Here is a 49,242-nt window from a genome sequence, read left to right on the forward strand (position 1 = left end):
GGTAGTTAACCTGATTGCACCAATCGCTATGGACGAAGGTCTGCGTTTCGCAATCCGTGAAGGTGGCCGTACTGTAGGCGCCGGTGTTGTTGCTAAAGTGATCGCATAATTTTTTTAATGTGTTCATTTTGGAAGGGCATCGATAGATGCCCTTTTTATACGTTGTCTTAAGAAGAACCTATCTCATCAATAGTTGTTCATAATTGGATAATTAATGGCAGATAAATTGCTATTTGATTGCTATTCTTAATTATTGGTGAGATAGGCTCTGATACAACGGATGGGCTTAGATATCATTGAGATACAAAAGTCCTGCTGAATTATGGTGCCGAGTCAGATACAATTACAATTATCTTTGGGTTCGGTCTGATTTGTTTTGCTCTTGCGAGGCAAGCTGGCTGTCTATTTACATCATAGTTACTTACATATAGTTACAGGTTGGTTTATGAGTGCGAATAGCGATGCTCAACAAAGCGGGCGTGGTCTTGATATAGCAAAATGGCTATTGGTGGCAGTGCTACTGGTGGTTGTTATTGTGGGTAATTACTATTACCGAGAGTATAACCTGCCTCTGCGCGCGATAGCCGTGGTTGCTATTGTTGCCCTTGCAGGAGCAGTTGCATTGTGGACTGTAAAAGGTAAAGCTGCATTAGCCTTTGCCCGTGAAGCCCGCATTGAAATGCGTAAAGTCATTTGGCCAACTCGCCAGGAAACACTGCATACAACTTTGATTGTTGCAGCTGTGACGGCTGTTATGTCTCTTATTTTGTGGGGACTTGATGGTATTCTGGTGCGTTTAGTTTCATTTATTACAGGCCTGAGGTTTTAAAAATGTCTGAATCCCCAAAAAAGCGTTGGTATGTCATCCAGGCATTTTCTGGGTTTGAAGGTCGCGTCGCTCAATCTCTGCGTGAACATATCAAATTACAAGAGATGGAAGATTCTTTTGGCGAAGTGATGGTGCCGACAGAAGAAGTGGTTGAGATCCGTAGTGGTCAGCGCCGTAAAAGCGAGCGTAAATTCTTCCCTGGCTATGTCTTGGTACAGATGGTAATGAACGATGCGACTTGGCATTTGGTTCGTAGTGTACCTCGCGTAATGGGTTTTATCGGTGGCACTTCTGACCGCCCAGCACCAATCAGCGATAAAGAAGTTGATGCGATTATGAATCGTCTTCAACAGGTTGGTGATAAACCACGGCCAAAAACTCTGTTCGAACCAGGCGAAATGGTTCGAGTCAGCGATGGTCCGTTTGCAGATTTCAATGGTGTGGTTGAAGAAGTTGATTATGAGAAGAGCCGCTTGAAAGTATCGGTTTCTATCTTTGGTCGTGCTACCCCCGTTGAGCTGGATTTCAGCCAGGTAGAGAAAGTTTAATCTGGTGATTAAGTGAGCGTCTTTGCTTGCAAAGGGTGTGAAATTAGCATACAATTTCGCGCCTTTTGTTTTTATCCAGACATCATGTTTAGTTGATACTGAGATAAATATATTAGGTTAGATAATAGTTTTAAGTAACCTGGTCTTTTAGACGGGGTTCAAATCGTCAGGGGAGCCTCATTTTGAGGCGATAAAACCCACATAGAGGAAAAGATAAATGGCTAAGAAAGTACAAGCCTACGTTAAGCTGCAAGTTGCAGCGGGTATGGCTAACCCAAGCCCACCAGTTGGTCCAGCTCTGGGTCAGCAGGGTGTTAACATCATGGAATTCTGTAAAGCGTTCAATGCTAAAACTGAAAGCATTGAGAAAGGCTTGCCAATTCCAGTTGTTATTACTGTTTACGCAGACCGTTCTTTCACTTTCGTTACCAAAACCCCACCAGCGGCTGTTCTGCTGAAAAAAGCAGCAGGTGTTAAATCGGGTTCCGGCAAACCGAACAAAGACAAAGTTGGTAAAGTAACCAGCGCTCAGATTCGTGAGATTGCTGAAACTAAAGCTGCGGATATGACTGGTGCTGACGTTGACGCGATGATGCGTTCAATCGAAGGTACTGCTCGTTCCATGGGCCTGGTAGTGGAGGATTAATCAATGGCTAAACTGACCAAGCGCATGCGCACTATCCGTGAAAAAGTTGATGTAACTAAACAATATGACATCAACGAAGCTGTTACTCTGCTGAAAGAACTGGCGACTGCTAAATTCGTAGAAAGCGTTGACGTAGCTGTTAATCTTGGCATTGATGCTCGTAAATCTGACCAGAACGTTCGTGGTGCAACTGTACTGCCACACGGTACTGGCCGTTCAGTACGTGTTGCTGTATTTACTCAGGGTGCAAACGCTGAAGCGGCTAAAGCTGCTGGCGCTGAACTGGTAGGTATGGAAGATCTGGCTGAACTGGTTAAGAAAGGCGAGATGGATTTCGACGTTGTTATCGCATCTCCAGATGCAATGCGCGTTGTTGGCCAACTGGGTCAAATCCTGGGCCCACGTGGTCTGATGCCAAACCCGAAAGTAGGTACTGTAACGCCTAACGTTGCTGAAGCTGTACAGAATGCTAAAGCGGGTCAGGTTCGTTACCGTAACGACAAGAACGGTATCATCCACACGACTATCGGTAAAGTTGACTTCGACGCTGACAAACTGAAAGAAAACCTGGAAGCTCTGCTGGTTGCGCTGAAAAAAGCTAAACCATCTTCTGCTAAAGGTGTTTTTGTTAAGAAAGTTAGCCTGTCTACTACCATGGGTGCAGGTGTTGCGATCGACCAGTCTAGTCTGAACGCATCAGTTTAATGATTTAAGCTGAGAATAACACTTTACCTTAGCGTCAGATTTGTCTAAAATCTGACGCTTCAAATTTGCCTGATCAGTGTGTTTTATAACACACAACCTTCGAAAAATAAGGCAGTATCGGCAAATAACAAGTTTTCGGTTGGAGCCTGGCCTGATCCAGGCCCCGTCCAAGACCGCAGGCGTAAGATAAGTGATTACTTACTTAATATCCTGCGTAGACGGTGACAGAACCAAATGAAATTTATTTTCTGGATTCTGCTCACCGTGTTTCAGCGCTCAGGCACATTTGGTGTTCTGAGTGAAGTGAGTTCCGGGTTTGCCCGGTTAATCCAGGAGCAAGAAGCTAATGGCACTAAATCTTCAAGACAAACAAGCGATTGTTGCTGAAGTCAGCGAAGTAGCCAAAGGCGCGCTGTCTGCGGTTGTTGCGGATTCTCGCGGCGTTACCGTAGATAAAATGACTGAACTGCGTAAAGCAGGTCGCGAAGCTGGCGTTTATATGCGTGTTGTTCGTAACACTCTGATGCGCCGTGCTGTTGAAGGTACTGAATTTGAGTGCCTGAAAGAAGCGTTTGTTGGTCCAACCTTGATTGCTTTTTCTAACGAACATCCGGGCGCAGCTGCTCGTCTGTTCAAAGATTTCGCGAAAGCGAACCCAGCATTCGAGATTAAAGCAGCAGCCTTTGAAGGTGAGTTTATTCCAGCGAGCAATATCGATCGTCTGGCAACACTCCCAACTTACGAAGAAGCAATCGCACGCCTGATGTCAACCATGAAAGAAGCCGCTGCAGGCAAACTGGTTCGCACTCTGGCTGCGCTACGCGATCAGAAAGAAGCTGCTTAATTGCTTATTTCCTTCGTTGCTTTTTAACGTATAAATTTTTTCTGAATTTTAGGAACACTTGTTATGTCTATCACTAAAGAACAAATTCTGGACGCAGTTGCAGAAATGTCTGTAATGGACGTTGTTGAACTGATCAGCATGATGGAAGAAAAATTCGGCGTTTCTGCTGCTGCAGCTGTAGCTGTAGTTGGTGGTGCTGCTGAAGCCGTTGAAGAAAAAACTGAATTCGACGTAATCCTGACTGGCGCTGGTGCTAACAAAGTTGCTGTAATCAAAGCAGTACGTGGCGCAACTGGCCTGGGTCTGAAAGAAGCGAAAGACCTGGTTGAAAGCGCACCAGCAGCTCTGAAAGAAGGCATCAGCAAAGACGACGCTGAAGCTCTGAAAAAATCTCTGGAAGAAGCAGGTGCTTCTGTTGAGATCAAGTAAGATCTGTTTGACGTTCGCAGCCTGATTTTTAAGGCTGGCGGCTGGCGGTTTTTTAATCGCCAGCCTTTTTGCGCTGTAAGGGTATGTCTGAAAAGCAGATTTGCCTGAAAGGCACTAATAGGGAGTTAGTAGCATTTCACACTGTTTGGCTGCTAATAAACCCAAAATACTTCTTCCTATTGACGACTTAATATACTGCGTTCTCAGCTACGATCCACTCGGGTAGCTCGGTAGTAAGGTAACGCAATGAAATGATTTAAGAGTAATAGCAATGAGTATTACGGAAAATATTCTATTTTCTGTCCGAAAAAATAGTGTTGCAGAGTGCTGTCCTTAAGGGCGGACAGAGTGGGTCACTTATCAGCGAGCTGAGGAACCCTATGGTTTACTCCTATACCGAGAAAAAACGTATTCGTAAGGATTTTGGTAAACGTCCACAAGTTTTGGATGTTCCATACCTTCTTTCTATCCAACTTGACTCGTTCCAGAAATTTATCGAGCAAGATCCTGAAGGCCAAAATGGTCTGGAAGCGGCCTTCCGTTCCGTGTTTCCAATTCAGAGCTACAGCGGCAATTCAGAGCTGCAATATGTAAGCTACCGTCTTGGCGAACCAGTCTTTGATGTTAAAGAGTGTCAGATCCGTGGCGTGACGTTCTCCGCACCTCTGCGCGTTAAGTTGCGTCTGGTGATCTATGAGCGTGAAGCGCCAGAAGGCACAGTTAAAGACATCAAAGAACAAGAAGTCTACATGGGTGAAATTCCACTCATGACTGATAACGGGACTTTCGTTATCAACGGTACTGAGCGCGTTATCGTATCTCAGTTGCATCGTAGTCCAGGCGTTTTCTTTGATAGCGATAAGGGTAAAACCCATTCATCCGGTAAGGTACTGTATAATGCACGTATCATTCCTTACCGTGGTTCGTGGTTAGATTTCGAATTTGATCCAAAAGATAACCTGTTTGTGCGTATCGACCGCCGCCGTAAGTTGCCGGCTTCGATTATTCTGCGCGCGATGGATTATTCCTCTGAAGACATTCTGAATCTGTTCTTCAAAAAAACCGTTTTCGAAATTCGCGATAATAAATTGCAGATGATGCTGGTTCCAGAACGTCTGCGTGGCGAGACTGCTTCATTTGATATCGAAGCAAACGGCAAAGTTTACGTTGAAAAAGGCCGTCGTATCACTGCTCGTCATATCCGCCAGTTAGAAAAAGAACAGGTAGACCGTATTGAAGTGCCTGTTGAATATATCGCGGGTAAAGTTGTAGCAAAAGATTACATCGACCAGAACACCGGTGAAATCATCTGTGCTGCTAACATGGAACTCTCTTTGGATCTGCTGGCCCGTTTAAGTCAGGCTGGTTACAAATCTATTGAGACCCTGTTTACCAATGATTTGGATCACGGCGCGTATATTTCCGAAACCCTGCGTGTTGACCCAACCAATGATCGCCTGAGCGCACTGGTTGAAATCTATCGCATGATGCGTCCGGGTGAACCACCAACACGCGAAGCCGCAGAAAACCTGTTTGAGAACCTGTTCTTCTCTGAAGATCGTTATGATCTGTCTGCGGTTGGTCGTATGAAGTTCAACCGTTCACTGGATCGTGACGAGGTTGAAGGTTCCGGTATCCTGAGCAAAGAAGACATCATCGACGTGATGAAAAAGCTCATCGATATCCGTAACGGTAAAGGTGAAGTCGACGATATCGACCACTTGGGTAACCGTCGTATCCGTTCCGTTGGTGAAATGGCTGAAAACCAGTTCCGTGTCGGTTTGGTTCGTGTAGAACGCGCAGTGAAAGAGCGTTTGTCTCTGGGCGATCTGGATACCCTGATGCCACAGGACATGATCAACGCCAAACCAATTTCTGCGGCGGTGAAAGAGTTCTTTGGTTCGAGCCAGTTGTCCCAGTTCATGGACCAGAACAACCCACTGTCTGAAATCACCCATAAACGCCGTATTTCTGCGTTGGGTCCAGGCGGTCTGACCCGTGAGCGCGCAGGCTTTGAAGTTCGAGATGTACACCCAACTCACTATGGCCGTGTATGTCCAATCGAAACACCTGAAGGTCCAAACATCGGTTTGATTAACTCATTGTCCGTTTATGCGCGTACCAATGAGTATGGTTTCCTTGAAACACCTTACCGCTTGGTTCGTGATGGTGTAGTGACTGATGAGATCCACTACCTGTCAGCAATCGAAGAAGGTAACTACGTCATTGCTCAGGCGAACACCGTATTGGATGAAGAAGGCCATTTCGTTGAAGAATTGGTCACTTGCCGTCATTACGATGAATCCAGCTTGTTCAACCGTGATCAGGTTCAGTACATGGACGTTTCGACACAACAGATCGTGTCCGTCGGTGCTTCTCTGATCCCATTCCTTGAACACGATGACGCCAACCGTGCATTGATGGGTGCGAACATGCAACGTCAGGCAGTTCCAACCCTGCGCGCTGATAAGCCGCTGGTCGGAACAGGTATGGAGCGTGCGGTAGCGGTTGACTCCGGTGTAACCTCTGTTGCTAAACGCGGCGGTGTGGTGCAGTACGTTGATGCATCCCGTATCGTTATCAAGGTTAACGAAGATGAAATGTACGCAGGTGAAGCGGGCATTGATATCTATAACCTGACCAAATATACCCGCTCAAACCAAAACACCTGTATCAACCAAACACCATGTGTTTCTTTGGGCGAACTGGTAGAACGCGGTGACGTCCTGGCTGACGGTCCATCCACTGATTTGGGTGAACTGGCTCTGGGTCAGAACATGCGCGTGGCGTTCATGCCTTGGAATGGTTATAACTTCGAGGACTCCATCCTCGTATCTGAGCGTGTTGTTCAGGAAGATCGTTTCACCACCATTCATATTCAAGAACTGGCTTGTGTGTCTCGTGACACTAAACTGGGGCCTGAAGAGATTACGGCTGATATCCCTAACGTGGGTGAAGCTGCGCTGTCTAAACTGGACGAATCCGGTATCGTTTATATCGGTGCGGAAGTAAAAGGTGGCGACATTCTGGTTGGTAAAGTGACACCGAAAGGTGAAACTCAGTTGACTCCAGAAGAAAAACTGTTGCGTGCGATCTTCGGTGAGAAAGCGTCTGATGTGAAAGACTCCTCACTGCGCGTACCAAACGGTGTTTCTGGTACAGTCATCGACGTACAAGTCTTTACCCGTGATGGTGTAGAGAAAGACAAGCGTGCGTTGGAAATCGAAGAGATGCAGTTGCGTGAGGCTAAAAAAGACCTGACAGAAGAACTGCAAATTTTCGAAGCTGGCCTGTTTGCTCGTATTCACTCTGTACTGGTTGCCGGTGGCGTTGAAGCGGAAAAACTCAGCAAACTTCCTCGTGAGCGTTGGTTGGAGCTGGGTCTGGCTGATGAAGAAAAACAAAATCAGTTGGAGCAGTTGGCAGAACAGTATGACGAACTGAAAGTAGAGTTCGAGAAAAAACTGGATGCTAAACGCCGTAAGATCACTCAGGGCGACGATCTGGCACCAGGCGTGCTGAAAATTGTCAAAGTGTATCTGGCTGTGAAACGCCAGATCCAGCCTGGTGACAAGATGGCAGGTCGTCACGGTAACAAAGGTGTTATCTCCAAGATCAACCCGATCGAAGACATGCCTTACGATGAAAACGGCACACCAGTGGACATCGTACTGAACCCGCTGGGCGTACCATCACGTATGAACATCGGTCAGATTCTGGAAACTCACTTGGGCATGGCGGCGAAAGGTATTGGTGACAAGATCAATGCAATGCTGAAACAGCAACAAGAAGTTGCCAAACTGCGTGAATTTATCCAGAAAGCTTATGATCTGGGTGATGACACCCGTCAGAAAGTTGACTTGGGCACCTTCACCGATGAAGAAGTGATGCGTCTGGCAGAAAACTTGAGAAAAGGTATGCCTATCGCAACACCTGTCTTTGACGGTGCAAAAGAGACAGAAATCAAAGAGTTGTTGCAACTGGGTGGCTTGCCGACTTCCGGTCAGATCACCCTGTTCGATGGCCGTACAGGTGAACAATTCGAGCGTCAGGTAACCGTTGGTTACATGTACATGCTGAAATTGAACCACTTGGTTGATGACAAGATGCACGCCCGTTCTACCGGTTCTTACAGCCTGGTGACTCAGCAGCCGCTGGGTGGTAAGGCACAGTTCGGTGGACAGCGCTTCGGTGAGATGGAAGTGTGGGCATTGGAAGCATACGGTGCGGCGTACACCCTGCAAGAAATGCTCACCGTTAAATCTGACGATGTTAACGGTCGAACCAAGATGTATAAAAACATCGTGGATGGTAACCACCAGATGGAACCAGGCATGCCGGAATCTTTCAACGTATTGCTGAAAGAAATCCGTTCGTTGGGTATCAACATCGAGCTGGAAGACGAATAAATCGTTTTCCCACTGGTACTGCCCGACTGTATGTTGAAACATAAGAATGTCGGGCGGTTTACCAGCCAGTGGTTGCACTGATCCCAGTGGTTATACTGGTTATAGAGGGGAGTGGCATGGGCCACTCACCTAACAGGTCTAACTCCGACAGGAGCCATTTCGTGAAAGACTTATTGAAGTTTCTGAAAGCGCAAACCAAGACCGAAGAGTTTGATGCGATCAAAATTGCTCTGGCCTCTCCAGATATGATCCGTTCGTGGTCATTCGGGGAAGTAAAAAAGCCGGAAACTATTAACTACCGTACGTTCAAGCCTGAGCGTGACGGTCTTTTCTGTGCGCGTATTTTCGGGCCAGTAAAAGATTACGAATGCTTGTGTGGTAAATACAAGCGTTTGAAACACCGTGGTGTGATTTGTGAGAAGTGTGGCGTTGAAGTAACCCAGACCAAAGTTCGTCGTGAACGTATGGGGCACATCGAGCTGGCATCTCCAACCGCTCACATCTGGTTCTTGAAATCTCTGCCATCCCGCATCGGTTTGTTGCTGGACATGCCTTTGCGTGACATTGAACGCGTCCTGTACTTCGAATCCTATGTGGTTGTTGAAGGCGGCATGACCAGCCTTGAGCGTAGTCAAATCCTGACTGAAGAGCAGTATCTGGATGCTCTGGAAGAGTTCGGTGATGAATTTGACGCAAAAATGGGTGCAGAAGCCATCCAGGCTTTGCTGAAAAGCATCGATCTGGAAAACGAATGTGAAACCTTGCGCGAAGAGCTGAATGAAACCAACTCTGAAACCAAGCGTAAGAAACTGACCAAGCGTATTAAACTGCTGGAAGCGTTCATTCAGTCTGGTAACAAACCAGAGTGGATGGTTCTGACCGTTCTGCCAGTTCTGCCACCGGATTTGCGTCCATTGGTTCCACTGGATGGTGGTCGTTTCGCAACTTCAGACCTGAACGATCTGTATCGTCGCGTTATTAACCGTAACAACCGTTTGAAGCGCCTGTTGGATCTGGCTGCGCCAGATATCATTGTACGTAACGAAAAACGTATGTTGCAGGAAGCGGTTGATGCGCTGCTGGATAACGGTCGTCGTGGTCGTGCGATTACCGGTTCTAACAAGCGTCCTCTGAAATCCCTGGCAGACATGATCAAGGGTAAACAGGGTCGTTTCCGTCAGAACTTGCTGGGTAAACGTGTTGACTACTCAGGCCGTTCTGTAATTACCGTAGGTCCATACCTGCGTTTGCATCAGTGTGGTCTTCCTAAGAAGATGGCACTGGAGCTGTTCAAACCATTCATTTACGGCAAGCTGGAACTGCGTGGCCTGGCGACAACTATCAAAGCCGCCAAGAAAATGGTTGAGCGTGAAGAAGCCGTTGTATGGGATATCCTGGATGAAGTCATCCGTGAGCACCCAGTTCTGCTGAACCGTGCACCAACCCTTCACCGTCTGGGTATTCAAGCATTTGAACCTGTCCTGATCGAAGGTAAAGCTATTCAGTTGCACCCACTGGTGTGTGCGGCGTATAACGCCGACTTCGATGGTGACCAGATGGCTGTTCACGTACCGTTGACGCTGGAAGCTCAGTTGGAAGCGCGTGCGTTGATGATGTCTACCAACAACATCCTGTCTCCAGCGAGCGGTGAACCAATCATCGTTCCATCTCAGGACGTTGTATTGGGTCTGTACTACATGACTCGTGACTGTGTTAACGCGAAAGGCGAAGGCATGGTTCTGACCGGTCCTAAAGAAGCAGAGCGCGTTTATCGTGCGGGTCTGGCTTCTCTGCATGCCCGTGTCAAAGTTCGTATCACAGAAGAAGTGAGAGATGGCGAAGGCAATGTGACTATCAACACAGGCTTGGTTGATACCACCATCGGTCGTGCCATCCTGTGGATGATTGTGCCGCGTGGCCTGCCATACTCACTGATCAACCAGCCGTTGGGTAAAAAAGCCATCTCCAGAATGCTGAACACCTGTTACCGCATACTGGGCCTGAAACCAACGGTTATCTTAGCTGACCAGACTATGTATACCGGTTTTGCTTACGCTGCTCGTTCCGGAGTATCTGTAGGTATCGATGACATGGTCATTCCTGAGAAGAAAGAAGGCATCATCGCGGAAGCGGAAGCAGAAGTGGCCGAAATTCAGGAGCAGTTCCAGTCAGGTCTGGTAACTGCCGGCGAACGCTATAACAAGGTTATCGATATCTGGGCTGCGGCAAACGAACGTGTTGCTAAAGCGATGATGGAAAACCTGTCTACTGAAACGGTGATTAACCGTAACGGTGAAGAAGAGCAACAGGTTTCTTTCAACAACATCTTTATGATGGCCGACTCCGGTGCGCGTGGTTCTGCTGCTCAGATCCGTCAGTTGGCGGGTATGCGTGGTCTGATGGCAACGCCAGATGGCTCCATCATCGAAACCCCAATTACCGCGAACTTCCGTGAAGGGTTGAACGTACTCCAGTACTTCATCTCAACCCACGGTGCTCGTAAAGGTCTTGCGGATACCGCATTGAAAACGGCGAACTCCGGTTACCTGACTCGTCGTCTGGTTGACGTTGCTCAAGACTTGGTAGTAACCGAAGATGACTGTGGTACGCTCGATGGTATCCTGATGACTCCGGTTATCGAAGGTGGTGATGTTAAAGAGCCACTGCGTGAACGTGTATTAGGACGTGTAGCGGCAGAAGACATCCTGAAACCAGGTACAGCGGATATTCTGGTTCCACGTAACACATTGCTGAACGAAAAATGGTGTGATCTGTTAGAAGAGAACTCTGTTGACAGCGTGAAAGTCCGTTCCGTAGTTAGTTGTGAAACTGACTTTGGTGTTTGTGCGAACTGTTACGGCCGTGACCTTGCTCGTGGTCACCTGATCAACAAAGGTGAAGCGATCGGTGTTATCGCAGCACAGTCAATCGGTGAACCAGGTACACAGTTGACGATGCGTACGTTCCACATCGGTGGTGCGGCATCTCGTGCGGCAGCAGAATCTAGCATTCAGGTACGTAACAAAGGTCATCTGAAGCTGAGCAACGCGAAATTTGTTACCAACTCAGCGGGCAAACTGGTTATTACCTCTCGTAATACCGAATTGCGCCTGATTGACGATTTCGGTCGTACCAAAGAGAGCTATAAAGTACCTTACGGCTCGGTATTGACGAAAGGTGATGGTGAGACAGTAACCGGCGGTGAAACCGTTGCGAACTGGGATCCACATACCATGCCAATCGTGAGTGAAGTATCCGGTATTATCCAGTTCTACGACATGGTTGATGGTCAAACCATTACCCGTCAGACGGATGAACTGACTGGCCTGTCTTCACTGGTCGTTCTGGATAGTGCGGAGCGTACCGGTAGCGGTAAAGACCTGCGTCCAGCACTGAGGATCGTAGATGCCCAAGGTAATGACGTTCTGATCCCAGGTACAGATATGCCTGCTCAGTACTTCCTGCCAGGTAAAGCGATTGTTCAGTTGGAAGATGGTATGTCCATCTCTGCGGGTGATACGCTGGCGCGTATTCCTCAGGAATCTGGCGGTACTAAAGATATCACCGGTGGTCTGCCACGCGTTGCGGACTTGTTCGAAGCTCGTCGTCCGAAAGAGCCGGCTATCCTGGCAGAAATCAGCGGTATCGTTTCCTTCGGTAAAGAAACCAAAGGCAAGCGCCGTCTGGTCATTACCCCACTGGATGGTAGTGAACCTTACGAAGAGATGATCCCTAAATGGCGTCAGCTCAACGTGTTCGAAGGTGAAGTGGTTGAACGTGGTGACGTGATCTCCGATGGCCCAGAATCTCCACATGACATTCTGCGCCTGCGTGGTGTTCACGCGGTTGCTCGTTACATCACTAACGAAGTACAGGAAGTTTACCGTCTGCAAGGCGTTAAGATTAACGATAAACACATTGAAGTTATCGTTCGTCAGATGCTGCGTAAAGCAACTATTGCGAGCGCAGGTAGCTCCGAATTCCTTGAAGGTGAGCAGGTTGAATACGCACGCGTTAAAGTATCTAACCGCAAACTGGAGCAGGATGGCAAAGTACCCGCTACCTTCCAGCGTGACCTGTTGGGTATCACCAAGGCATCACTGGCAACAGAATCCTTCATTTCTGCGGCGTCGTTCCAGGAAACCACTCGCGTTCTGACTGAGGCAGCGGTTGCAGGTAAACGTGATGAACTGCGTGGCTTGAAAGAGAACGTCATCGTTGGGCGTCTGATCCCTGCGGGTACAGGTTATGCTTACCATCAGGATCGCATCCGTCGTCGTCAAGAAAACGAAGTGGTTACAGCGCCACAAGTTAGCGTTGACGAGGCCACTGCAAACCTTGCTGAATTGTTGAATGCAGGTTTTGGTAGCAGCGATAACGAGTAATATCGTGATGCATAGCATACTCTATAGTAGAGCTAAATATCGATATCACTAATTGTGAAATGCCCTCTCTTGGTAGAGGGCATTTTTTATTGGATGGAAAATTAAAATGAGACGAATTGTTTATATTATTGCCTTAGCATTTTTGGTCTGTTTTTCCAATCCAGCTTTATCACAGCATCACGACTTTCCTTATTATCGATACATGGAGGCTACTAAAGACAGTGAAATCTATTCTTGGGTAGGCGAACACCTCATCAAAGTAGGGTTATTAAAGCAAGGGCAAGCCTTTAAAGTTGCTGAAGAAGAAGGAGAGGATTATTATGCAGTTCATTTTGGTAATGAGATCGGTTATATAGCCAAAAAAAATTTAAAGGAAATTAAAAAATCTTCATTTCCCAGTGATCCTTTCAATACTCTTCACAAAAAAGTCTCCCAAAACTTGATGGTTTTTAAGGTGGTTCGAATTCATAGCGCACCTGATACAGAGAGCAAGCCAGTTGCAATTTTGCAGGGAAATCTCCGTTATCCAATTTTAGACAAATTACAAGATGCTTCCCACCATACTTGGTATGAAATTAATTTGGGTGATCGATTGGGCTATATTAGTGATCGGGATGCTGAATTGGACAATGGCATTCCTTTGTTAACTTATCACCATGTGCTTAAAGCCACTAAGCATTTTCTACATACCTCAACAATAACATCCCTGACTGCATTTCGTGAGCAGATGGCTTATTTAAAGCGAGCAGGTTATACCACAATTTCATTCTATGAATTAGAGAGCTACTTAAATAGTTCCATTAACTTGCCAGCAAAAGTGGTTGGCTTAACCTTTGATGATGGGCTGAAATCCGTTTATCGTTATGCCTATCCCATTTTGAAAGAAAATGGTCAGAAAGCTACACTCTTTATTATTTCATCCAGAATTAAACGCCACCCGCAGAAATGGGATCCTAATACCCTGCAATTTTTAAGCCTCCCAGAACTATATGCTATGCAAGATGTATTTGATTTTCAGTCTCATACCCATTTTTTGCATCGTTTCGGAAAGAATCAACATCCTATATTATTGCGTCGGTCATATCATAATATCCTGTATGATTTTGAACGTTCCAGACGGGCGTTATCACGATTAAATCCCTATGTACTTTACCTTTCCTATCCTTTTGGTGGATATAATTTAAAGGCAATAAAAGCAGCTCAACAAGCTGGGTTTCATTTGGCAGTCACCACGGTAAAGGGAAAAGTTAAGTTAGGGGATAATCCCTTTGCTTTGAAACGATTATATATATTGCGGACAGATCCGATTGAAAAAATGGCAAAAATGATAGCTAATGAACCCTATTTAATGCCTTTAGGATCGCTTAATGATTGAATGTAGGATATGAAATAATTTAATTGCTAAATAGCAAGAGAACATTCTAATATGATATTTTTTTACTGAGGATTGAAGTGATGGATTTCTTGGGATTAATATTGGAAGTTTTTTATAACATTATAAAGTGCACTATTAAGTTTTTTGCAAGGATATTTAAGATTGCCATGAAGGAAACTATTATTTCATTACTTTCCATAGGGGTTTTATTCTGCATTGTATTTTCATTTATAATGCCTAGGTTTATTTTTGGTGTTTTACTGTTGCTAATTTTTATCTGTTTGGTTTATAAGTTCCGTGTAAAAATAAAGAATTATCTGAATAAGAAAGGGATTGTGGATTACTTTAAGTAAATATGATGTTGGTAATGCTATGCAATGAAAATCCATCTGAGAAGGATAATGAATTTGCATCTTTCAAGAGCCTATTCCCTTAGGCCCTTAAGTTAAATATATTTCTATAATTATTTGATGAATCAATTTATTTTTTGTTTTTTATCACCTTGATAAAAGTTTCCCGTGCAGTTGGGGAACCGAGTCGTTCTGCTTCATCCAACAGTTTCAATGCCTTATCAACATCACCATTGTTAATAGCTTTTTTGATAGCGTCATTGAAATACCGTTCGGTATCGTTCAGTACAGGTTTAACTACTGGGGCCGCAGATTGCGGTGCATCAGTCGGGGCTGTTTTTATCGGCGATGTAGATACTTGTGTAGAACCGATGGTAACTGGTTTAGGTGCAGGTGAAGAAAATACCTGGCCTATCAGGATATTGCTTGCATTGCTTTCTGATTGCACTTTTAACGTTAATGTACCTGTTTCTGTATGGCGAGCGATCGGATCTGGAATATCCGGCACGGAATTACCGACACCTTTAGCATAAGCCTTAGCAGGATCGACCATTTGTGTCGAAGCTTGTAAATCAGAACGGGTGGTATAAATCAGCAAATAGATTCGCTGTTGCCCCAATGCCGGTGTTAGCTTTAATACTCCTTCAAGCCGATCGGTGGACATAATACTTGGCTGTTGATAGCGGAAATAGTGGCTTGGATAAAAGGCCGCAGGACGGAGTTGTTCATCAAAGACTAAAACATTCGGTGAATATACCTGCTTATCTTTTATCAGACTGTTCAGCGTGATTTCTAATGAGCCTTGATTGGCCGGTAAAGCAAATGTGGCTACTGCACCTTGAGTATGACCATCATTAAGTTGCTGTGATGTACTATCAAGAATAATAGTCTGAGTGCCATGAGTATTAATGGGCTGCCACTGTAATTTCTGCAAGGTTGGCAAAGACAACGTTGGCGCAGCATTAGTTGTTTCTATGCCAGATTTTGTAGTGTCAGACAGTGCGATATCTGATGTAGCATAACTCGCCGGAATCATGTTACAGAGCAGGGCACCGAGACAAAGTGAGAGTAATTGCTTTTTCATTACCACCAAGCCTCAAATTGGGCACCAAATGTAAACTCATCACTGTTCCCACGACTGAATTTATGTACTGGTGTATCTTGGTAGGCAACGCCGCCATTGTCATAGCCCCATTTTTCATTCCATTTAGAGTAAGTGGTGAATAAACGGATAGCAGGGCGTGACCACATGCTGTCACCTGCTTGCCATTGTTGGGCCAGAGTGATTTTGAATTGATCATTGTTTGCTTTGGTGCGTTGTGACTTCACATGGTCATAACCCACTTCCATTAAGGTACTCATTATCGGTGTCCACTTATACATTGGGCGGATACCTACGGTATACCATGTATTGCCATTGTTATTGTCGCGGTCAATGTCTTGATACATGGCGGCATACATGAGGTCCCATTTCTTGTTGATACTAATGGCACCGTGGTTCAGAATGCGCAGCATATGTCCGTTGTTGTCTATATTTGCTCCTTCGGAACGTCCATTACCGCTGGAAATCATAGCGTCAGTTGCGTACTGTAAGACAAATTTGTTGAAGCCACCCAACAGGCTTTGGGTATGTTCGGCGGTTAGCATCACACCGTCTTTAGATGCTTGTTTATTAAGCTGATATCCCTTACGTGTATTGGCACGCCCATAATCAATACCAAGCTCCAGCGTACCGCCAGCATTAACTGGTAAGTTGGCTAACCGTATATCAAAAATGTCATTTGAAGTATTTGGGGCGTCTTTGCGTTTATTATCAATCCATCCATATGAACCTCCTTCTTCTGTATTACGGGTTACAGCGAAGGAAAGTTTGCCAAAACCAAGGTCAATATTTTCCAATCCTGCGCCAGGACCGGAAATATCCCAGTAATAGAAGTCGATCATATGTACATCGTGACGTTGGTAGAAACGTTTACCCGCCCACAGTGTTGAACCAGGCAGCCAATCAATAATATTGGTTGCTTTCACGTTGACTTCACGAAAACCAGGTTTGGTATCTTCCCAGTCTTTTTGCTGACGGACGGAATAGGCTAAGTTGGTATCAAAATAGAAACTTTTATTACCTTCTTTCCATAACTCTTGCCCTAATTTAAGTTCAGCATAGGTTTCACATTCGTTACCAAGACGGTATTTACTCGGCGCTCCAGTGACTTTGGCACATTTCTGCTCACCGCCATTCCCTGTCCAGCCAATGCCTGAACGGGCATAACCGTGGAAATCAACAGCAATAGCCTGCATGGATAATAAACTGGTTAGTATAGCCAATGAGAGAGACAATATACGCATAATGATTCTCCTGTTATTTTTTTATGGCCGCGGATCTAGACTCCGGGTTCTTTATGTAAACGCTGACATGCAGTTCCATCTTCACGGAAAAGATGACATCGGTGAGGTGCTAATCCGATAGAGAAATCTGCACCTTCTTTAACGAGAACAATATCAGGTTGGCGGTAAACCAAATTTTGATGAATGGCAGGTATGCGGATGTGTATCTGGGTTTCGTTCCCCAGTTGTTCCACGATCTGTACTGTCCCCTCTAACGTAACATCGGCGACATCATTAGGCAAAAGATGTTCGGGGCGAATACCCAAAGATACATTACTTCCGACAGTTAGTCCTTTGCTTTCAACAGGTAACCAAACGGGCTGGCCGTTAGGCAGGATGATCTGTACTTGATCAACAGCAATCGCTGAAACTTTTACTGGCAGGAAATTCATTTTTGGTGAACCAATAAAACCTGCGACAAAGCGGTTAGCAGGATAGTGATAAATTTCAAGTGGCTTACCAACCTGAGCAATATTGCCCCCATCCAGAACAACAATCTTATCTGCCAGAGTCATGGCTTCGGTTTGGTCATGAGTGACATAGACCATGGTACGTTGTAGTCGCTTGTGTAAACGTGAAATTTCAATTCTCATCTGAACACGCAAGGCAGCATCTAGGTTGGAAAGAGGTTCATCCAGTAAAAAAATATTAGGTTCAGCAACCAGGGTTCGGCCAATGGCGACTCGCTGACGTTGACCGCCGGACAGCGCCTTGGGACGACGATCCAATAGATGGGCAAGCTGGAGGGTTTCTGCAACTTGTTGTACCCGTTTTTGAATATCGCTTTTTTTGACACCCGCCAACTTCATGCCGAATGACATGTTGTCTGCAACAGAGAGATGGGGATATAACGCATAAGACTGAAAAACCATACCGATGCTGCGTTTAGCTGGTGGGACATCATTCATTCGTTTTCCGTCTATCAGCAAATCACCGGATGTAACATCTTCCAATCCCGCGATCATCCTTAGCAGTGTCGATTTCCCACACCCTGACGGGCCGACGAATACGACGAATTCCCCTTCCTGAATATCAAGATTAAGATCTTTGGAGATGACAATTTCACCATATGATTTAGATACATTGCGGAATGTGATGCTAGACATTTGTTCCCTCCCTCGGATTTGCCGCCTCAGTTTTCTGTTTGTTTCTTATTTCTCTTCGTTTCTTATTTCGTAGTGAGAAACTGCGTAAAAAACTGATGGCAGGATTGTGTATAAAATAACAGGTGCGAGGATCCTCCATTCCAGAATTTTTGATGGTGGAGGAATCAGGAGGACGAGCTTAATGTGATTAAGAGAGGAAGGAGAAAATTGTCAGGCAAGATGTGACTTAAATCCCAAAAAAAGATGCTATCTTAGTGTTAACGTTCTGATTTTAATTGTTTTTGTAAGCTAGTTCACACTCGTGCGGTATGAGGCGTAGAGCTGGGGAGGATGAGTCTTTTTTATATTGATTGCACACTTGTGCCATTTTATCGCGATGTAATAAAGATAATTATCTTGAACTAACAAATGAAAAAGGCGGAATGATGACCAAGAAAATTTTAAAAGTAGGGACTCGTACCCTGATGCTTTCCGTTTTAACAACATGTGTATTGTCTGCTTCGGCTTTCGCAAAGCCGGAAGAAGGAAAGTTGGTCATTTGGATCAATGGTGATAAAGGTTATAACGGACTGGCACAGGTTGGTGAAAAATTTGCACAAGAAACGGGAATTCCTGTCACTGTTGAGCATCCTGACAAACTGGAAGAAAAATATACCCAAATTGCTGCCAGTGGAGATGGGCCAGATATTATTTTCTGGGCACATGATCGCTTTGGTGGTTATGCCCAATCAGGATTAGTTGCTGAAATTACTCCTGATAAATCGTTTATTGATAAATTATTTCCCTTTACGTGGGATGCCGTTCGTTATGACGGAAAATTGGTAGGATACCCTGTCGCAGTTGAAGCCCTTTCTCTTATCTACAATAAAGACCTGATTAAATCTCCTCCTAAAACATGGGAAGAAATCCCGGCCTTAGATAATGAGCTGAAAAAGCAGAATAAAAGCGCAATCATGTTCAATTTACAGGAACCGTATTTCACTTGGCCCCTCATTGCTGCCGATGGCGGATATGCCTTCAAAGCAGAGAACGGTACTTATAATGTTAAAGACAGCGGAGTGAATAACGCAGGCTCTAAAGCGGGAATGAAATTTCTGGTTGATTTAGTCAAAAACAAACATCTCAATGCAGATATCGATTACTCCATTGCCGAAGCGGCATTTAATAAAGGCAAAGCAGCAATGACAATTAATGGCCCCTGGGCGTGGGCGAACGTAGATAAAAGTAAGATTAATTATGGTGTTACCTTATTACCCACTTTTAAAGGAAAACCCTCTAAACCCTTTGTTGGCATTTTAACCGCGGGCATTAATGCGGCCAGTCCTAATAAAGAATTAGCGAAAGAATTTTTGGAAAATTATCTGCTAACCAATGAAGGATTAGCGATGATGGACAAAGATAAACCGTTAGGCGCGGTGGCCTTGAAATCCTATCAGGAGATCCTGGCGAAAGATCCACGTATTGCTGCCACGATGGCAAATGCCCAAAACGGCGAAATTATGCCAAATATCTCCCAAATGAGTAGTTTCTGGTACGCAATGCGTAGCGCTGTCCTTAACACTATCAGTGGGCGTCAGACGATAGATGCTGCCCTTAATGATGCTGAAGCAAGAATGACAAAATAAACGAATGACAGGCTCCTGAATCTAAGGAGCCTTAGCCCTTATTGTGATAGGTGTTGGATAATCACAATTTTTGGTAACAGGAAGTGCAAGATGTCAGCGACATTAGAAAAAACAGTATGGTGGCAGCATCCTGCCCTGAAATGGTTGATGGTAGGTTTTTGTCTACTTTTTACAGGTTATCTGGTTGTGCTGATGTATGCACAGGGAGAATACCTGTTTGCAATGGTAACACTGATATTACTGGGAAGTGGTATTTATGTTTTTTCCAACCGAAAGGCTTATGTTTGGCGCTATACCTACCCTGGAATTGCTGGAATAGGGATATTTATACTGTTTCCGCTTATTTGCACGATTGCTATTGCTTTTACAAATTATAGCAGCACTAACCAATTGACATTTGAACGTGCTCAAACGGTATTGATGAGTCGCCATTATCAGACAGGGGAGCCATTTAATTTCAAACTCTATCCGATATCTGAACAGTGGGTCTTGGCTTTGAACGTTCCTGATAGCAATAATTTATTGATATCTGAGCCTTTTTCTCTTACGGGAACGGAAGAAATTATCCTGCCCCTCCATGAACAAGAGAAGAAGTTTGAAAACAATGCTGCCACACTGCGTACTATTACTCAGTATCGGCAGGCGTTGAATCAATTGGTTGTCGTTCTTCCTGATGGCAGTAAACTGAGAATGAGTTCTTTGCGCCAGTTTTCTGCGATAAACCCTCTTTATTCCCTCGATGAAGATGGAATGACACTGACCGATAAACAAACTGGCATACGATACCGGCCAAATATGGATACAGGGTTCTACCAATCCATGAATGCTGAAGGAGAATGGACTAAGGAAACGTTAAGTCCTGGATTTACGGTTTCTATTGGTTGGAAAAATTTTCTACGGGTGATACAGGATGAAGGTATCCAAAAACCTTTTCTGTCCATTTTTGTCTGGACAGTCGTTTTCTCCCTAGTGACAGTGGCATTGACGGTTACCCTAGGAATGGTTCTCGCTTGTATTGTACAGTGGGAGGCGCTTAAGGGACGAGCGATTTACCGTGTACTGCTTATTTTACCTTATGCTGTTCCTTCGTTTATTTCCATTCTGATTTTCAAAGGATTATTTAACCAAAGTTTTGGTGAAATTAATCTGGTGCTAAATGGGTTGTTTGGTTTTAAACCAGATTGGTTTACCGATCCGACACTAGCTCGAACCATGTTGATTATTGTAAATACGTGGTTGGGTTATCCCTATATGATGATTCTTTGCATGGGATTGCTGAAATCTATTCCTGATGACCTTTATGAGGCATCGGCACTTGATGGTGCAGGGCCGTGGCAGAATTTTACCAAAATTACCTTTCCATTATTGATTAAGCCATTGACCCCGTTAATGATTGCCAGCTTTGCTTTCAATTTTAATAACTTTGTCCTGATTCAACTGCTAACCAATGGTAAACCTGATCATATTGGTACATCGACCCCAGCGGGTTATACCGATCTTTTGGTGAATTACACCTACCGTATCGCATTTGAAGGTGGTGGTGGGCAGGATTTTGGTCTGGCAGCAGCAATTGCCACATTGATCTTCTTATTGGTGGGTGCATTAGCCATCATCAATTTGAAAACTGCCCGCATGAAATTTGATTAAGGAGAAAAGAAGATGGCGATGGTACAGCCCAAATCGCAGCGATGGCGGATATGGGGAACACATATATTAATGCTGGCTTTTATTGCCATGATTTTGTTCCCTCTGCTCATGGTCATTGCTATTTCTTTGCGTCCGGGTAATTTTGCTACGGGTAACTTGATTCCAGACACTATTTCATGGGAACACTGGAAACTGGCATTTGGTTATAGCGTGGAATCTGCTGATGGACACGTCACGCTTCCCCCATTTCCGGTTATGCAATGGCTTTGGAACTCTGTAAAAGTTGCTTTCATTACTGCCACTGGCATTGTGGCATTATCAACGACGTGCGCGTATGCATTTGCTCGAATGCGCTTTCGTGGAAAAAGCACCTTACTCAAGGCAATGCTAATTTTTCAAATGTTTCCGGCGGTACTTTCTTTGGTGGCGCTATATGCCTTATTTGATCGTTTAGGAGAATATATTCCTTTCCTCGGTCTCAATACCCACGGTGGTGTGATTTTTGCCTACCTGGGCGGAATTGCTTTGCATGTATGGACGATAAAAGGTTATTTCGAAACGATAGATCGTTCTCTGGAAGAAGCAGCGATGTTAGATGGCGCGACATCGTGGCAAATTTTCCGTTTGGTATTGTTACCGCTTTCTGTACCTATATTGGCTGTGGTGTTTATTTTGTCGTTTATTGGCGTGATCACTGAAGTACCTGTTGCATCTCTGTTATTACGTGATGTGGATAATTACACGCTGGCAGTGGGAATGCAGCAATATCTTCACCCACAGAACTATCTCTGGGGAGATTTTGCCGCTGCGGCTGTGCTTTCCGCTATTCCTATCACGGCAGTTTTCTTACTTGCTCAACGTTGGTTAGTCGGTGGATTAACGTCGGGAGGAGTGAAAGGCTGATCCTCGCCCCCAATCATATTTAGCTATATATGATTGGGGGCGTTTTCTTGCTACTGGACTGCAATTTGGATAACTGGTTGTTAACTCAGTCAGTTATTAACCTTGTTTTCGGCACTCTCCGATTGTTTGGAACAGATAGTTGATATGGGTATCCGCAAACATAGTTTCCAACGTAGAAGTAAGTTTTCGTCGCCAGTTAGGGTATTCCTCGGTTGTGCCAGGAATATTAACGGGGCGTTCCATATCCAGCCAATCTTCCGGTTGTAATCCTAATAAAGCACAGGTGCTATGGGCTATATAGCGATGTATGCTTTGATTTATAGCATTTGACATCGGATGTTCAGTTTGCGCCAGTGATACTGATACCTGAAATGAGGAAGGGGTATCTGTCTTGGACAATCCTTCTGGTAAATAGCCGTGACGATTTAAACTGGTTAATAATGCTTGCTTGCAGCGTTTGCGCTCCAAATATAAATCGGCAAGAAGGGCTTTATCAGGATATAAGCCGATGGATTCTCCTAAGATTAGATCTTCATTTTGCCAGAATCCACGCAAGGTAGGTAAGTCATGGGTAGTAATGGTCGCCATTGCTTGCACAGGGTATTCATCGGGAGTGCGGTATTCACCCTGCTCATTGCGTTCAAAATAGAATACTTTATAGGAATAAACACCACTGTCCCGTAATTTACCGACGATTTCTTCCGGTACAATTCCTAAATCTTCACCTATTACTAAGCAATGATTGCGCTGGCTTTCCAATGCCAATATTGCCAGCAGATCGTCAACCGGATAATGGACATAAACGCCTTTATCGGCGGTTTCTCCTTGTGGTATCCACCAAAGTCTGAGCAATGACATCACATGATCGATACGCAATGCACCGCAATGACGCATATTACTACGCAATAATTCAATGAAAGGTTGATAGGCTTGTGCTTTTAATACGTGGGGATTCATTGGCGGAAGCCCCCAATTTTGCCCCCGTGGTCCCAGAATATCGGGAGGCGCTCCGACAGATGCCTTAGTGCAATAGATGTTTCGGTTACACCAGGTTTCTGAACCGCCTTGCGCTACTCCAACAGCAAGATCGCGGTAAATACCAATCGGCATGTGATTGGCTTGGCTGGTAGTGAAGCATTCGGCAAGCTGGGTATCAGCTAGCCATTGCAGCCAAAGGAAAAACGCTATCTCCTGTGGATGTGAATGGCAGAATGTCTTAACCGCATCACTCTCCGGTTCACGGTATTCTTCCGGCCATACCGGCCAGCCCCAATAAACATTATTTTCCCCATATAGCTTTTGATGTAGAGCATCATAAGCAGCTTGATAATAAAGGTTTTTGCCTCCTTTGGTGACAAATTGTTGGAAAGCAATTTGTTGGGGATCATCACCAGATCGGCGCTTAAATTGCGGATAAGTTAGACGCAATGCAGCCATTTTTAGTGTCATTACTGTGGTGTAATCAACCCACTCTTCCTGGCGGGCTTGTCGGAGTTTGGATTGTGTTTCCGCTGAATGCCACCACGCTTGTGCTTCGGTGCTATCATTAAAATCTTCAACCTGATTCACGGCAATATAGATGATATTAAGCCAGTGACGGGATGATGGGCTGTAAGGGCTGGCATTTTCAGGCATTGCAGGATATATGGCATGAAGAGGGTTCAAGCCAATAAAGGCGCCACCACGTTGTGCTAGTTCTTGCAGCATATATTTCAGATCGCCAAAATCACCAATTCCCCAATTATTTTCTGATCGCAGGGTATAAAGCTGAATGCAGGCGCCCCAGAGTTTTTCCCCACGTGTTATGGCATCCGGTTCGTAACAACGTTCAGGAGCAACGATAAGTTGCATCGAGTACTGAGAGTGATTCTTTGGCTTCACTTTCGGTACTAGGCTCAGAGTGTGATACCCCAAGGGGAGGTCGGTCGGTAAAGAGAGTTGATGCTGGCAGTGACCATGAAATACCTCACCTTGCTCAGTGTGTATCTGCCATTGATAATGATATGTATCTTCCAGAGGCAGAGTCACTATTTGCCCCTGAATAACCACCTTCACATTAGGTAAAAAGGAAGCATCTAAATGGGAAACCGGCCTTTCGACCGGTATATCTGTATTCATTGCTTCTAATATTCGATGCCTGATTTCAGCAGGGATCGCCTGTGGTTTTCCATAGGCATTAATATATTCGCTGGCGATGCCGGCTTTAGTTGCCAAATCATCAAGGCATTTGTTTTCCATACTCAATCCCTATTTGGTTTTCCAGATGCGTTGTTGATAATCCTGAATAGCGCGGTCAGCACTAAAGTTACCCATTCGAGCGGTATTGAGTACAGTACTGCGCGTCCAGCTTTGGGCATCGCGATATCGAGAGTCAATTTGTTTATGAGCGTGGCAATAAGAGGCAAAATCAGCCAACACTAAATAAGGGTCACCACCATCAGTCAGGCTGTGTAACATAAGATCAAATGCGTGCGTATCTCCGTGGCTGAATTCACCATTGGCGAGGGAGCCAAGGAGATTTTTTAGATGATGATCCTGTTGAAGTATAGTTTGTGGGTTATAGCCGCTATTTAGTAAAGCCTTAGCTTCTTCTACGGTCTTGCCGAAGATAAAGATATGGTCGTTTCCGACTTGTTCAGCAATTTCGACATTCGCTCCATCCAGCGTTCCGATGGTGAGTGCGCCATTTAAGGCCAATTTCATATTGCCTGTACCGGAAGCTTCTTTGCCCGCAGTGGAGATTTGTTCTGATACATCGGCTGCTGGGATCATCAGTTCCGCAGCGGAAACATTATAGTCGGGGATAAAGGCAATTTTAATGCGATCACGGACGATCGGGTCATGATTGATCTTTTCAGCGGCATGATTGATGGCAGAGATGATGTTTTTTGCCAGATAATAGCCGGGCGCTGCTTTGGCACCGAACAGGAAAACACGGGGATGGATATCTAAGGCCGGATTTTCCTGAATCTGCCGATAAAGTGACAAGATATGGAGCAGGTTCAGATGTTGACGCTTGTATTCATGCAGGCGCTTTATCTGTATATCGAAAATAGCATGAGGATCAATCTTCAGTCCCATTACCTTATTGACATAATTGGACAGGCGAATTTTATTGTCTTGCTTAACAGCTCGATAAGTGTCACGGAAGGCGGTATCGTCGGCATAAGGTTCGAGTTGTTTTAAAGCAGCGAGATCATTTACCCACTCATGACCTAATGTTTGGTCAATTAATGAAGAGAGTGCAGGGTTACACTGTTTTAACCAACGACGCGGGGTGACACCATTAGTCACGTTGTGGAATTTAGTTGGCCACAACTGGTGATATTCAGGGAACAGATCTGTCACGATCAAGGATGAATGCAGCGCTGCGACTCCATTAACAGCAAAGCAGGCGACAACGCAAAGGTTAGCCATTCTGACTTGATTGTCATGGATAACCGCTAATTTTTCCCAGACTTGTTGATTATCAGACCAGACTTGTTCAACGGTTTTTTTAAAGCGTCGGTTGATTTCCTGAATGATGCGATGATGGCGTGGCAGAAGCTCACTCATCAATTGTTCATCCCAACGTTCTAAGCCTTCCGGCAGCAAAGTATGGTTAGTATAGGCGAAAGTTTTTCCTGTGATTTCCCAGGCTGCTTCCCAACTTAACTGGTATTCATCAAGCAGAAGACGCATCATTTCAGGGATTGCGATAGTTGGGTGAGTATCGTTAAGCTGGATAACTTCGTATTGTGCTAGCGTTTCTATTTTGCGCCCTGCTTGTTGATGGCGGCGCAGGATATCGGCTACGGCACAGGCACACTGAAAATATTGTTGCATCAAGCGCAGCCGTTTACCGGCCTGATGATTATCATTCGGATAGAGCACTTTGGTCAGGCTGGCTGCTTCAATGCCCGATTGTTCGGCGTGCAGGAACTCCCCATCATTGAAAAGTGACAGATCAAAGGGGTTATCGTAAGCTGCTTGCCATAGGCGAAGCGGTTGGGTTACACCATTGTGATACCCAAGCACAGGCAAATCCCATGCTTCACCAATCAGGGTAAATGCAGGCACCCAAGTTTCATGGCCATCAGCAGTTGTTGCGATTTCACCACCAAAACCGACGTTGACTTTTAATTGCGTGTTATGGCGAAACCACGGATAGGACTCGCGTTCCCAATTATCAGGTGTTTCAATTTGTTGCCCCTCTTTAAAGGATTGGCGGAAAAGACCATATTGATAATTGAGACCATACCCTGTCGCAGGTTGATTGATCGTCGCCATTGAGTCGAGAAAACAGGCTGCTAACCTCCCTAACCCACCATTGCCCAACGCGGGATCGGTTTCTTCTTCCAGCACATCACTCAACATGATGCCATCTTCTGCCAGATAAGACTGAATATCGTCATACCAACCAAGATTCAATAAGTTATTGGCTGTCAGTCGGCCTATCAGAAATTCCATCGAGATATAGTTCACGTGGCGTTGGTTATCAGAAGATGGATTGGCACGGTTTTGCTGAGTAGCCAAGGGGAGTAATTCAGATACCGCTGCACTAATGGCCTGCCACCACTGATGTGGCGTCATTTCCTGGGCGGAACTGAGGCCGAAAGATTGCCATTGGCGTGTGAGTGCGGCCTGAAATAAGGCTTTATCGAATCTCGGATTTTTATCTAATGTGGATGATTTTAATGTGGATGATTTTAATGTGGATAGTTGCATGGCGTTGCATCCTGTCACTAACAGAGGAAAATTTGGCGAATTATTTACAGGGATATGCTGAAGGTTAGTGGATGGGGAAACATCATCCCGTAAAAATATTCGCGGGGAGGAGCGTAAGGGCGTAGCTATTTCTTTCGAGCTTTTTCGCAATTTCATAGAGAAATAGTCAGGTTGCAACCAAAGAATGTGACAAGGTGCAATTTAACACAATGAAATTAATCAACTTGTTTGCAAAAGATGGGCGTTTCTCTACATTTGTTGGTCGTAAGAGAGTGCTAATGTGTAAGTGACTTAATAGTGTCAAACAAAATTCAGGTATCAGTTTTATTCGTTGCTTTTATTCATTGCGTGTGAGGGGAGAAATTTAATGCTTATCCCATCGAAACTCAGTCGCCCCCTTCGACTCAATAATATGGTTATGCGGGAGCGTCTGTTAGAAAAGTTCAATGAAATTGAGGATTATCGACTGGTATTGATAACCAGTCCCGCAGGGTATGGCAAAACTACCTTGATGTCACAATGGGCTGCCGAACAGGAGCATCTGGGGTGGTATTCTCTTGATGATAGTGATAATCAGCCAGAACGTTTCGCTAGCTATCTGATTGCAGCCATTCAGCAGGCAACGCAGGGACACTGTGCGAAAAGTGAGGTACTGGCTCAGAAACATCAATATGCCAGTTTATCTGCATTGTTTGCACAATTGTTTATTGAACTTAGTGAATGGCCGCAACCCATTTTTCTGGTCATCGATGATTATCATCTGATCGTGAATGGTCTTATTCATGAAGCTATGCGCTTTTTTCTCCGCCATCAACCAGAAAATTTAACATTGGTGGTGCTGTCACGCCATTTGCCATCGTTGGGAATTGCCAACTTACGTGTGCGTGAACAGTTATTGGAGATTGATAGCCAGCAGTTGGCTTTTGATTATCTGGAAACACAGCAATTTTTTGCCAAGCGGTTAGCCAATCCATTGGATTCTGAACACTGCAAACAGTTATGTCATGACGTTGCTGGGTGGGCAACAGCCTTGCAGTTGATAGCCCTTTCTGCCCGTCAATCTGGCAATACGACGGAAGTTTCAGCAAAGCGCCTTTCAGGGATGAATGCCGGCCATCTTGCTGATTACCTTGTGGACGAGGTTTTAAATCGCGTGGATCAGAAGACGCGGGATTTCTTACTGCATAGTTCTATTCTGCGCTCTATGAATGATGGGTTGATTGTTTGCCTGACAGGAGAGGAAAACGGTCAGCAGCGTCTGGAAGACATTGAACGTCAGGGGCTGTTTATTCAGCGCATGGATGATTCTGGCGAGTGGTTCTGTTTTCATCCCTTGTTTGCTTCATTTTTGCGTCAACGTTGCCAATGGGAAATGGCAGCGAAATTACCCGAATTACATAGAGCCGCCGTAAAAGGGTGGCTGATGCAGGGATATCCGGGGGAGGCCATTCACCATGCCTTAGCAGCGGGAGATACTATCTTATTACGGGATATTTTGTTGCAACATGCCTGGGAGTTGTTTAACCACAGCAAACTCTCCCTATTGGAAGAGTGTATGAATGCACTGCCATATGAACAGTTGCTGGAAAGCCCTCGTCTTGTTCTGTTGCAAGCGTGGCTGGCACAAAGCCAGCATCGCTACTATGAGGTCAATGCATTATTGAATCAGGCAGAACAATCACTAAAGCAGAAGCAAATCACTATCGAGCCGGAATTGCTGGCAGAGTTTGATGCTCTGCGAGCGCAAGTGGCGATGAATGATGGACGACCCGCTGATGCTGATGTTTTGGCTGAAAAGGCGTTGGCGAATTTACTGCCAAATAATCAATATGGCCGTATTGTAGCGATGTCAGTTAAAGGAGAAGTATTGCATTGCAATGGTCAGTTGGCCGGAGCATTGGCATTAATGAAGCAAACGGAGCAACTTGCCCGCCTTTGTCATGTTTATCACTATGCTTTATGGGCGTTACTGCAACAAAGTGAAATTTTACTGGCACAAGGTTATTTGCAGGCAGCTTATGATATCCAGTCCCATGCTTTTGATTTAATCCGTGAACAGCATCTGGAACAGTTGCCGATGCATGAGTTTCTATTGCGGATCCGTTCACAACTTTTGTGGTGTTGGGCTCGTATTGATGATTCAGAAGAGGCAGCGCGCCAAGGGTTGGACGTATTGGCCAATTACCAGCCACAGCAGCAATTGCAATGTGTTACCCAACTGGCGAAATGTTCTTTGGTGCGAGGTGATATTGATAATGCTCGCCGTTACTTGACCCGCTGCGAAAACTTACTGAGTAATGGGCAGTATCACCGCGATTGGCGAACGAATACTGACGAATTGCGTGTCATTATTTGGCAGACTTTGGAAGATAGCAATTCCTTGACTCAGTGGTTGGTACAGGCAGAACGTCCAGAAAGTTTTTGTAACCATTTTAATCAAAACCAATGGCGCAATATTGCACGGGCAAAAATCTTATTAGATCAGTATGAGGAAGCTGAATCTATCTTGGTGAAATTGAATGAATATGCCAGAAAATTGGCATTGGTCAGCGATTTAAATCGTAATCTTCTGTTGTGTAATTTGCTTTATTGGCAGCTTGGCCGCAAGGCTGAGGCTCAGGGTGTTTTGATAGAAGCCTTGAATTTGGCTAACTGCACAGGATTCATCAGCCATTTTGTTATTGAAGGTGAGTTGATGGCTTTGCAACTGCGCCAGCTTATCCAACTGAATATTTTGCCTGAAATGGAACAGCATAGAGCTCAACGTATTCTGCGAGAAATCAATCTACAGCATCGGCATAAATTTGCCCATTTTGATGAAACGTTTGTAGAACAATTGCTCACTCATCCTGATGTACCTGAGCTTATCCGCAATAGTCCACTCACTCAGCGTGAATGGCAGGTGTTGGGGTTAATTTATTCTGGTTACAGCAATGATCAAATCGCTACAGAGCTGGATGTGGCAGCGACTACGATAAAAACCCATATACGTAATTTATATCAAAAAATGGGAATTACTCATCGACAAGAAGCTATTCAACAGGCTCAGAAATTAATGCAAATGATGGGATTAGGCGTTTAGTTATTAATTTCTAAATGTGATTTGTTCTGTATTTAATATAATTAATAGATATTAGTGAATAATTATATGATTTTTCAAATTTAAATTAAATTTTAAATTTGCTTAATATTTTTTATGGTGTTTTCGTGATCGAAATAAAATTTGGATGTGCTTAATCTAGTCTCATCACAGTAGGTATGGCTTTTCGTTGTTTTATATAACGAGTCGTTTAATGTAACTAATAGTGGTGAGTCATTATGGAAAACAAAAATCATCTTGAAAGTATGCTTTCTCGTTTTATTGGTCATGGTCCTTATTTGAGCATTGATGGTGAAAAATATATTGATGCGGCATCGGGAACGTTTAATTTGCCGCTTGGCTATACGAATAATCGGATCGCTGAAAAACTCAAACAACAAATTGATAGATGTACACATTTGAGCTCAGCTTATACACGTGAAATGTCACAATACATTTTGAGTAAATTAATTAAATATACACCTGAAGGTGTTGATCGTATCTGGCTGCGCGATGTGTCTGGATCGGGGGCTGTTGAATGTGCTATTCGTATTGCGCAAAAATCAACGGGACGCTCAGGCGTTATTTCGCTCTTTCTTGCTCATCATGGGCAGTCTCTTGCAACCGCCCAAATCTCCGGTAATGCGTTCAGAATTAAAGACTTCCATATAACTATTGATGGTTCAATAAAAATTCCTGCACCAGCCAGTGTATTAGCGGGGCAATCAGAGCCGAGTGGAGAGCAATTTGTCGATTTAGAACAGTTTATTCAATTAGGCTCTAATGACAATATTGCATGTCTGATTATTGAACCGATTCAGGGGAATGGCGGAAACCTGGTTTTTCCGGTGGCTTTCTACCGGAAGCTTAGAGAAATCTGTCGCCAGCATGGCATCATCATTATCGCGGATGAAGTACAAACAGGTTTTGGCCGCACAGGTACGTTCTTCGCATCGACGGGTTATGCCAAAGAATTGGAGCCAGATATCATCGTCTTCGCCAAAGGAGCAGGGGGTATTGGTATTCCCACTGGTGGTGTATTGATGCGTCATTCACTGGATATCCTGGAATCATTCGAACACTCCAGTACCTCTGGTGCTAACCCGCTCTCTTTGGTCGCTCTTAACGAAATCATCGACATTATTGAAGATGATCATGTTTTGGAAAATGTGCAACAAAATGAAGCCTACTTGCGTGATGGTTTGTTGAAATTACAGGAGCGATATCCAGAAATTACAGGAGTGAGAGGGGTGGGGTATATGTATGGTTTTGACACACCAACCCCAGATTTTGCAGCGCAGGTGATTGCTACTGCCAACCGCCATCATTTGATCTTACGTGGCTCCCGTTATGGTAAAGGAAGGGCAATTAAAGTTCGTCCACCATTGATTTGCACACAGGAACATTTGGCAGAAATTCTGCATAAACTGGAGCTGACTTTCTCAGAATTAACGGCTACCACACAGGGACATAAGGAGGCCGTATCATGTTAGCACTTAAATATCATCAAGCCTGGGATGTTGAGATTCAGCAAGTTGAAGCTTTGTCTTGCATTGAACCCGATGATGTTGTTGTTGATATTGCCGTGTGTGGTATTTGTGGCACGGATGTGGGAATTATTACTGGTGCTTATCCTGTTGCAATTTCGGGAACCACTTTGGGGCATGAAACCACGGGCGTGGTATCCCAAATCGGTAGCGGTGTGACTCAGTTTCAGGTGGGTGATCGGGTTGTCGTCAACCCGACTTACTTTTGTGGGCATTGCCGGATGTGTCAGACAGGCAGCCCTAACCATTGTGAGAAAAAACTGGGAACGGAAGCAGGGGTTTCCTATGATGGCGCATTCGCAGGGCAATATTTGGCAAAAGAAAATTTGCTTATCAAGCTGGATGATCACGTCAGTATGGAGGAAGCTTCACTGACTGAACCACTAAGCTGCACAATAACTGGGGTGGATAAATTAGGGATCACTCACACGAATATTCGTGCGGCAGTGGCAGGCGCTGGCCCTATGGGGATGTTGTACATTTGGGCGTTGTATGAACGGGGCGTAACAGCCTTTATGGTCGAAAAAAATGAGAACCGAATTCAGTTTGCAAGAAATAATTTGCCGCCAGAATGCCAGTTGTATTCTGACTTTAATGAAGCCTTAATGCAGGAATATGGCGATACGTCAGCCCTGATTGATTTATGTGTGGATACGACGGGGCAGTTGACTGAATATATTTTTGATCATCTGGCGCCGGGCGGAAAATTATTAAATGTTGCCCTGAAAGACAAACATGCCAATTTGGACATTATGAAAATTGCAGATAAAAGTCTTTCAGTAATAGGTTCCATTGATTCCCTGAATAACAGTTTTGAACGTGCTTATGCCATGATCCGTGATGGTGTCATCCCCGTTAAGCGTTTTATCAGCCAGATTTTTGATTTTAAGGATTACCAACAGGCTTTTCTGACTGTCGGCTGTGATATTGCATCAAAGACTCAAGTTCCTCTCAGTGCACCAAACTGTAAGGTATTGATTCGTATTTCTGACCTAAAATAATGGACGACTTCAATGAATAGGTGCAATGTTATTTTTGATATCGACGGAGTTATTGTCGATAGTGAACAACTGCATTTTGATGTATTGCTTGATGTATTAAGTAATGAATTAAGCAAACAGGCATTTGCCCAAATAAGTGATATTCAACCTCAGCAATTAATTGGGTTAAGTTTGGTGGAAACATTAGATAGGGTTGGTTTTCCTCCATCAATGCAGCAAGGTATTACTGAAAAAATTATTTCGCATTATCAAGAGAAATTATCTGTACATTATTTGCGTCAGGGAATTACTGATTTGATTGCCGCTTTGCAACAAAATGGCACTAACTTTGGGTTTGTTTCGACTGCGCCGCGTAATGTGTGTTTGGCCAATCTTAGTTTGTTGGATCTACATGAACCACCTGCTTTGATTTCTGGCGATGATGTGGAAAGAACGAAACCCTTCCCTGATCCTTATTTGGCTATGTTGAAATTGAAGAAGATGGATGTTCGGCAAACGTTGGTGATTGAAGATACGGATTTGGGGATCGCAGCGGCAAAACAGGCGGGTATTCCGTGGATATATGCCTGGCCCCATGCGTTGTCGGTGGCAGAGCAGTATGGGCAAGCTTCCCGCGTCATTGAGAGATTAACGGATATTCCCCAGTTTTCAGAGATAAATATCAAGTGATTTTTTATTGAAGATCCATATTTGGCGCTTTCCGCCAGAATTGACGGAAAGCGTTGTTCAAAAGGTATGGTTTTAAAGGGTATGGTTTTAAGAGGTATGGTTTGGAGGAGTCAATTTGTCTGAAGAATATACAGTCTCTTCAATAAAGCAGCCTATCATAGCAACGCGAATTTCGTTTTTTATTGCGGGATTCAGTATTGCGAGTTGGGCGCCGCTGATCCCATTGGTGAAGGAAAGGCTGGGTCTGGATGATGGTTCAATGGGGCTACTGATACTGGTGTTTGGTATTGGTTCTTTTATTATGATGCCCATCGCGGGAATGTTGGCGACCCGCTTTGGCTGCCGGAAGGTTTTTACCTTTTTTGCTTTATTGGCTGTTTTGATATTGCCGAGTTTAAGTGTGCTCTCAACGCCACTAACACTGTCTTGTGCCTTGTTTGTGTTCGGTATGGGAATTGGGGCAACAGATGTGGTTATCAATATTCATGCGGTTAATATTGAGAAAAGAGTACATCAGCCGATTATGTCGGGCTTTCACGCATTGTTCAGCTTAGGTGGGATTGCGGGAGCCGGAACTGTCAGCGTATTGTTGTTTTTGGGGATCTTACCTTTGCAGGTCACTATTGGCGTAGCGGTATTCGTTATTCTGCTATTGTTGCCAACATGGTATGGCATGCTGGATAACACCGAAACGGAAGATACCCCGTTTTTTGCCTTACCGCGTGGCATTGTTATCCTGATTGGCTCTCTTTGTTTTGTCGTTTACTTGATGGAAGGCTCCATGCTGGATTGGAGCGGGATCTTGTTAAGCAGTGTACATAACATAAGCAGTCATCAGGCGGGTTTTGGCTATACTTTGTTTGCCATTACCATGACGGCGGGACGATTCTTGGGTGATAAAATTATTGCGGCCTGTGGGTATCGGCGCGTGTTTTTAGGCAGTGCAATTTTAGCGACGTCAGGTTTTGTTTTGATCTATTTGGCATCCAGCACGACCCAATTGGGAATTTCTTTTCTGATGATAGGGGCAGGATTATCCAATTTGGCTCCAATGTTTTTCACTGCTTCGGGTCGGCAGAAAGTGATGCCTGATGCGTTGGCAGTTTCCGCCGTTTCTACAATGGGGTATTCAGGGATTTTGCTTGGACCAGCCATTATTGGCGGCTTGGCACATCAGGTAACATTACATGGTGCTTTTGCCTGTATTGCTTTGCTTTCCCTTGCATTGTTAGCGGGATATGGTTTGATTAATCCTACCAAAGAATAACAGGGTAAATATTGATGAATTTGCAGCAATGTCATTGGTTGAACGAGCCTGCTTCATGGCGATGTCAGGATAATGAACTTCATGTCATGACGGATAATAAAACCGATTTCTGGCGTGATACATGGTATGGTTTTCAGCGTCACAGTGGTCATGTCTTTGGCGGCTATATTAATGATTTTAACCTTGAAGACGGTTTTACCTTCCAGTTTTGTATCGAAGGCCAGTTTGAGCAATTATACGATCAGGCGGGTGTGATGTTATTGGTGGATGAGCAACATTGGCTAAAAGCGGGTGTTGAACATTCTGATGGGCAAGCGACCATCGGTAGTGTATTAACCAATGGCTGTTCTGACTGGGCTATGGGAATTTTCCCTGGTAATCCAGAGAAGTTTTGGCTACGGCTGACTTACCATGATGGCGCTATTAGGTTGCAGTATTCCACCGATGGTGTGACATGGCCGTTATTGAGATTGTCTCCTTTTACCGTTGGCAATCAGCGGATTTTTGTCGGGGCGATGTGCTGCTCGCCGGAACGGGAAGGATTGCAGGTGAGGTTTTCCGACTTTAGGCTAACATCATCGTTGAAAAAGCACCTGCATGATTTAAGTTAGTCACTTAATTAAATATCCAGACGAAGGTTTGATTCAACTTCATCTATCAATGATATGGGTACTTCATTCTCTTTGGCTAACTTAGGCCAAAGAGAAACACTTTCCTTAATTTCTTCTACCAACTCGTTAATGTATTTCTTTGTGAAGTATTGTCTCAAGGGATGCATTCCCTTTTTCCGCATCTATTGTGATTATATTTTTGCACCTTATAAGAAGATATGCCGCGATTGCAGCATACCCAAATAAAAACTGCCTACCTAAAAAATCATCGCCCTAAGTAATTATCCCAATCTTTCCAGACGGGTTGTAAACCTGATTTGACCAAGGCTTCGGCGACCTGAAAAACAGAACGATTGTCGTGGGGGGCGAATTGTTCCAGCTCGTGGTGTTCATCAGCATAACCGCCTGGCTGGGTTTTGGAACCTGCACTGATATTGTTGATCGCGAGAGGAACAACGTGATCGCGGAAATACGGTGATTCACGGGTGGAAAGGGAAAGCTCTACATCCGGTGCCAGCAGGCGGAATGCGCAAATCAGTTGTACCAATTCGGCTTCATTCATTAACGAAGCGGGTTCTATGCCGCCAGCGCAGGGACGCAGTCGCGGGAAGGAGATGGAATAACGGCTTTTCCAGAACTGTTTTTGCAGAAAAAGGAGGTGCTCCGCTACCATATAACAATCGGTTCGCCAATTGTGGGATAGTCCAATCAGGGCACCTAGCCCAATTTTATCTATGCCCGCTCGTCCAAGGCGTTCAGGTGTTTCCAATCGCCAATGGAAATCCTGCTTTTTGCCCTTCAAATGGTGCAGTTGATAACTGGGTTGATGGTAGGTTTCCTGATAGACCATCACGCCATCCAATCCTAATGTTTTCAGTTCAGCATATTCTTCTTGCGCCAGTGGCTGAACCTCCATTGAGACAGAGCTGAAATGACGGCGGATCAAGGGAAGATAGCGGCGAAAATAATCCATACCGACTTTGTTTTGGTGTTCCCCTGTCACCAAGAGAACATGCTCAAATCCTAGTGTTTTCAGCGCAAGGCATTCTGCTTCAATCTCCTGCTCATTGAGTGTTTTGCGCTTAATGTGATTACTCATGGAGAAACCACAATAAGTGCAATCGTTGGCACACAGATTGGAAAGATAGAGTGGGATAAAAAATCCCACGGTATTACCAAAACGCTGGCGAGTGAGTTGTTGTGCGCGTTGGGCGAGTGGCTCAAGATAAGGCAGTGCAGCGGGGGAGAGCAGGGCGATAAAGTCATCCAACGTCAAGCGAGCACTGTTTAGTGCATGTTCAATGTCCTGTGATGTTTTACTGTTGATGCGTAGGGTGATGTCATCCCAATCCAGTTGTTGCCAGCGCTGGCTAAATGTTTGGTTTGTCATAGCACCCCCAGAAAATCAGTCAGTGGGCTGGAAGCCTCAGCATGGGATTTCTGGCTTGCTACGCCGGCTTGATGTGAAAGTTCGCCGGCTTCAATGGCGGTTCTGAACGCCTGAGCCATCTTAACGGGATTGCGGGCAACAGCGATGGCGGTATTAACCAGTACCGCATCTGCCCCCATTTCGATGGCAGCCAGCGCATGGCTCGGTGCTCCGATCCCTGCATCCACAACAACTGGTACATTGGCCTGTTCAATGATGATGTGTAGAAAATCACGGGTCAGTAACCCCTTATTTGAGCCGATAGGGGCACCTAATGGCATCACGGCCGCACAGCCAACTTCTTCCAATCGGCGGCACAGTACAGGATCAGCGCCACAGTAAGGCAGAACGACAAATCCTTCTTTGACTAGCTGTTCTGCCCCTTTTAGTGTCTCAATGGGATCGGGCAGCAGGTATTTTACATCGGGATGGATTTCCAATTTAATCCAGTGAGTTCCCAACGCTTCCCGTGCGAGGCGAGCGGCGAAGATGGCCTCTTCTGCGGTTTTGGCTCCAGAGGTATTGGGTAGCAGTTTGACACCCAACTGTTGCAGTGGTGCAAGAATGCCATCGTCATTTTTGCCGTGAAGATCGAGGCGTTTCATTGCCATTGTTACCAGTTGGCTACCAGAGGCACGGATCGCGTCGATCATTAATCCTGCATTGGCAAACTTGCCTGTTCCGGTAAATAGGCGGGATTGGAAGGGAGTATCTGCAATTTTTAACATAAAATAACCTCCGGCAAGATCAGCCACCAGCAATGGCCTGAAACAGCAAGATGGTGTCCCCGTCATTAATCTGATGGGTTTGCCACTCTGAACGCGGAATAATGGTTTGATTGATAGCCAAAGCGCTCCCTGATTGCGTGCGTTCTATATGTTCCAGCAATTGATGTTCCAGAAACTGTTGCACTGTCATGGGGGCATTCAGGGTCATTGGTTGATCGTTGACGATAATATTCATGCGATTTCTTTTCCTAACCGTTTTTTATCGGCCTGTCTGGTAGCGCCACAAATTGGGCACTGCGATGAGCGAGTAAGCTGTAATGTGCTCCAGCTTTGCTGTTTGCCATCAAACAGCCGGAGTTTTCCGTCTAAGGAAGAAGAAAGGCCAGCCAGCATTTTTATCGCTTCCAAGGATTGCAAAGTGCCGATGACTCCAACGATAGGGCCTAAGATACCGGCTGTTCGGCAATTGCGCTGAGGTTCTTCTTGATTAGGATAGAGGCAGGCATAGCAACCGTGCTGGTAAGGGGGAGTCAATACCATTAATTGCCCACTAAAGCCGACGGCACTGCCGCTGATGAGTGGTTTATTTTCGGCAATACAGGCAGCATTGATAGCATGGCGAGTTGCCATGTTGTCACAGCAATCCAAAACCAGATCGACTTGATTGACAGCATTAACCAAAGAGTCACGATCTTGCCGGACAGTTAGTGACGTGATATTGATTTGCGGGTTTAGCTTAACCAGTTGTTTGGCTGCTAATTGGGCTTTGTTGGCAGGAATATCTGCTGTGCGGTAGATAATCTGGCGTTGCAGGTTTGAGATATGCAATGTGTCATCATCTGCCAGATAAAGATTTCCTACCCCTGCTGCCGCGAGATAGAGCGCAGCCGGTGATCCTAATCCGCCCAGGCCGACAATCAGTACCTTGCTAGCTTTTAGTCTCTCTTGCCCTTCGGGGCCAATGTCTTCCAGCAGTAATTGGCGGCTGTAACGCATAAATTCTTGATCGTTTAACATAAAAGCCCCCGATCTTGCCCTTCAACCAGATGAAGTAATCTGGCTGTTGCCTGTCGCCAATCTTTCGCTTTTGTAATAGCACTGACCAGTGCCACGCCACCGACTCCTGTTGCCACCACATCGGGTATTCGTTCCAGCGAAATGCCACCAATGGCGACAGTAGGATATTCCGGTGTGCTCTCCACCTGATGTTTTAATGCTGCAAGGCCTTGCGGGGATGAGGGCATCTCTTTGGTGGTGGTAGGGAAAATATGCCCTAACGCGATATAAGAGGGGCACAGGGATTTTGCCCGCGCCAGTTCTTGTTGATCGTGAGTAGAAATACCCAGACGCAATCCGGCTTGCTGGATGGCATTGAGATCGGCGGTATCGAGGTCTTCCTGCCCCAAATGAACGCCATAGGCCTGATGCTTGATTGCCAGACGCCAATAATCATTAATGAACAAACGAGCGTTATATTGGCGACCAAGCGCGATGGCGGATTGAATACCCTTCTCCGCCTGTTCTTCCGACCGGTCTTTGATACGCAATTGCAGAGTTCTGACACCGGCTTCCAGTAATCGCTCAATCCACATCAGGGAGTCCACCACCGGATAAAGCCCCAATCGGGGCACGGTTGAGGTAAAAGGGGCTTGTGGGAGTGTTGGAATATCAGGCTGATTTTTCATGCGCTACCTCCTCCGCACTGTGATAGAGTTCGCTGCCACGGGAGCGGAATTCTTCTGACATCTGTTCCATACCCGCGGCTTGTTCCAGTTTTGCGGCGTAGTCGCGCACGTCTTGGGTGATTTTCATTGAGCAGAATTTTGGTCCACACATGGAACAGAAGTGGGCAACTTTGCCGGATTCCTGCGGTAAGGTTTCATCGTGATAAGCGCGGGCGGTGTCAGGATCAAGCGCCAGATTGAATTGATCTTCCCAACGGAATTCAAAGCGCGCTTTCGACATGGCATTGTCACGGATCTGTGCACCTGGATGGCCTTTGGCGAGATCCGCCGCATGGGCTGAGATTTTGTAAGTAATCAGCCCCTGTTTGACATCTTCCTTGTTAGGCAGACCGAGGTGCTCTTTGGGGGTGACATAACACAGCATGGCACAGCCAAACCAGCCAATCATAGCGGCTCCGATGCCAGAGGTAAAATGGTCATAACCAGGGGCGATATCCGTCGTCAGTGGCCCTAAGGTATAAAATGGGGCTTCGTGACAATGCTCCAGCTCTTCCGTCATATTACGGCGGATAAGTTGCATTGGGATATGCCCAGGCCCTTCAATCATGACCTGAACATCGTATTCCCATGCGATTTTAGTCAGTTCACCGAGGGTATGCAGTTCTGCAAATTGAGCTTCGTCATTAGCATCCTGAATGGAGCCAGGGCGCAAGCCATCCCCTAAAGAGAGGGAGACGTCATAGGCCGCACAAATTTCACAGATTTCGCGGAAGTGAGTGTAGAGGAAATTTTCTTGATGGTGGGAAAGGCACCATTTCGCCATAATTGAGCCGCCACGGGAAACAATACCTGTCAGGCGCTTAGCGGTCATCGGTACATAACGCAGCAGTACACCCGCATGAATAGTAAAATAATCTACGCCTTGCTCGGCTTGTTCCAGCAAGGTATCGCGGAACATTTCCCATGTCAGGTTTTCCGCAATGCCGTTAACCTTTTCCAGTGCCTGATAAATCGGAACAGTCCCAATCGGAACTGGGCTATTGCGCAGTATCCATTCGCGGGTTTCGTGGATGTAGCGTCCGGTGGAGAGATCCATCACGGTATCTGCGCCCCAGCGGGTAGACCAAATCAGTTTTTCCACCTCCTCTTCAATAGAGGATGTGACGGAGGAGTTACCGATATTGGCATTCACTTTCACCAAAAAATTGCGGCCAATAATCATCGGCTCAGATTCAGGATGATTAATGTTGGCGGGAATAATCGCACGACCGGCAGCAACTTCCTGACGGACAAACTCCGGTGTGATGTTTTCCGGTAAGTTAGCACCGAAATTTTGCCCTGCATGTTGCTGGCGCAAGATTTCACTGTGAATACGTTCACGCCCCATATTTTCGCGTAGTGCGATAAATTCCATTTCTGGTGTGATGATCCCTTGGCGTGCATAGTGCAACTGGGTAACCCGTTTGCCCGATTTGGCTTTTAGTGGATGCGGGCGATGATGAAAGCGCAGGTGATCTAGTCCGGCATCAGTAAGGCGCTGTTGCGTGAAATCGGAGCTGAGGACTGAAACAGGCTCGGTATCATCGCGTTCATTAATCCACGGCTGGCGGCGCTTAGGTAAACCTTTCTCGACATCCAGTATGGCCGCTGGATCGCCGTAAGCGCCGGAAGTGTCATAAACGGGGACGGGTTCGTTTTCCTCAAATTGGGGATTTTCTTTTGTGCCACCAATGAATGTGGGAGAAAGTTGGATCTCACGCATCGGCACTTGAATATCTTGACGTGAGCCTTCAAGGTAAATGCGCTTTGAATTGGGAAAAGCGACGCCTTGAACGGAATGGATAAATGCTTGAGCCGCGTCTCGCTGAGCCTTGCGTGGTCTTGCTGGGTGGGCTTTTGGCGAGATATCCGCCGTTGGAATAATGGCATCGGAAATAACGGTATTGTTGGACTTAGACATAGCAAATTCCTGACTGTGTTATCGCCTGTCTCATTGATCAGGCTTAAGTTGAGAAAATTGCTTGTCTGGAGCTCGCAGGGAGTAATGGTTGATGCTGTTTGGTATCTGTACATGTATTTGCATCGATGTACGATGACTGGCAGCGGGGTGATTACTCTTGTTCCCTTCGCGGGTATTAGCCCGATCAGGTTCTGCGGATCCCGAATTAACGGTCTCAGCCTGTGTCCATCGTGATATACGTTGAACGCTAGGCACTCCGACAAGAAAACACCCCAGAGTATAAAGGGGATTATAAAAACTACAACCTAAAAATTATACCCTATCCAATTGTTTGTTCGTTCTCATAAATATTCCATCCAGAGGCGGCCGTACAGAAGAGGATGCAGAAACAGGGTTACAAGATTGGAGACGAAATAAGATGAAAAGGCGTATGCTTTGTTTGTGTTGATTTTGGGCGAAGTATCATGGGAATAATCACATAACTAACGATGGAACAGATTATGCAACAAAAACTGACAGGTAGAGAACAAGGCTGGTGGATTGTTAGTCTTGAAAATCGGGTTTGGCTACCACAAGGGGAATTACCTTTAGGTACGGCCAATCAGTGGGCATTGCAAGGCCATATAGCACAACCTATCGGTGAGTGGTTAGGGGAAACGGTTTGGTTGGTGCGTCAGAAAATGGCTTCAGATATGTCCTCTCCCCGTTCAATTTCTGCTCAGAATGATAAGTTATTTCAATTGGTCGGGCGTGGTGTGCAATTGGCTGAGTTTTATCGTTCACATCACTATTGTGGTTACTGTGGTCAGGAGATGCAGCATAGTCAGCGTGAATGGGCCTGTTTGTGCAACCATTGCCATGAACATTACTATCCACAAATAGCGCCTAGTATCATTGTCGGTATTCGCCGTGATGACCATATTTTGCTGGCACAACATCAGCGTCATCGCAATGGGGTTCATACCGTACTGGCTGGTTTTGTTGAAGTGGGGGAAACTCTGGAAGAGGCTGTGCATCGTGAAGTGATGGAGGAGAGCGGAATTAAGATCCGTAACTTGCGTTATGTTACTTCCCAGCCGTGGCCTTTTCCGAATTCATTGATGGTGGGCTTTCTGGCTGATTATGAGAGCGGTGAAATCAATGTTGACCCCGTCGAACTTATCAGTGCAGATTGGTATCGTTATGATAACCTTCCCTTGATTCCTCCCCCTGATACGATTGCCCGCCGTTTAATTGAAGATACGGTTGCATTATGCCGTCATCAGTAATCATCACGTTATTGGAGGTTATGCCAGAAGTTCAAATTCAGGCATGTTAAACTGCGCCAGTTTTTTCGTGTGTTTGTCATGCATAAATTAATCAATGGAGCTTGTCATGAATGAGTTGAAAAACGACCGCTATCTGCGTGCCTTATTGCGTCAGCCCGTCGATATCACACCGGTATGGATGATGCGTCAAGCCGGTCGATATTTACCTGAATATAAAGCGACGCGTCAGGCGGCTGGAGATTTCATCTCGTTATGTAAAGACACTGAATTGGCTTGTGAAGTCACCCTCCAGCCCTTACGCCGCTTTCCACTAGATGCAGCTATCCTATTTTCCGATATTTTGACTATTCCGGATGCGATGGGGTTGGGGCTGTATTTCGAAACGGGGGAAGGGCCACGTTTTCATTCTCCGATTCACAGTCATGCCGATGTAGAAAAATTGCCGGTGCCTGATCCAGAACTGGAGTTAGGCTATGTTATGGATGCAGTGCGGGCTATTCGTAAGGCATTGGCAGGGCAAGTTCCTTTGATCGGTTTTTCTGGTAGCCCTTGGACACTGGCAACTTATATGGTGGAGGGAGGAAGCAGCAAGGCTTTCACCAAAATTAAGGCCATGATGTATACGGCGCCTGCCACAATGCATATGTTACTGGATAAATTGGCAAACAGCGTTATTCTATATTTGAACGCGCAAATAAAAGCAGGCGCTCAATCTGTCATGATTTTCGATACTTGGGGTGGGGTTTTGTCTCATCGCGATTATCTGGCGTTTTCCCTGCAATATATGCATAAAATTGTTGATGGCTTGATCCGCGAACATGAAGGACGTCGTGTACCTGTTACCCTGTTCACCAAAGGGGGAGGGCAGTGGCTTGAGGCGATGGCGGCGACAGGATGTGATGCACTGGGTTTGGATTGGACAACGAATATGGCTGATGCGCGTCGGCGCGTTGGAGATAAGGTCGCGTTGCAGGGTAATATGGATCCATCCATGCTATATGCCCAGCCAGCACGTATTGAAGAAGAAGTTTCGACAATTTTACAAGATTTTGGTGTGGGTAGTGGGCATGTTTTCAACTTGGGGCATGGTATTCATCAGGATGTTCCGCCAGAGCACGCAGGTGCATTTGTCGAAGCAGTGCATAGGCTTTCAGTAAAATACCATCAATGATTCTATGATTGATACAAAGGCATTACGTCAGGAACAGATAGAAAAATCACGGCGGGTTATCCGCCATGATATTTTTTCTGCCTCTTTTACGCCAAGGTTCATTGCGGGTGCTGATGTTGGGTTTGAAAAAAGCGGTACGGTAACGCGTGCCGCCATTGCGGTATTGCAATATCCCTCACTAGAATTGGTCGAATACCAAATTGCCAGAATTGATACGGTACTTCCCTATATCCCTGGTTTACTCTCATTTCGTGAATATCCTGCATTGATAGCTGCATGGCAAAAATTAAGTTTGCGGCCTGATTTGGTGATAGTGGATGGTCAGGGTATTGCCCATCCTCGGCGTTTTGGTATTGCCAGTCATTTTGGGGTATTAGTGGATGTTCCCACCATTGGGGTGGCAAAAAGCCGTTTGTGTGGTGAACATGCCCAGATAGGAGAGATTCAGGGAGACCGTCAACCATTGATGGATCACGGTGAACAGATTGGTGTCGTATTGAGAAGCAAAAAAAGCTGTAATCCGCTCTATATTTCCCTTGGCCATAAGATCAGCATTGATAGTGCGGTATTTTGGGTTGAGCAGTGTATGAGGGGATATAAACTGCCTGAACCCACCCGTTGGGCGGACGGGATTGCCTCAAATAGGTTGTTTTTTAAGCAAACAATGCAGAAAAATCTATAATTGTGGCGGAAAAGTGTGGATATTCTTGATTTTCAGGTAAACTTCGACGCAAATTAGGCATTATGAGTAACGACCAATGTTAAGAAACCCGATCCACCTGCGGTTGGAGAAACTCGAAAGTTGGCAACATTTGACTTTTATGGCTAGTCTATGTGAGCGGATGTATCCAAATTATCAGGCATTTTGTCTCCAAAGCGGGTTTGCAGACCCTGTACAATATCGCCGTATTATGGATCTAGTGTGGGAAATTTTGGTCGTTAAAGATGCAAAAGTGAATTTTGATAATCAGCTGGAAAAATTGGAAACCATTATCCCATCATCAGAAGATTATGATATTTATGGTGTGTATCCAGCGATTGATGCGTGCATTGCATTGAGTGAAGTAATTCATTCTCGTCTGAGTGGCTCGACGTTAGAGCATGCAATAGCCGTCAGTGAAATATCCATCCGTACTGTTGCTATGCTGGAAATGACGCAGGCCGGTAGGGAAATGACCGAGGATGAGTTAAAAGTATTACCAGCCATTGAGGAAGAATGGGACATTCAATGGGAGATTTACCGTTTGTTGGCAAATTGCGAAGAACGGGACATCGAATTAATTAAAGGATTAAAGGCTGATCTCCGCGAGATGGGGGTTAGTAATATCGGTATAAATCTGGCGCAATAACGTATAAAACGTGACTTAGTGCTTGATTTACCGCATTTAAAGGCTTCACATTTGCCCTCACTCTGTTCTACATTGGGGGGCGAAAAGAAGTGGCTATCGGTGCGTGTATGCAGGGGTGCTGTCAAATCGGCATATCCGTCGCACTCGATGCTTTGCAAACGATAAACACACTGTAAGGATAATCTATGAATAAGACTGAATTAGTTGATGCAATTGCAGCAGGCGCAGACCTGACCAAGACTCAGGCTAAAGCTGCTCTGGAGTCAACTCTGAATGCAATCACTGAATCTCTGAAAAATGGCGATGCAGTGCAGTTGGTAGGCTTTGGTACTTTTAAAGTTAATCACCGTGCAGAACGTACTGGTCGTAACCCACAGACTGGTAAAGAAATTAAAATCGCAGCAGCAAACGTGCCTGCTTTCTCCGCTGGTAAAGCACTGAAAGACGCAGTTAAGTAATCGAATTGCGAAAAAAGATAAGAGGGGAAAATAAACCCCTTTTGTTGATTCTACAGGGGCTGTTAGCATTAGGGGTCGTCTCTTTGCTCAGCGCCTGTTCGATTCAGCCAACAACACCTCTTTTCAGTGCCAGCGGTTTTGTCACTGACAACGGTGTTATTCGTTTATGGCGTTTAAACGATCAAAACAGTAAACCTCAGGTTATCATGAGTGTTTACAGCCCTTACCACAATAAAACTCCTCATAATAAAGATACCATAGTTACTTTTTACGAATATCGGCACGGTAGCTTGTGGCAAATCCGCCGCAATGTGTTTGATAATCCACCCATCGTAGAGACGTTACGTATCTCCCAAGATAACTCTGTCATTTTTAAGCTCCGGCAATTACAAGAACGTAATGAACCGTTGTCCGATGATGATGTGGCTCGTTTGAAATTTGATGCTAAGCAGATAGAAAAAATCAGTGACACTTTAATTGCAGATAAGGTGAAGTTGCTACAAGGGCATTGGCAGGGTGGACGAGTTACCTCGTGTTCAGGAAAACAATTGTTTATTGAATTTGAGCCTCACGCACAGAGATGGCTTGAAGAAAGGCAAAGTAATAGCTCCGGTTTACTGACTATTGCATGGTTGGATTCGTCTGAAGGAAAAAAGTTATTGCTGGTCGCCAATGATGATTTTTGTCGTTGGGAACCGACGAAAGATAAGCTGTAATTCTGTTACTTCCGTCGGCGGAGGTTGAGTTATTTCTTGGTCTACTTCAAACGGGCGATAGCTCGATAGCCAATATCCTTACGATAAAAACATCCTTCCCAGTGAATTTGTCCGGTTCTCAGATAAGCTTTTTTCTGGGCGTCGGCAATATCGTGACCTAAGGCAGTCACACATAAGACACGTCCTCCTGCGGTGATAATATTCCCATCCTTAAGGGCTGTCCCGGCATGGAAGACTTTTTCCTCGATGCCAGATTCATCGGCATCTGATTTCTTCTCTAACCCGCTAATAACGTCACCTTTGGCATAGTTAGCCGGATAACCCCCCGCCGCCAGCACGACGCCTAAGGCGGGACGATCATCCCATTCAGAGGTTTTTTCACTTAGCTGGCCTTTGGCTCCGGCAAGACATAGTTCGACCAAATCAGAACGTAGACGCATCATGATAGGTTGGGTTTCGGGATCACCAAATCGACAGTTAAATTCGATCACTTTCGGTTCACCCTGTTTATCAATCATCAATCCCGCATAAAGGAAACCAACATAGGTATGACCTTCAGCCGCCATTCCTGCCACGGTAGGATAAATGATTTTTTCCATCACTCGTTGGTGGATCTCATCCGTGACTACCGGCGCGGGTGAATAAGCCCCCATTCCTCCGGTATTCGGCCCGGTATCACCATCCCCTACGCGCTTATGATCTTGGCTGGTTGCCATAGGAACCACGTTTTTGCCATCCACCATGACAATAAAACTGGCTTCTTCTCCAGCCAGAAATTCTTCAATGACAATACGGTGGCCTGCATCGCCAAAAGCATTACCCGCCAGCATGTCTTTGATGGCGTTTTGTGCTTCTTTCATGGTTGTGGCAACTACCACACCCTTACCGGCAGCCAAACCATCGGCTTTGATAACGATTGGGGCGCCTACTTTTTCTAAGTAAGCCAGTGCAGGTTCAATTTCTGTGAAATTTTGGTAGGCCGCTGTAGGTATGTGATGACGTGCGAGGAAATCTTTGGTGAAAGCTTTGGAGCCTTCCAATTGAGCAGCAGCCTTTGTTGGACCGAAAATGGTCAGTCCCGCCTGCCGGAAAGCATCAACCACACCGATAACCAATGGCGCTTCAGGCCCAACAATGGTCAGGCCAATATCATGATCTTGGGCAAATGCCAGTAATCCTTCAATATCTGTTGCGGCAATGTCCACATTTTCTAAATTAGCTTCCAATGCGGTGCCCGCATTACCTGGTGCGACATAAACCTTGCTTGCCAGAGGTGATTGTGCTGCTTTCCAGGCTAATGCATGTTCTCTTCCGCCATTGCCAATAACCAATATGTTCATCTGAGCCTCCTATTTAATAAGACATAAGCTATTAATGGCGAAAATGGCGCATGCCAGTGAAAATCATAGCGATACCGTGTTCATCGGCAGCGGCGATGACTTCATCATCACGAATAGAACCACCGGGTTGGATGATACAGCTCACTCCCACAGCAGCGGCGGCATCAATGCCATCACGGAATGGGAAAAATGCATCGGAAGCCATAGCGCAGCCCTGAACTTCCAATCCTTCATCTGCCGCCTTAATACCGGCGATTTTGGCAGAGTAAACACGGCTCATCTGTCCGGCTCCAATACCAATTGTCATATTATCCCTGGCATAAACAATCGCGTTGGATTTGACGAATTTAGCGACTTTCCAACAGAACAGGGCATCTTGCATCTCTTGTTCCGTTGGCTGACGTTTGGATACAACAACCAGATCATCTTTTTTCACCATACCTAAATCGCGATCTTGTACCAGCAAACCGCCGTTGACGCGTTTGAAATCCAGGTCGGCAACCGGTGAATGCCATTCGCCGCACGCTAAGACGCGAACATTTTGTTTTGTTGCCAGAATTGGCAGAGCCGTTTCATTAATAGAAGGCGCAATAATGACTTCAACAAATTGGCGTTCAATAATGGCCTGAGCGGTGTTGGCATCGAGTTCGCGGTTAAAGGCAATAATGCCACCGAATGCGGAAGTCGGATCGGTCTTAAAGGCGCGGTCATAAGCGGCATGGATATCGCTATCAATCGCAACACCACAAGGGTTAGCGTGTTTGACAATGACACAGGCAGGTTCAGAGAAGCTTTTTACACATTCCAGTGCGGCATCAGTATCCGCGATATTGTTATAAGAGAGTGCCTTACCTTGTAACTGGGTTGCCGTCGCAATCGAAGCTTCTGCGATTTGCTCTTCTATATAGAAAGCTGCATCTTGATGGCTGTTTTCGCCATAACGCATATCTTGCTTTTTAATGAAATTAAGATTCAGTGTGCGAGGGAAATGTCCTGATGGCTGATCAGTTTCGCCATAATATGGTGGAACCAATTTGCCAAAGTAATTGGCAATCATACTGTCATAAGCGGCGGTATGTTCAAACGCCTTGATGGCTAAATTAAAGCGAGTGGCATGTGCCAGTGAATTCTGGTTGTTATCCATCTCCTCGATAATTTTGTCATAATCCTGGCTATTGACAACAATCGCCACATCTTTATGGTTTTTGGCAGCGGAGCGAACCATTGTTGGGCCGCCAATATCGATATTCTCTACGGCATCTTCCAGGGAGCAATCTGGTTTTGCTACGGTTTGAGCAAAGGGATAAAGATTAACAACCACCATATCAATCTGTGAAATCTGGTGTTGTGCCATGACTTCATCATCCTGTCCACGTCGACCCAAGATGCCGCCATGAATTTTAGGGTGAAGTGTTTTGACACGCCCATCCATCATTTCGGGGAAGCCTGTATAGTCAGAAACTTCGGTGACATTCAATCCTGCTTCGGCCAGCAGACGAGCAGTGCCTCCCGTCGAAAGCAGTTCGACACCACGATTGGATAAGGCCTTAGCAAATTCAACAATCCCCGCTTTGTCAGAAACACTCAGCAGGGCACGACGGATTGGACGAAGCTGTTGCATTGGTGTGATCCCTTGAATTTCATAAAACAAGAATGTGTTATTGGGAAAAATCCACTGATTGATAGAAAAAATGGTTTCGGCAATAACATTTCAAAACAATTTGAAAAAAACACTTGGTGATTTTTCCTGCGCAAATTGTAACGAAAACGTTTGCGCGATGCTCGATAAATTTTATCAAAATATCTCTTTGTGGATAAATCTGTTTATATGTGGGTATAAAGTGGCATTTTGCTGTGTAATTAATCAAACGATAATTATTTTCAAAAAAAACTATTGTCACATCCGTAAAACTCCCTATAATGCGCCACCACTGACCGACGATGTGCTGAGACACGCCGCAACGGCAGCGGAAGAAAGGCGAAAATAATCGCTTGACTCCGGAGGCAAAAAGCGTAAGATACGCAGCCTCGCAACCCGGAAGAGATGTCCGGTTGCCAACGCTCTTTAACA

39 protein-coding genes and 1 riboswitch are annotated in these 49,242 nt (G+C 45.4%); of the genes, 25 read left to right on the plus strand and 14 right to left on the minus strand.

Annotated elements, in window-relative coordinates:
• From Xedl_RS10815 to Xedl_RS10860, 10 genes are all read left to right on the plus strand, one after another.
• Positions 1-109, plus strand: a 109-nt coding sequence (locus Xedl_RS10815; protein WP_074023703.1) for an EF-Tu C-terminal domain-related protein, incomplete at its 5' end; no start/stop codon positions are given.
• Between the two features lie 336 nt (positions 110-445).
• The gene (gene secE, locus Xedl_RS10820; protein ID WP_074023704.1) at positions 446-829 is read left to right on the plus strand and encodes a preprotein translocase subunit SecE; all 384 of its coding nucleotides are present in this window, start codon (positions 446-448) and stop codon (positions 827-829) included.
• 2 nt (positions 830-831) lie between these two features.
• Complete coding sequence (gene nusG, locus Xedl_RS10825) at positions 832-1,377, plus strand: transcription termination/antitermination protein NusG (protein ID WP_045959649.1); 546 nt, start codon at positions 832-834, stop codon at positions 1,375-1,377.
• A gap of 217 nt (positions 1,378-1,594) precedes the next feature.
• Positions 1,595-2,023: a 50S ribosomal protein L11 gene (gene rplK, locus Xedl_RS10830; RefSeq protein ID WP_074023705.1), complete on the plus strand. Its 429-nt coding sequence runs from the start codon at positions 1,595-1,597 to the stop codon at positions 2,021-2,023.
• A gap of 3 nt (positions 2,024-2,026) precedes the next feature.
• Positions 2,027-2,728 (plus strand): 50S ribosomal protein L1, encoded by a 702-nt coding sequence (gene rplA / locus Xedl_RS10835; protein ID WP_074023706.1) that lies wholly within the window; start codon positions 2,027-2,029, stop codon positions 2,726-2,728.
• Between the two features lie 346 nt (positions 2,729-3,074).
• Entirely contained in the window at positions 3,075-3,572 is a 498-nt protein-coding gene (gene rplJ, locus Xedl_RS10840) for a 50S ribosomal protein L10 (protein ID WP_074020846.1), read from the plus strand.
• 63 nt (positions 3,573-3,635) lie between these two features.
• Positions 3,636-4,001: a 50S ribosomal protein L7/L12 gene (gene rplL, locus Xedl_RS10845; protein WP_045972989.1), complete on the plus strand. Its 366-nt coding sequence runs from the start codon at positions 3,636-3,638 to the stop codon at positions 3,999-4,001.
• A 380-nt stretch (positions 4,002-4,381) separates the two neighbouring features.
• Positions 4,382-8,410: a DNA-directed RNA polymerase subunit beta gene (gene rpoB / locus Xedl_RS10850; RefSeq protein ID WP_074023707.1), complete on the plus strand. Its 4,029-nt coding sequence runs from the start codon at positions 4,382-4,384 to the stop codon at positions 8,408-8,410.
• 161 nt (positions 8,411-8,571) lie between these two features.
• Positions 8,572-12,795, plus strand: a complete 4,224-nt coding sequence (gene rpoC, locus Xedl_RS10855; protein ID WP_074023708.1) for a DNA-directed RNA polymerase subunit beta' — start codon at positions 8,572-8,574, stop codon at positions 12,793-12,795.
• Positions 12,796-12,901: 106 nt separating this feature from the next.
• Positions 12,902-14,170, plus strand: coding sequence for a polysaccharide deacetylase family protein (locus Xedl_RS10860; protein ID WP_074023709.1), 1,269 nt, complete (start codon positions 12,902-12,904; stop codon positions 14,168-14,170).
• Between the two features lie 480 nt (positions 14,171-14,650).
• Here Xedl_RS10860 and malM read toward each other — a convergent pair whose 3' ends face one another.
• Genes malM through malK form a run of 3 tightly spaced genes read right to left on the minus strand, consistent with a single transcriptional unit; the run spans position 14,651 to position 18,011 of the window.
• Positions 14,651-15,604, minus strand: a complete 954-nt coding sequence (gene malM / locus Xedl_RS10870; protein ID WP_074023711.1) for a maltose operon protein MalM — start codon at positions 15,602-15,604, stop codon at positions 14,651-14,653.
• A complete protein-coding gene (locus Xedl_RS10875; protein ID WP_074023712.1) occupies positions 15,604-16,866 on the minus strand; it encodes a maltoporin in 1,263 nt (420 codons plus the stop codon). Before Xedl_RS10875 ends, malM begins: the two co-directional genes overlap by 1 nt.
• A 35-nt stretch (positions 16,867-16,901) precedes the next feature.
• Positions 16,902-18,011 carry a maltose/maltodextrin ABC transporter ATP-binding protein MalK gene (gene malK / locus Xedl_RS10880; protein ID WP_074023713.1) on the minus strand — a complete coding sequence of 370 codons (1,110 nt, stop codon included), beginning with the start codon at positions 18,009-18,011 and terminating at the stop codon, positions 16,902-16,904.
• A gap of 425 nt (positions 18,012-18,436) precedes the next feature.
• On the opposite strand from malK, the gene malE reads away from it, so the two are divergent.
• The 3 genes from malE (at position 18,437) to malG (ending at position 22,186) form a co-directional block, all read left to right on the plus strand.
• Positions 18,437-19,636 (plus strand): maltose/maltodextrin ABC transporter substrate-binding protein MalE, encoded by a 1,200-nt coding sequence (gene malE / locus Xedl_RS10885; RefSeq protein ID WP_074023714.1) that lies wholly within the window; start codon positions 18,437-18,439, stop codon positions 19,634-19,636.
• Positions 19,637-19,726: 90 nt separating this feature from the next.
• A complete protein-coding gene (gene malF, locus Xedl_RS10890; RefSeq protein ID WP_074023715.1) occupies positions 19,727-21,283 on the plus strand; it encodes a maltose ABC transporter permease MalF in 1,557 nt (518 codons plus the stop codon).
• 12 nt (positions 21,284-21,295) lie between these two features.
• Positions 21,296-22,186, plus strand: coding sequence for a maltose ABC transporter permease MalG (malG, locus tag Xedl_RS10895; RefSeq protein WP_074023716.1), 891 nt, complete (start codon positions 21,296-21,298; stop codon positions 22,184-22,186).
• A gap of 96 nt (positions 22,187-22,282) precedes the next feature.
• On the opposite strand, the gene malQ is transcribed toward malG, so the two are convergent.
• Complete coding sequence (gene malQ, locus Xedl_RS10900; RefSeq protein ID WP_074023717.1) at positions 22,283-24,424, minus strand: 4-alpha-glucanotransferase; 2,142 nt, start codon at positions 24,422-24,424, stop codon at positions 22,283-22,285.
• Positions 24,425-24,433: 9 nt separating this feature from the next.
• Positions 24,434-26,893: a maltodextrin phosphorylase gene (malP, locus tag Xedl_RS10905; protein ID WP_074023718.1), complete on the minus strand. Its 2,460-nt coding sequence runs from the start codon at positions 26,891-26,893 to the stop codon at positions 24,434-24,436.
• 367 nt (positions 26,894-27,260) lie between these two features.
• Here malP and malT point away from each other — a divergent pair, with 367 nt between their 5' ends.
• The 6 genes from malT (at position 27,261) to Xedl_RS10935 (ending at position 35,067) form a co-directional block, all read left to right on the plus strand.
• A complete protein-coding gene (gene malT, locus Xedl_RS10910; RefSeq protein ID WP_074023719.1) occupies positions 27,261-29,975 on the plus strand; it encodes an HTH-type transcriptional regulator MalT in 2,715 nt (904 codons plus the stop codon).
• A 236-nt stretch (positions 29,976-30,211) separates the two neighbouring features.
• Complete coding sequence (locus tag Xedl_RS10915) at positions 30,212-31,465, plus strand: class-III pyridoxal-phosphate-dependent aminotransferase (protein WP_074023720.1); 1,254 nt, start codon at positions 30,212-30,214, stop codon at positions 31,463-31,465.
• Positions 31,459-32,520 (plus strand): zinc-dependent alcohol dehydrogenase, encoded by a 1,062-nt coding sequence (locus Xedl_RS10920; RefSeq protein WP_074023721.1) that lies wholly within the window; start codon positions 31,459-31,461, stop codon positions 32,518-32,520. The genes Xedl_RS10915 and Xedl_RS10920 overlap by 7 nt, the downstream gene beginning before the upstream one ends.
• Before the next feature lie 12 nt (positions 32,521-32,532).
• Positions 32,533-33,189, plus strand: coding sequence for an HAD family hydrolase (locus Xedl_RS10925; protein WP_074023722.1), 657 nt, complete (start codon positions 32,533-32,535; stop codon positions 33,187-33,189).
• A 115-nt stretch (positions 33,190-33,304) separates the two neighbouring features.
• Positions 33,305-34,456, plus strand: a complete 1,152-nt coding sequence (locus tag Xedl_RS10930; RefSeq protein ID WP_074023723.1) for an MFS transporter — start codon at positions 33,305-33,307, stop codon at positions 34,454-34,456.
• Between the two features lie 14 nt (positions 34,457-34,470).
• Positions 34,471-35,067 carry a DUF1349 domain-containing protein gene (locus tag Xedl_RS10935; RefSeq protein ID WP_074023724.1) on the plus strand — a complete coding sequence of 199 codons (597 nt, stop codon included), beginning with the start codon at positions 34,471-34,473 and terminating at the stop codon, positions 35,065-35,067.
• A 265-nt stretch (positions 35,068-35,332) separates the two neighbouring features.
• On the opposite strand, the gene thiH is transcribed toward Xedl_RS10935, so the two are convergent.
• Genes thiH through thiC form a run of 6 tightly spaced genes read right to left on the minus strand, consistent with a single transcriptional unit; the run spans position 35,333 to position 40,869 of the window.
• Positions 35,333-36,457, minus strand: a complete 1,125-nt coding sequence (thiH, locus tag Xedl_RS10940) for a 2-iminoacetate synthase ThiH (protein WP_074023725.1) — start codon at positions 36,455-36,457, stop codon at positions 35,333-35,335.
• Positions 36,454-37,224: a thiazole synthase gene (locus Xedl_RS10945; protein ID WP_074023726.1), complete on the minus strand. Its 771-nt coding sequence runs from the start codon at positions 37,222-37,224 to the stop codon at positions 36,454-36,456. The genes thiH and Xedl_RS10945 overlap by 4 nt, the downstream gene beginning before the upstream one ends.
• 19 nt (positions 37,225-37,243) lie before the next feature.
• On the minus strand, positions 37,244-37,459 hold the full coding sequence (gene thiS / locus Xedl_RS10950; RefSeq protein ID WP_074023727.1) for a sulfur carrier protein ThiS: 216 nt from the start codon (positions 37,457-37,459) through the stop codon (positions 37,244-37,246).
• Positions 37,456-38,241, minus strand: a complete 786-nt coding sequence (locus Xedl_RS10955; RefSeq protein WP_074023728.1) for a HesA/MoeB/ThiF family protein — start codon at positions 38,239-38,241, stop codon at positions 37,456-37,458. Before Xedl_RS10955 ends, thiS begins: the two co-directional genes overlap by 4 nt.
• Positions 38,235-38,909, minus strand: coding sequence for a thiamine phosphate synthase (gene thiE / locus Xedl_RS10960; RefSeq protein WP_074023729.1), 675 nt, complete (start codon positions 38,907-38,909; stop codon positions 38,235-38,237). The genes Xedl_RS10955 and thiE overlap by 7 nt, the downstream gene beginning before the upstream one ends.
• A complete protein-coding gene (gene thiC / locus Xedl_RS10965; protein WP_074023730.1) occupies positions 38,893-40,869 on the minus strand; it encodes a phosphomethylpyrimidine synthase ThiC in 1,977 nt (658 codons plus the stop codon). The genes thiE and thiC overlap by 17 nt, the downstream gene beginning before the upstream one ends.
• 144 nt (positions 40,870-41,013) lie before the next feature.
• Positions 41,014-41,138, minus strand: a riboswitch (TPP riboswitch).
• Between the two features lie 231 nt (positions 41,139-41,369).
• Between thiC and nudC the strand changes: the two genes are divergently transcribed.
• The 6 genes from nudC to Xedl_RS10995 all read left to right on the plus strand — a co-directional run bounded on the left by nudC (position 41,370) and on the right by Xedl_RS10995 (position 45,831).
• Positions 41,370-42,137: an NAD(+) diphosphatase gene (gene nudC, locus Xedl_RS10970; RefSeq protein WP_208605045.1), complete on the plus strand. Its 768-nt coding sequence runs from the start codon at positions 41,370-41,372 to the stop codon at positions 42,135-42,137.
• 106 nt (positions 42,138-42,243) lie between these two features.
• Positions 42,244-43,308 (plus strand): uroporphyrinogen decarboxylase, encoded by a 1,065-nt coding sequence (gene hemE, locus Xedl_RS10975; protein WP_074023731.1) that lies wholly within the window; start codon positions 42,244-42,246, stop codon positions 43,306-43,308.
• A gap of 4 nt (positions 43,309-43,312) precedes the next feature.
• Positions 43,313-43,990 (plus strand): deoxyribonuclease V, encoded by a 678-nt coding sequence (nfi, locus tag Xedl_RS10980; protein ID WP_074023732.1) that lies wholly within the window; start codon positions 43,313-43,315, stop codon positions 43,988-43,990.
• Between the two features lie 76 nt (positions 43,991-44,066).
• Entirely contained in the window at positions 44,067-44,657 is a 591-nt protein-coding gene (locus Xedl_RS10985; RefSeq protein WP_074023733.1) for a YjaG family protein, read from the plus strand.
• Positions 44,658-44,842: 185 nt separating this feature from the next.
• The gene (gene hupA, locus Xedl_RS10990; protein ID WP_010848914.1) at positions 44,843-45,115 is read left to right on the plus strand and encodes a nucleoid-associated protein HU-alpha; all 273 of its coding nucleotides are present in this window, start codon (positions 44,843-44,845) and stop codon (positions 45,113-45,115) included.
• Between the two features lie 41 nt (positions 45,116-45,156).
• Complete coding sequence (locus tag Xedl_RS10995; protein WP_244149698.1) at positions 45,157-45,831, plus strand: DUF1481 domain-containing protein; 675 nt, start codon at positions 45,157-45,159, stop codon at positions 45,829-45,831.
• Between the two features lie 41 nt (positions 45,832-45,872).
• Here Xedl_RS10995 and purD read toward each other — a convergent pair whose 3' ends face one another.
• The 3 genes from purD to Xedl_RS31625 all read right to left on the minus strand — a co-directional run.
• Positions 45,873-47,171 (minus strand): phosphoribosylamine--glycine ligase, encoded by a 1,299-nt coding sequence (gene purD, locus Xedl_RS11000; protein ID WP_074023734.1) that lies wholly within the window; start codon positions 47,169-47,171, stop codon positions 45,873-45,875.
• Between the two features lie 31 nt (positions 47,172-47,202).
• Positions 47,203-48,792 (minus strand): bifunctional phosphoribosylaminoimidazolecarboxamide formyltransferase/IMP cyclohydrolase, encoded by a 1,590-nt coding sequence (purH, locus tag Xedl_RS11005; protein ID WP_074023735.1) that lies wholly within the window; start codon positions 48,790-48,792, stop codon positions 47,203-47,205.
• Positions 48,793-48,829: 37 nt separating this feature from the next.
• Positions 48,830-49,242: hypothetical protein (locus Xedl_RS31625; RefSeq protein ID WP_208605046.1), on the minus strand; the 413-nt coding region annotated here is incomplete at its 5' end.

Source organism: Xenorhabdus eapokensis (assembly GCF_001908105.1).

Bases quoted from the DNA above. Each gene is read 5' to 3' on its own strand.
- thiC (WP_074023730.1), bottom strand. From the start codon at position 40,869: ATGTCTAAGTCCAACAATACCGTTATTTCCGATGCCATTATTCCAACG.
- purD (WP_074023734.1), bottom strand. From the start codon at position 47,171: ATGAACATATTGGTTATTGGCAATGGCGGAAGAGAACATGCATTAGCC.
- Xedl_RS10860 (WP_074023709.1), top strand. From the start codon at position 12,902: ATGAGACGAATTGTTTATATTATTGCCTTAGCATTTTTGGTCTGTTTT.
- malK (WP_074023713.1), bottom strand. From the start codon at position 18,011: ATGTCTAGCATCACATTCCGCAATGTATCTAAATCATATGGTGAAATT.
- thiH (WP_074023725.1), bottom strand. From the start codon at position 36,457: ATGACAAACCAAACATTTAGCCAGCGCTGGCAACAACTGGATTGGGAT.
- Xedl_RS10935 (WP_074023724.1), top strand. From the start codon at position 34,471: ATGAATTTGCAGCAATGTCATTGGTTGAACGAGCCTGCTTCATGGCGA.
- malE (WP_074023714.1), top strand. From the start codon at position 18,437: ATGACCAAGAAAATTTTAAAAGTAGGGACTCGTACCCTGATGCTTTCC.
- malM (WP_074023711.1), bottom strand. From the start codon at position 15,604: ATGAAAAAGCAATTACTCTCACTTTGTCTCGGTGCCCTGCTCTGTAAC.
- secE (WP_074023704.1), top strand. From the start codon at position 446: ATGAGTGCGAATAGCGATGCTCAACAAAGCGGGCGTGGTCTTGATATA.
- hupA (WP_010848914.1), top strand. From the start codon at position 44,843: ATGAATAAGACTGAATTAGTTGATGCAATTGCAGCAGGCGCAGACCTG.
- Xedl_RS10915 (WP_074023720.1), top strand. From the start codon at position 30,212: ATGGAAAACAAAAATCATCTTGAAAGTATGCTTTCTCGTTTTATTGGT.
- malQ (WP_074023717.1), bottom strand. From the start codon at position 24,424: ATGGAAAACAAATGCCTTGATGATTTGGCAACTAAAGCCGGCATCGCC.
- rplA (WP_074023706.1), top strand. From the start codon at position 2,027: ATGGCTAAACTGACCAAGCGCATGCGCACTATCCGTGAAAAAGTTGAT.
- Xedl_RS10985 (WP_074023733.1), top strand. From the start codon at position 44,067: ATGTTAAGAAACCCGATCCACCTGCGGTTGGAGAAACTCGAAAGTTGG.
- nudC (WP_208605045.1), top strand. From the start codon at position 41,370: ATGCAACAAAAACTGACAGGTAGAGAACAAGGCTGGTGGATTGTTAGT.
- Xedl_RS10925 (WP_074023722.1), top strand. From the start codon at position 32,533: ATGAATAGGTGCAATGTTATTTTTGATATCGACGGAGTTATTGTCGAT.
- malF (WP_074023715.1), top strand. From the start codon at position 19,727: ATGTCAGCGACATTAGAAAAAACAGTATGGTGGCAGCATCCTGCCCTG.
- thiE (WP_074023729.1), bottom strand. From the start codon at position 38,909: ATGAAAAATCAGCCTGATATTCCAACACTCCCACAAGCCCCTTTTACC.
- rplJ (WP_074020846.1), top strand. From the start codon at position 3,075: ATGGCACTAAATCTTCAAGACAAACAAGCGATTGTTGCTGAAGTCAGC.
- Xedl_RS10920 (WP_074023721.1), top strand. From the start codon at position 31,459: ATGTTAGCACTTAAATATCATCAAGCCTGGGATGTTGAGATTCAGCAA.
- nfi (WP_074023732.1), top strand. From the start codon at position 43,313: ATGATTGATACAAAGGCATTACGTCAGGAACAGATAGAAAAATCACGG.
- malT (WP_074023719.1), top strand. From the start codon at position 27,261: ATGCTTATCCCATCGAAACTCAGTCGCCCCCTTCGACTCAATAATATG.
- rplL (WP_045972989.1), top strand. From the start codon at position 3,636: ATGTCTATCACTAAAGAACAAATTCTGGACGCAGTTGCAGAAATGTCT.
- rpoB (WP_074023707.1), top strand. From the start codon at position 4,382: ATGGTTTACTCCTATACCGAGAAAAAACGTATTCGTAAGGATTTTGGT.
- thiS (WP_074023727.1), bottom strand. From the start codon at position 37,459: ATGAATATTATCGTCAACGATCAACCAATGACCCTGAATGCCCCCATG.
- Xedl_RS10955 (WP_074023728.1), bottom strand. From the start codon at position 38,241: ATGTTAAACGATCAAGAATTTATGCGTTACAGCCGCCAATTACTGCTG.
- nusG (WP_045959649.1), top strand. From the start codon at position 832: ATGTCTGAATCCCCAAAAAAGCGTTGGTATGTCATCCAGGCATTTTCT.
- hemE (WP_074023731.1), top strand. From the start codon at position 42,244: ATGAATGAGTTGAAAAACGACCGCTATCTGCGTGCCTTATTGCGTCAG.
- malG (WP_074023716.1), top strand. From the start codon at position 21,296: ATGGCGATGGTACAGCCCAAATCGCAGCGATGGCGGATATGGGGAACA.
- purH (WP_074023735.1), bottom strand. From the start codon at position 48,792: ATGCAACAGCTTCGTCCAATCCGTCGTGCCCTGCTGAGTGTTTCTGAC.
- Xedl_RS10945 (WP_074023726.1), bottom strand. From the start codon at position 37,224: ATGTTAAAAATTGCAGATACTCCCTTCCAATCCCGCCTATTTACCGGA.
- rplK (WP_074023705.1), top strand. From the start codon at position 1,595: ATGGCTAAGAAAGTACAAGCCTACGTTAAGCTGCAAGTTGCAGCGGGT.
- malP (WP_074023718.1), bottom strand. From the start codon at position 26,893: ATGCAACTATCCACATTAAAATCATCCACATTAAAATCATCCACATTA.
- Xedl_RS10875 (WP_074023712.1), bottom strand. From the start codon at position 16,866: ATGCGTATATTGTCTCTCTCATTGGCTATACTAACCAGTTTATTATCC.